A 41,432-nucleotide genomic window follows, 5' to 3' on the forward strand; every position below is an offset into this window, starting at 1 on the left:
ACGGCGGCGAAGACCCCGGCGCCATCGGCCCGGGCGGCACCCGCGAGAAAGACGTCGTGCTGCAGATCGCCCACCTGCTGCGCGACCGCATCAACGCCACCACCATCAACGGCAACCCGATGCGCGCGTACCTCACGCGCGATGCCGACTTCTTCGTGCCGCTGCACGTGCGCGTGCAGAAGGCGCGGCGGGTGCAGGCCGACCTGTTCGTGAGCATCCACGCCGATGCCTTCATCACGCCGACCGCGCGCGGCGCCAGCGTCTTCGCCCTGAGCCAGGGCGGCGCCTCCAGCAGCGCGGCGCGCTGGCTGGCCGACAAGGAGAACCGCGCCGACCTGGTGGGCGGCATGAACATCCGTACGCAGGACGCGCACGTGGCGCGCGCCCTGCTGGACATGAGCACCACCGCGCAGATCAACGACAGCCTCAAGCTCGGTGGCGCGCTGCTGGGCGAGATCGGCAACGTCGGCCGGCTGCACAAGCCGCGGGTGGAACAGGCCGGCTTCGCGGTGCTCAAGGCGCCGGACATCCCGAGCGTGTTGGTGGAGACGGCCTTCATCAGCAACCCCGAGGAAGAAAGCCGGCTGCGCAGCGCGGAGTACCAGGCGCAGCTGGCAGCGGCGCTGATGCGCGGCATCCAGGGCTACTTCGCGCGCAATCCGCCGCTGGCGCGGAATCGGCAGGTGTAGTTCGTCATTCCGACGCAGGCGCGGGTCCAGTGCTTTTCCCAGGCGAAGTGCGAGTCGCGCATCGAGGCGAGCCCGGGGTTGCTGCGCACCTCGCCGGCGCTCCGGGGTCGCGCCTTCGGGGAACGACATGAAGTACCTCAGCCGCGCCAATGCCCTGCACCGGTTCACGCGCCCAGACGACACGCCCCGTCCACCGGTTCCTACAGTCCGGCAAAGGCCAACTCCATAGAGTCGTCTTCACAGGTTGGCCGCGCCTCCAGCGGCTTTCGAGACACTCGACTTGGAAGGTCACACCATGAACACGAAATTTTTTGCCGCCGCGGTGACGGCTGTTGCCCTGATGGGCCTGGGTGGCTGCGCCACCATGGATCGCCAGGCCGTCGGCACCGTGGGCGGTGCCGTGGTGGGTGGCGTGGTCGGCTCCGCCGTCGGCGGCACCGCTGCCACCATTGGTGGAGCGGCCCTCGGCGGCTACCTCGGCAACCAAGCCGGCAAGCGCTAAAAGGCACCGGGAGAATCGGGCGGCGCGTCGCGCCGCCCGATTCATTTGTGACGAAGGCCGGCTTTGCCGGTCGTCATCACATTGATCAGCCACCCAAAATCGCTCCAGCGACTTTGAGTGATCGTCAGATGGGGTAAATCAGGGAGTTGAGGACCATCTCGCTGTCGTACACGCAATGCCGGCTCGCCAGCTTCAGGCCAGCCGGCGTTCGTTCGAACAGGTCGATGTAGCGGCCCACGTTGTAGACCTCGCTGGCATCGCCCGGCCGCGTGCGGAACACGGCGTAGTTGGCCTGGGCGCGGATGCGGCCCTGCTCCGCCCCCTGCACCTGCGCGACGCCCACCACGTGGCGCGTGTAGTACGGGCCGTGGTAGATGGTCTGCGTGATGCCGTAGACCCGGTCCTTCATCATTCCCTGGCTCTCCAGGTCGATCAGCGCCAGCGGCAGCTTGCGGTCGAAGTTCTCGCGCGCCTGCACCGTGTAGCGGCCGTCTTGCAGGAACAGCCCCGGCCATTCGTCGAAACGGCGTTCGTCCAGCACCGCCGCGTAAGCGGCATTGAAGCGGTCGACTTCCAGTTGCAGCAGCAAGTCTTCGTGAAATGGGCGACCTGGCCCAGGCTTGTCCCCTGCGCGGCCTGCGCCTCCCCCCTCCGCAAGCGGAGGAGCCTCGGCGCCTTCGGGCGGTCGGGCGGCGCTCATTGCCCCATCACCTTGCGCCAGTAGGCGTACATGCTGCGGATCAAGGTCTCGGTCACCATGTGCTCGGTGCCGCCGGTGCCGGTGCCGCCGAGTTCGCACAGCGTGTGACCTTCCTCGCCCCATTGGGCAAAGCCTTGCTGGCTGAACTGGATCACCTCGCCGTCGTCGGCGCTCACGAAGCCGGCCGGGCCGAACAGGTTGGACTGGCGCAGGCGCCGCCGCGTCATCTCCTCGCTGTCGTCGGCAAAGCCGAAGTGGGTCCAGACGAAGTCGAACTCGCCTTCGCCGCGCGGCACGATGTGGCGCGTCGACAGCGAGTTGACCTGCTGCTGGATGATCAGGCTGGGAAACAGCGTGATCATGGTGACCGAGGGCGTGATCTCCGTGCCGGGATGCGCCGGGTCCGGCACCTTCCACCACGCCTCGGGCACCACGTCGAGCAGGCGGTCGTCGTGCAGCACCATGTCGGACTTGAAGCTGGTCACTCCTTGCGTCACCGCCTTGTTCTCGCCGCCGTCGTTGCGGCTCGACACCATCACCGCGTGCCGGCCGTGCTCGTCCATCACCATCCGGCTTTTCTGGTCGGCGCGCCACAGCCCGAAAGTGACGAACCAGGTGTGCAGCAGGCCCGGGTGGTACGGGTCCTTGATGTTCTCCATCATCAGCTTCCAGTTGCCTGGAATGCGCTGGCGGTTGTAGCCCAGCAGGCTGAGCTTGCGGCCGGCGAAGATCCGCTCCAGCCACGGCATCACCTGCGGCCCCAGGTACTGCTCCAGCGGCTCGCTGGCGTCGCTGAAGGTGGCGAACACCAGCCCGTGCAGCACCGCCACCCGCAGCTTCGTCAGGCCATGCTGCCTGATGTCGAAGTCCGCCGGCATGCCGCCGTTGACGCAAGGCTGGCCGTCGGCGTCGGTGGCCGCCACGCCGTCCTTGAACGGCAGGCCCGCCAGCTCGCCATTGAGCTTGTACGTCCACTGGTGGTAGGGGCAGACAAAGCTGCGCGCATTGCCGTGCAGCTGCTGGCAGAAGCGCACCCCGCGGTGGGCACAGCGGTTCTCCACCACCCGGATCCCGTGGTCGGTGCCGCGGTCCCTGGGCGCCACCCGGTCGCGCACCAGGATCACCTGGCGCTCGCCGACGGCGGTGAGCTTGTAGTCGCCGACGTTCGGCACTTCGACTTCCAGCCCGACGTAGCTCCAGTGCGGGCCGTAGAAGACCTTTTCCAGCTCGCGGCCGTACAGCTGGGCGTCGGTGTACACCCAGAACGGCACGCGGCTGGAGCCGGTGCCGCTCCAGCGCGGAAGGGTTTCAGGCGTGTTCATGGAGCGAAGTATCGCTCGCTGCGGGCTTGCGGCGCGACTGCCTCCAGGCGCCCACCAGCACGACAATGCCGGGAACGAGGATCGCGCCCCAGATGATCTTGTCCAGGTTGGTCTTCACCCAGGGGATGTTGCCCAGCAGGTAGCCGGCGGTGACGATGCCCACCACCCAGATGGCGCCGCCGACCACGTTGTAGAGCGTGAAGCGGGTTCGGTTCATGTCGGCCACGCCCCCCACGAAGGGCACGAAGGTGCGCATGAAGGGGAAGAAGCGCGCCAGGATGATCGTGATGCCGCCGTAGCGCTCATAGAAGGAGTGCGCCTGGTCGAACGCCTTGCGATTGAAAAAGCGGGACTGCTCCCACTGAAATACCCGCGGCCCGAGCCAGCGCCCGATGGTGAAGTTGCACTGGTCCCCCAGCACCGCCGCCAGCCACAACAGGCCGATCGCCAGCGGATAGTTCATCAGCCCGACGCCGCACAGCGCGCCCACCACGAACAGCAGCGAGTCGCCCGGCAGGAACGGCATCACCACCACGCCGGTCTCCACGAAGATGATCAGGAACAGCAGGGCATAGACCCAGTTGCCGTAATGGGTCACGAAGGTGTGCAGGTGGACGTCGACGTGCAGGATGAAGTCGACGAGAAAGGTCACGAGTTCCATTGCCGGATTATCCCCGGGCGGGGCGGGCCCTAGAATCGGCTTCACATGAGTGCCGTGCTGTCCCCCGCCTTGCGCCGCCCCATCCGCGAATTGCCGGACGAGCTGGTGAGCCAGATCGCCGCCGGCGAGGTGGTGGAACGCCCGGCCTCGGTGGTGCGCGAGCTGGTCGACAACGCCCTCGATTCCGGCGCGACGCAGGTCACGGTGCGGCTGCTGGCCGGCGGCGTGCGGCTGGTCTGCGTCGAGGACGACGGCTGCGGCATCGCCCGCGCGGAACTGCCGCTGGCGCTCAAGCGCCACGCGACCAGCAAGATCGGCTCGCTGGCCGACCTGGAATCGGTGGCCACCATGGGCTTTCGCGGCGAGGCGCTGGCCGCCATCGCCTCGGTCTCCGAAATGAGCATGCTCTCGCGCGCCCACGGCCAGGCCAGCGCCTTCCTGCTGGACGCCGGCAGCGGCGAGCTGCGACCGGCCGCCCGCTCCATCGGCACCACGGTGGAAGTCAAGGAGCTGTTCTTCAGCACGCCGGCCCGGCGCAAGTTCCTCAAAAGCGACGGCACCGAGATGGCCCACTGCGTGGAGGCCGTGCGCCGCCATGCACTGGCGCGCCCCGACGTGGGCTTCACCATCTGGCACGAAGGCAAGCTGTGCGAGCAGTGGCGCGCCGCCACGCCCGACCAGCGCCTGGCCGACGTGCTGGGCGAGGACTTCCTGGTCAACAGCGTGCGCATCGACGCCATGGCCGGCCCGCTGCGCATCAGCGGCCGCGCCGGCATCCCGGACGCCGCGCGGGCTCGCGCCGACTGGCAGTTCGCCTATGTCAACGGCCGCTACGTGCGCGACAAGGTGATCACGCACGCGGCCCGCAGCGCCTACGAAGACCTGCTGCACGGGCATCGGCAGCCGGTCTATGCGTTGCAGCTGCAGATCGATCCGGGCCGGGTCGACGTCAACGTGCACCCGACCAAGATCGAGGTGCGTTTTCGCGACAGCCGCGAAGTGCACCAGGCGGTGCGGCGAGCGGTGGAGTCGGCGCTGTCGGCGCCACGCGCCGGCGCGGCAGCCCAGTCCGCGGGCGTGCCCGTCGACACCGGCGGCGTGGCCGTGCCGGAGAGCGCGTCCTGGCGCCAGCCGGCCATCCCGTTCACGCCGGCCGTGGGCACCGTGGTGTCCGACCTCGGCGCGCTGTGGTCGCCCTTCCCCGCGGCGCAGCCGCCGCAGCCAGTCGACTTGCCGGCCGGCGACTGGCCACTGGGCAAGGCGATCGCGCAGCTGCAAGGCATCTACATCCTGGCCGAGAACGCGCAAGGGCTGGTGGTGGTCGACATGCACGCGGCGCACGAGCGCATCGTCTACGAGCGGCTCAAGAGCCAGATGGACGCCCGGTCCATCCACAGCCAGCCGCTGCTGATCCCCGCCACCTTCGCCGCGACGCCGGCGGAGATCGCCACCGCCGAAGGCGCGGAAGCCACCTTGCAGGCGCTGGGCCTGCAGGTGACGCCGTTCTCGCCGCGCACGCTGGCGGTGCGGGCGGTGCCGGCGGCACTGGCCCATGGCGATCCGGTGGAACTGGCGCGCAGCGTGCTGGCCGAACTGGCGCAGCACGATGCCAGCAGCGTGGTGGAACGCGCGCGCAACGAACTGCTGTCCACCATGGCCTGCCACGGCGCGGTGCGGGCCAACCGCAAGCTGACGCTGGAAGAAATGAACGCGCTGCTGCGGCAGATGGAAGAGACCGATCGCTCCGACCAGTGCAACCATGGCCGGCCCACCTGGCGCCAGCTGACGGTGCGCGAGCTGGACGCGATGTTTTTGCGCGGGCGCTGAGCGGCCTTGCTCCAGCGCGGGCGGGACCGCTGCGCTTTCTCCACGCCTGCCTTCCCGCGCTGCGCGGGATGACGAAAAAGCGAAAAGCGGGCCCGCGCAGGCCCGCCTCCCATCCCAGGCGCTCCTCAGCGCGGCAACAGGTAGTACAGCGCCACCAACTTGGCGATGCCGGCGAGGCGCGGCTGCACGGCGAACAGCTGGATCGAATGCACGCTGGTGCCCGGTGCGTACTGGTTGACGCCGGTGCTGGAGTCGCAGTGGTTGTCGGCGTCGCTGGCCTTGCTGCACCGGACGACCACCTTGCGCATGGCGGCGCTCACGCCCCAGGCATCGTCGTAGGCCACCGGCCGCTGCGCGCCGCTGCCGTCCGGGTCCGGTCCGGTGCCGAACACGGTGACGCTGGTGGGCGCCTGCGCTCCCTTGGGAACGGTCCAGAAATCCTTGTCGCCCGCGGCGCTCAGGTCGGCCACGTTGGGGTTGTTGGCGCTGACCGGGCCAAAGAACGCGGCGCCGAGCGCGTGGGTTTGCGCCCGCAGCTCGCTCTTGGCGGCGTCGGTCAGCTGCACGATCGGGGTGGCGGCCAGTTCGTCCAGCGTCGCGGCGCGGGCCAGCGTGCGCAAGGCCTGCACCACATTGGCCTTGCCCGCGTCGGCGTGGAAGAACTCCAGCCGCCACAGCCCTTGCTCGGCCAGCCCGACGATCTGGCGCTCGCTGTACAGCGGCTGCACGAAGAACAAATTCACTTCCCGCTGCACCAAGTTCTCGCTGGCCTGGGTGCCGGCGTCCTTGAACTTGCCCGCCAGCCGGATCACGCTGGTACCAGTCAGTCGGCCGTCGGAGCGCTCGATCACCAGTGCGGCGCGGCCCGCGGTCGGCCGGTAGACCAGCACCGTGCCGTCAGGCGTCGTCACCTGGACCTTGGCGAAAACCGGCACCCCCTTGCTGTCCAGCCGGTTGGCGATGTAGACGTCGTAGCCGGTGGAGATGAAGTTGGCCTTGGGCTGGTTGAGGAATTCGCGGTCCTGGGCATACGGGCGCACCGTGGCCTCGTAGGCGTAGCGGTTGCCCACCAGCTTGAGCTTGCCGCGGACCTCGCGGGCGATCAGCGTGTCGTTGCTGATGTTGCCCTGGCTGTCGGTGAGGCGGTAGCTGAACACGACGTCGCCGTTCTCGCGCAGCAACTGCAGTTGCGGCTGGTCGAAGCCGGCCCCCGTGGCGCCCGCCCGGAACAGCCCGGCGAAGGCGCCCTGGTTGGCGGCATTGCGGCCGACGCGGTAGCCGTTGCTCAGGAAGCTGCCCGGGTCGTCGCCCAGGAACAGGGTGCGGCAGGCCGCGGCGAGGACGTCGTCTGCGCCGCCCACCACGGCGCTGTCCCCGCCGCTGACACCGCGCACGCGGTCCTTGAACGGCACGGCAAAGCAAGCCGTCAGGCGCGTGGCCATGTCATCCAGCATGTTGGCGATACCGACCGGCGGCAGCTTGGCCGTGTCGATGGCCCGCGGCAGCGCCGGTGGCCTCTGTGCGTCGCTGCCAAAGGAAGTCTTGACCGGTTCGGCGCTGGCCACGCGCACCGTCAGCTCGATGTTGGAGGTCTCGCCGGCCGGCCGGATGTCGACCTGCACCGCATCGAGCAGCCGGTCGTGGCCGGAGCCGTTGGCATCGAACTCGCCGGTGAGCGGATTGATCGTGTCCGCCAGGCCCTGGCGCAGGGGTTGCAGAATCCGCACCACGTCGGCGACCCGCTGCTCCAGGTTGCTCGTGGTCACCGCCCTGGAGTCCAGCCGCAGGCTGAGCGGGTTGCCGTCGCTGGCCAGCAAGGCCGCCACCAAGTTGGTCAGCGACGTGATGTTCAGGCGGGTGCTGCGGGTCTCGGCGAACGCGCTCACCAAGGTGGTGTCGCCACGCACCGCCTCGACCACCAGTGGTGCCTTGGCGTCGGAATTGATGTCCAAGGTATAACGACCCGTGATGGAGGTGGTGGTGGTGGCCAGCGCGGAGCCGCTGGCGTCGTAAGCCGTCACCAGCGCGCCGGCGAACGGCGCCCCGGTCGCGGCCACGCCCGACAGCGTCGCCGTCGTCACCTGCGGGGCGCCCCCCCCGCCTCCCCCGCAGCCTGCCATCAGCACGGCGCTGGCGCTCGCCAGCGCCAGCGCCAGCTTCTTCAAGTGAGTGATCATGGTTTCTCCGAAACGTGTCGTCAAAAAGCCGATGCTGGCGAAGATCGCCTGGCCCAGCATCGCCCCGATGAGGGACAGTGCCCGGCCCGGCTTTGCCTGGGCTCCATGAAACTTTCGGACCGGACCGGACTCAGTCATCGGTCATGAAACGCCGCCTGCTCCTTGCCGCCGCCTTTGCGGGCCTGCTCACCATGGGCTGCTCGTCGCTGGACGAACGGCAGCGCGAATGGATCTTCCAGCCCAGCGACCGCAGCTGGGGCGCCGGCGCCGAACTGGCGCGCGACATGCAGGACGTGTGGATCCCGTTCCACTCGCGCGTGACCGATGGCCAGGCGAAGCTGCACGGCCTGTGGCTGGCGGCCGAACGCAACCCCGAGGCGGCGCCGGTGCTGCTTTACCTGCACGGCGCCAAGTGGAACGTCACCGGCTCGGCCCAGCGCATCCGGCGCATGCAGGACCTGGGTTTTTCGGTGCTGGCGATCGACTACCGCGGCTTCGGCAGGAGCAGCCCCGGCCTGCCGTCCGAGGAGATGGCCTACGAGGACGCGAAGGCGGCCTGGGACTGGGTGGGCAAGGAACACGCCGCGCGCGCGCGCTACATCTTCGGCCATTCGCTGGGCGGCGCCGTCGCCATCGACCTGGCCAGCCGGGTCGACGACGAGCAAGGCGTCATCGTGGAGGGCACCTTCACCTCGATCCCGGACGTCGCCAGCTCCATGAAGTACGGCTGGCTGCCGCTGGGCCCGCTGATCACGCAGCGCTTCGACTCGGTCAAGAAGGTGGCCAAGGTCGGCTCGCCGCTGCTGGTGGTGCATGGCGAGAATGACCGCCTGATCCAGAGCGCCCTGGGCCGCCGGCTGTACGAAGCCGCCACCGGCCGCAAGCACTTCATGCTGGTCGAGGGCGGCTCGCACCACAGCACCATGGCCGTGGGCGTGGCGCAGTACCGCGCCGCCCTGGCCGACTTCTTCAGCCTCGACAACCGCTAGGTCATGTGCCCGCGGCGCCGGCGGCACGGGCCAGCACGGCCAGTCCGGCCCGCACGTCGGCGATCGGCATCTGCCCCGGCGCGGACGCCGCCGCCCCGACGGCGAAGGTCAGCGCCGAGCCGAAGGCGCCGCCGCACAGGCGGCTGACGGCGCCCAACGGCCCCATGGCCATGCTGACCACCGGGATCTCCAGTTGCGCGCTGGCCTGCAGCGTGGCCCCGAGCAAGGCATGCACGTCCGCCATGGCCGCCGGCATCACGGCCACCTTGGCCACGTCGGCGCCCAGGGCCGCGGCCTGCGCGAAGCGCGCCACCAGCTCCGCGGCCGGCGGGGTGCGCTGGAAGTCGTGGAAGGACAGCACCAGCGCCACGCCATGGCGGCGCGCCGCCTCCCGCACGCGGGCGACGTCGGCTTCGGCGTTGGCCATCTCGAAGTCGACCAGGTCGGCCACTTCGGCGGCACACACCGCCTGGTACAGCGCCACCACCTGCGCCTCGTCCAGCGGGATGGCCTGGCCGCCTTCACGGCTGGAGCGGCGCGTGAACAGGATGGGGATGCCTTGCGCCACCTGGCGCAAGGCGCCAGCGGCAGCCAGCACCGCCGGCGTGGCGCCGATCTGCTGGAAGAAATCGACCCGCCACTCCAGCAGGTCCGGCCGGGCCGCCACCACTTGGCGCGCCTGCGCCAGCAAGGCGTCGTGCGTGGCCGCCACGAGCGGCGCGCAGACGGCGGGAAGCCGGCCCTGGGCCAGCGGCTGGCCCTTCAGGGCAATGGGATGGAATGGCATGGAGGCTCCTGCGCGTGGGCGCGCTGGGCCGCGATTGTACGAACCTGGGCCAGGGCGCGGCCTGGTGCCTAGTCGCCGCGCTCGGGGCTCTCCACGTCCCGGGGCTGGTGCTGGGCGGCTGCATCGGCACTGCGACGGTCGCCGCCCCTGGGGTAGCCGAGCTTGCGCAGCTCGCGTTCCAGCAATTCCTTGCGCACGGACAGCGGCAGGGCCTCACAGGCCCAGGAGCCCGTCACTGCATCGTCCGGCCTTGCTCCAGATCGGTCACCACTCATGAAACGAAATATTGCACGGGCCGCTCGGCATGGTTGTAGGACCAGCCACAGCTTGCTGTACGCGCTATCCCACAAGGAGGTTTCACGGCAGGTTTGTCAAGGTCCGGAATTCTCGCGGCTGGCCAATGCATCGCACCAGGCGATGAACCCCGCGGTATCGCTCTTTTCGAACACCGCGTCGGCGCCCAGTTCGATGCAGTGCTGGCGCACGCCGGGGCTGGCGTAGCTGCTGAACACCACGATGCGACCGCCGCTCGGGTCGTTCCTGCAATTGCGGATGACGTTCATGCCGGCGCCCTGCTCGAGCACCAGGTCGACGACGGCGAGGTCCCATTGCCCGGCGTTGTCCTGCAGCCAGAGGCCGGCCTCCGCTTCGGTGCCCGCCGTCGCCACCACGCGAAAGCCACCCAGCGATCCGAACAGGTCGGTCATCAGCCCGCGCATCCGCTCGAGGTCCTCCACAAGGAACACCCGCAAGTCCAATTCCGTGTCTCCGTGTTGACGTCACGGCGTGATTCTGGCGCGCCGCATGCGCCTTTTCCTGTTACCGGAAACAACTCGGTGTTCGTCCTACAGGCTGCCCCGGGCGACGGCGCCGGTCCCTCATCTGCTAACCTGCGCGTCGATGTCCAAGCGCGCCCTGCCTGCCACGCTGGCCCTGGCCGGGCCGACCGCCTCGGGCAAGACCGCCGGTGCGTTGCTGCTCGCCCAAGCCCTCGATGCCGAGATCGTCAGCGTCGATTCGGCGCTGGTCTACCGCGGCATGGACATCGGCACCGCCAAGCCGACGGCCGCCGAACGGGCCGCCGTCCCGCACCACCTGATCGACATCCGCAACCCCGCGCAGACCTACAGTGCCGCGGAGTTCGCCGCCGACGCGGTGCGGCTGGCGCAAGCCATCCGCGCGCGCGGCCGGCGCGTGCTGCTGGTGGGCGGCACCATGCTGTACTTCAAGGCCTTGTTCGACGGACTCGACGCGATGCCGCCGGCCGACGCGCAGCTGCGCGCGGCGATCGAGGCCCAGGCGCGCAGCGAAGGCTGGCCGGCGTTGCACGCCCAGCTCGCCGTCGTGGATGCCGTCACCGCCGCGCGGCTGGCGCCCAACGACGCGCAGCGCATCCAGCGCGCGCTGGAAGTGGTGCGCGCCACCGGCCGGCCGCTTTCCAGCTTCCATACCGGCGAGCGGCGCGGCCCGTTGCCGGCCGACCTGTTCCTGTCGCTCGAACCCACCGACCGCAGCTGGCTGCACGAGCGCATCGGCCGCCGCTTCGACGCCATGTTGGACCATGGATTCCTCGACGAAGTGCGGGCGCTGCGTGCGCGCGGTGACCTGCACCCGGACCTGCCCAGCATGCGCTGCGTGGGCTATCGGCAGGCGTGGGAGGCGCTGGACACCGGCGCGCCGCTGGCCGTGCTGCGCGAGCGCGGCGTCGCGGCCACGCGCCAGCTGGCCAAGCGCCAGCTCACCTGGCTGCGCGCGATGCCGGCGCGGCAGGTGATCGCCTGCGATGCCCCCGACGTCGCACGGCAGCTGCTGCGGGCAGTGGGGTTGGCGCCGTGATGCTGCAAGTGCGCGGCCTGGCCAAGCGCTACGGCGACACCACGGTCTTTCGGGACGTGTCGCTGTCGGTGGCGGCCGGCGAATTCGTCGCCATCGTCGGCGAGTCCGGCGTCGGCAAGTCGACGCTGCTCAATTGCATGGCGGGGCTGGACAGCTGGGACGCCGGCAGCATCGCCATCGCCGGCGCCGACCTGGGAACGCTGGCCGACGCGCAACGCGCGTTGCTGCGGCGCGCCCGGCTGGGATTCGTGTTCCAGGCCTTCCACGTGCTGCCGCACCTGGACGTGACGCAGAACGTCGGCCTGCCCTTGTTGCTGCTGCAGCGACCGGATGCGGCGCGGGTGGCCGCGATGCTGGAGGCCGTCGGTCTGGCCGGGCTCGGGGCGCGGCTGCCGCAGGAGTTGAGCGGCGGGCAACTGCAACGGGTGGCGATCGCGCGCGCGCTGGTGCATCGCCCCAGCCTGCTGCTGGCCGACGAGCCCACCGGCAACCTGGATCCGGCCACCGCGGCCCGCGTGATGCAAGTGCTGCGCGAGCAGGCGCGCGAAACCGGCGCGGCGCTGGTGCTGGTGACCCACTCCAGCGCCGCCGCCGGCCGCGCCGACCGCCTCCTGCAGCTGCGCAGCGACGGCATCGGCGCCGGCTGAGGGCTGCCTGCCGTCATTTCACGGGATGTGCGGCCTTGCTCGCACCACCCCACCAGCAATCGGCGCAGGGTGCCCGCGACCTCAGGGCGCCTGCAGCCCCAGGCGCTGCGCCAGCACCGGCGTGGCCACCGAACCTTCGATCACGACGATCTCGCCGCTGTGGGCATGGCGCGCCACGACGGTGGGCACGCTGCCGAAGCCCAAGCGCGTCATCAGCGCGGTGTTGCGCTTGACCGCCTCTTGCTGCGCCTGGGCGGCGGCGCGCGGGCCGATGCCGCCGCGCTGTTCGCGCAGAGACACCTCGTGCTGGTCCATCGCCGCCACCGGATCGGTGGCCGACAGCAGCGCGGCGCCTTGCAGCGTGCTCTTGTCGTTGAGCAGGCCGACCGGGATCCAGACGAAACGCGCCTGGGTTCGCAGCGGCCGCGCCGCCATCCACAGCGCCGCGCAGTGCGGGCACTGCGGGTCGAAAAAAACGTAGGCGGTGCGGGCCAGCGCGGCGGCGCCGAGGGTGAAGCCTTGCGCCTCGGCGGCGATGGCCTCGATGGAGACACGCGCGCCGGCAGCCGCGACGGATGCGCCGCCCCCGGTGGCGGGCGCCTCCTTGCAGCCGGCCAGTGCGAGGCCGGTGATTGCAGCCAGCAGCAGGCGGCGCTTCACGGCGCGTTCGCCGCGCAACCATCGAGCTCGGCGCAATAGGCCAGGAAGCCCTGCATCTCGCTGGTCTTGGAGAACACCGCATCGGCGCCCAGGTTCAGGCAGTGCTGGCGGATGCCGTCGCTGGCGTAGTCGCTGAACACCACCACCCGGCCGCCGCTGCGATCGGCTTCGGCGCGGGCATGCGCGATCAGGCGCATGCCGGTGCCCTGCTCGAGCACCAGGTCGATCACGGCCAGGTCCCACCCATCCGGGTGGTCGTCGAGCCACAGGCGGGCTTCGGCCTCGGTGCGGACGATGCCGGCAATGACGAGGTCGCCCACGCTTGCCAGCAGGTCGGTCAGCAGGCCATGCACTTGCGGCATGTCCTCGACCAGGAATACACGAACGGTCACGCGTCCAGCCTCTCTTGCTGCAATCGACGGGATTCTAGGCGCAGCGCATTGCCGAGCTAATCCGCACGCACTTCGGCCCGCACCTGCTCGAGCAGCTCGCACACTTGCGACAGGTCTTCGGCCGCCTGCTGCACCTTGCGCTCGAGCACCTCGTTCTGCGCGATGGCCCAGGCGACGTCGCCGGTGCGCTGCGTGGGTGGCAGGTGGCGATCGAGCGCGCGGTGGGTCAGGCCCAGTTCGGCGCTGGCGACCTCGAGTTCGCGTTGCACCTCGTCGGTCCTGCTGCAGGCTTCGTCGATCGGGCTGGTGGGGGTCTCTGTGGACATGGGGACTCTCGCTGTTTCGAGATCGAAAGATTAGGCCGCGGGCAACGGCTCAACCGTCAGGCGAACGCTCAGCTTGCGGCCAGAACGGCGCGTACGGCGCGCACCGCAATCGCCGGATGCAGGTCAGCCGCGCGCCACCGCAGCTGCCGATATTTTCCTACACGGCGTAGCGCGGCGGCTGACCATGATGGGCCTCCTTACCAAGGAGAACGAGATGGCGACACGTGGCGAAAAAGATGCTTGCGACCTGCTGGATGCGGACCACCGCGCGGTCAAGAGGATGTTCAAGGAGTACGAGGAGCTGACGGGCTCGCGTTCCAAGAGCGCGGCGCAGAAGAAGACCGACCTGGCGGCCCAGATCTGCACCGAGCTGAAGGCGCATGCACAGATCGAGGAAGAGATCTTCTACCCGGCTCTGCGCGCAGTGAACAAGGACACCGACCTGCTGGCCGAAGCCGAAGTGGAACACGCGTCCGCCAAAGACCTGATCGCCCAGATCGAAGCCGGCATGGCGCAGCCCGGCGAGATGTTCGACGCCAAGGTGAAGGTGCTGGGCGAATACATCGACCACCATGTCAAGGAAGAGCGCAACGAAATCTTCCCCAAGGCGCGCTCGGCCCGCAAGCTGGACCTGATCGCCATGCGCGAGCAGCTGGCCACGCGCAAGGAAGAACTGATGGGCACGCTGGAAGAGGCTTGACGCTGCCTTCCCGGGCTCGACCCGGGAACCCAGGCAGCGGTGCGCTTGCGCAGCGGACAATGCGCCATGCTTGCGCTGCTCGCCACCTATTCCTGGCAGGAGGTGCGCCACCACGCGTGGCGCACTGCGGCCGCGGTGCTGGCCGTCATGCTGGGCGTGGCGCTGGCTTTTTCGGTCCACTTGATCAACGCCTCGGCGCTGGATGAATTCGCCAGCGCCGCGCGCTCGGCCGGTGGCCAGGCCGACGTGGAGTTGCGCGCCACCCAGGGCGGCCTGGACGAAGCGCTCTATGGCCGCATCGCCACCGACGCGCGGGTCGCGTGGGCCAGCCCGGTGCTGGAGCTGCAAACCCTGGCGGCCACGGCGGACGGCTCGCGCCGCACCGTGCGCGTGCTCGGCATCGACGCCCTGGTGGCGCCGGCGCTGGCGCCGGGTCTGTTGCCGGTGCCGGCCGCCGGCGCCGATCGCCTTGCCATGCTGGCGCCCGCCACCGCCTTTCTCAATCCAGCCGCCCGTGCGGTGCTGCCGGGCGACACGGTGCGCGTGCAGGTCGGGCTGGCCTTGCGCGACCTGCGCGTGGCCGGCTCCGTCAGCGCCGGCGGCGGCCCGTTGCTGGTGATGGACATCGCGGCGGCGCAAGACCTGTTCGGCCGCGGCGGCCAGCTCTCGCGCATCGAGGTGCGGCTGCAGCCCGGCGTCGACCGGCAAGGCTGGCTGCGCGGGCTGCAGCTGCCGCCGCAAGTGCAGCCAGCGCAGCCGGAGGCAGCCAACCAGCGGGTGGGAGAACTGTCGCGGGCCTACCGCGTCAACCTGACCGTGCTGGCCCTGGTGGCGCTGTTCACCGGCGCCTTCCTGGTGTTCTCGGTGCTGGCGCTCAGCGTGGCGCGACGCGCGCAGCAGTTCGCGCTGCTCGGCGTGCTCGGGCTCACCGCGCGCCAGCGGCTGCGGCTGGTGCTGTGGGAATCGGCAGTGCTGGGCGTGCTGGGCAGCGGCGCCGGCGTCGCCGTTGGCACCGCCTTGGCGGCGACGGCGCTGGCCGTACTGGGCGGCGACCTGGGGGGTGGCTACTTCCCCGGCGTGCAGCCGCGCCTGCAATGGAGCACGCCGGCGGCGCTGGTCTACGGCGTGCTCGGCGTGGTGGCGGCGCTGGCCGGCGGCTGGCTGCCGGCGCGCAATGCGGCGCGGCTGCCGCTGGCGCAAACACTCAAGGGCCTGGGCGCTGCCCTGCCGCCCGGGCGCCCTCACCGCTTCGGCTGGGCCGCACTGCTCGCCGCCGGCGTGCTGGCATTGCTGCCGCCGGTGGCCGGCATGCCGCTGGCCGCTTACCTGTCCGTCGGGTTGCTGCTGGTCGGCGGCATCGGCGTGCTGCCGGGCGCCGTCGCCCTGCTGTACGACCGGCTGGCGCCGCTGGCGGCGCACCGATTGCTGCCGCTGCTGGCGGTGGAGCGCGCGCGCCGCGTGCGCGAAAGCGCAGCGGTCGCCGTCAGCGGCGTGGTGGCGGCGCTGAGCCTGGCGGTGGCGCTGACGGTGATGGTGGCGAGCTTTCGCCAGTCGGTCACCGACTGGCTCGACGTGCTGCTGCCGGCGGACCTGTACCTGCGCACTTCCAGCAGCACGGCCAGCGGCGAGACAGCCTTCCTCACGCCGGCGCTGGTGCGCGGCGCGGCCGCCCTGACCGGCGTGCAGCGCGCCACCACCCAGCGCGTGCGCGCCCTGCAACTCGACCCCACGCGTCCCGCCGTTCCCCTGCTGGCCCGCCCGGTCGGCGACGCCGCCCGCACGCTGCCGCTGGTGGGCGAGGTGCTGCCGGTGCCGCCCGGCCAGGTCGGCGTGTACGTCAGCGAGGCGATGGTGGACCTGTACGGCGCGCGCCGCGGCCAGCCGCTTGACGCGCTGCAGCCGGCGCTGGGCGCCGGCCCGTTCTTCGTGGCCGGCGTGTGGCGCGACTACGTGCGGCAAAGCGGCGCCGTCATCATCGACCAGCGCGACTACCAGCGGCTGACCGGTGATCTGCGCGCCAACGAACTGCAGCTGTGGCTGGCGCCGGGTGCCTCGGCGGAGGCCGTGCAGGCCGGCGTGCGGGCGCTGGTGCGCCAGGACGGCGGCGACGCCAGCCTGCTGGAGATGGCCTCGGCCGCCCAGGTGCGCGGGCTGTCGCTGCGCATCTTCGACCGCAGCTTCGCCGTGACCTACTGGCTGCAGGCGGTGGCCATCGCCATCGGCCTGTTCGGCGTGGCGGCCAGCTTCAGCGCGCAAGTGCTGGCGCGGCGCAAGGAGTTCGGCCTGCTGGCCCACCTGGGGCTTACGCGCCGGCAGATCCTGGCGGTGGTAGCCGGCGAAGGCGCGGCCTGGACCGTGATCGGCGCGCTGGCCGGTCTCGCGCTCGGGCTGGCGGTGGCCGTGGTGCTGGTGCACGTGGTCAATCCGCAAAGCTTTCACTGGACCATGGACCTGCTGGTGCCGTGGCTGCGCCTGCTGCTGCTGTGCGCCGCGGTGGTGGTCGCCGGCACGCTCACCGCCTGGCTGGCCGGGCGCGCCGCTGCCGGGCGCGATGCGGTGATGGCAGTGAAGGAAGACTGGTGATGCGGCGCCGCCCGTTCCTGGCCGCCCTGCCCTGGCTGGCGGCCGCCGCCCCAGCGCCGGCGCTGCCACAGCGGCCCATCGTCTTTCCCGCCGACCACGGCGCGCATCCCGACCTGCGCACCGAGTGGTGGTACATCACCGGCCAGGCCGAGACCGGCGGGCGCAGTTTCGGTTTCCAGGTGACGTTCTTTCGCTCGCGCGTGGCCGCCACGCAAGGCCTGCAATCGCAATTCGCCGCCAGGCAGTTGCTGTTCGCCCACGCCGCGGTGACCGACGTGGCCGGTGGCAAGCTGTGGCACGACCAGCGCATCGCGCGGCAAGGCTTCGGCATCGCCGAGGCGTCCACCAGCGATGCCAACCTGCGCCTGCGCGACTGGTCGCTGGTACGCGAGGGCAACGCGTGGCTGGCGCGCGTTCCGGCCGGCGAGTTCAGGCTGCAGCTGCGCTGCGAGCAGGTGCAACCGGTGCTGCTGCAAGGCCGCGCCGGGCTGTCGCGCAAAGGCCCGCAGCCGCAGCAGGCCAGCTACTACTACAGCCTGCCGCAGCTGGCCGTCACCGGCCGCATCGGCTTGCGCGGCGAGAATTTCGCGGTGACCGGCAAAGCCTGGCTCGATCATGAGTGGAGCGAGGCGCTGATGCATCCCGACGCGGTGGGCTGGGACTGGATCGGCATGAACCTGGACGACGGCAGCGCGCTCACCGCGTTCCAGCTGCGGCGCAAAGACGGCACATCGCTGTGGGACGGCGGCTCGTTTCGCAGCGCCGGCGGCGAGCCGTTCATCGCCAGCAAGGGCCAAACCGAGTTCAAGCCGCAGCGCCGCTGGACCAGCCCCGCATCGAACGCCAGCTACCCGGTGGAGTGGATCGTGCGCACGCCAGCCGGCTTCTACACGGTGCGCGCGGTCGTCGACAGCCAGGAGCTGGACAGCCGGGCCTCGACCGGCGCGATCTACTGGGAAGGGCTGTCGGACCTGATCGACAGCAACGGGCGCAAGGTCGGGCGCGGCTACCTGGAAATGACCGGGTATGCGCAGCGGTTGCGGCTGTAGGCGTGAATTCGGGCGCCGCCTGATCTGCGTCAAACCGATGGCGATTCGCGGGCGCGAACGCAGCTGCGCAGCCAGGTCAGCCGTTGCTGCGCTGCTCTAATGCATTTTCGTCCGCAGATCTGGAGCAAACCTTGCTGGAATCCAAAATCGCCCTGGTGACGGGCGCATCCTCGGGCCTGGGTCGGGCCATCGCGCTCGCCTACGCCGGCGCCGGCGCCAAGGTCGTCGTCTGCGACGTGAACGCTGGCCCGGGCCAGGAAACGCGAGCCATGATCGCCGCGCAAGGTGGCGACGCCCATTTCGTCGTCGCCGATGTCTCCAGACCGGACGATTGCCGCCGGCTGGTGGAGCAGACCGTGGCGCACTACGGCGGGCTCGACATCGCCTGCAACAACGCGGGCATCGGGGGCGACCTGGGCCTTACCGCCGACTACGCCCTGGAGGCCTGGGACAAGGTGATCGCCGTCAACCTGTCGGGTGTCTTCTACTGCATGAAGTACGAAATCCCGCAGATGCTCGGGCGCGGCGGTGGCGTGATCATCAACATGGCCTCCGTGCTCGGCGCGGTGGCCATGGCCGGCGCGCCGGCGTACAGCGCGGCCAAGCACGGCGTGCTGGGCCTGACCAAGGCGGCCGCGCTGGAGTACAGCGCGCAAGGCGTGCGCATCAATGCGGTGGGCCCGGCCTTCATTTCCACGCCCATGATCAGCCAGCTGGAAAACGACCCGGTGGCCCTGCAGGCCCTGGTGGCGCAGCATCCGATCGGCCGGCTCGGGCGCGCCGAGGAAGTGGCGCAGCTGGTGCTCTGGCTCAGCTCGCCGGCCGCCTCCTTCGTCACCGGCAGCTACTACCCGGTGGACGGCGGCTACCTGGCCCGCTGACCGCCAACAGAATGGAGCTTCAGATCCGCATGCCAACGTTCACCAGCATCCTCGTGGCCACCGACCTGTCGGACCACGCGCGGCAAGCCGTCCTGCGCGCGGCGCGAATCGCCCGCGTGACCGGTGCCGCGCTGCATCTGGTCCATGTGCAGCAGGTGGCGGCGCTCGACCAGCTGCGCCAACTTCTCGCGCACGCGCCCGCGGACCTGCGCAGCCGGCTGGAGGGCGCTGCCCGCTTCGGGCTGGCGGCACTAGCCGATACGCTGGCGCGCGACCACGGCGTCAAACCCCAGCTGCACTGCCACGAAGGCGATCTGATCGAGGCAATCACGCGCGCCGGCGAGCAGACGACGGCCGACCTCGTCGTGCTCGGGGCGCGTGGCGCCAGCGTTGCGCGCCACCTGCTGCTCGGCTCGACCGCCGAACGCCTGCTGGCCGCCGCAACGCGTCCGATGCTGGTGGTGCGCACGCCGGCGGAGGTGACCTGGAAGAAGGTCCTGGTGCCGGTCGATTTCTCGGACGCATCGGTGGCTGCCGTCCAGCGGGCCCGCGCACTGGCGCCCGCGGCCCGCATCTACGCCCTGCATGCCTACGAAGCGCCCTTTGAAGACAAGCTGCGCCAGCTCGGCATGGAAGCGCGCCAGCTGCGCGCCTACCTGCAGGCTGCCGAACAGGAAGCTGTCGGGCGCATGAGCGCGCTGCTCGCGGCGACCGGCCCGGGCATCGCATCCCTGCTGCTGCATGGGCATCCCCTGGCCCACACGCTCGACCAGGAAGAGGAGCTCGGCTGCCAGCTGGTGGTGGTCGGCAAGGGCAGCGGCAGCCGGGCCAGGGACATCGCCCAGGGCAGCCTCTCGCGCCGGGTCCTCGCCCAGTCCGGTGTCGATGTCCTGATGTCGGTGTAGCGCGATGAGCATCCGCAACCTGGACGCCTTGCTGGCGCCCCGATCCGTCGCCGTGCTGGGCGCCTCCGGGCGGCCCGGCAACATCGGCGGCATCGTCGTTCGCAACATGCTCGAAGCGGGGTTCGCCGGCAGCCTGTGGGCCGTCCACCCGCGCGGCGGCCGCGGCTCCGGCGTCGAGGCGTTCGCCAACGTGGCCGCGCTGCCGGGCGCGCCCGAACTCGCCGTGATCTGCACGCCCGCGGCCACGGTGCCGGGCCTGGTGGCCGACCTCGGGCGCAAGGGCACGCGCGCGGCCATCGTCATCACCGCCGGACTCAAGGTGCCGGCCGGCAACGGCGGCACGCTGGAGCAGGCAATGCTGGAGGCGGCCAGGCCGTGGCTGCTGCGGATCCTGGGGCCGAACTGCATCGGCGCGCTGGTGCCAGGCCTGGGCCTGAACGCGAGCTTCGCGCCCGGCAGCGGGCTGCCCGGCCAGCTGGCTTTCGTCACGCAGTCGGGCGCGCTGGCCACCGCGATGCTGGACTGGGCCAGCACGCGCGGCATCGGTTTTTCGCATTTCATCTCGCTGGGCGACAGCGCCGACGTCGACTTCGGCGACATGCTCGACTACCTGGCCAGCGACGGCGACACCCGCGCCATCCTGATGTACATGGAGTCGGTCAAGCATGCGCGCAAGTTCATGTCGGCCGCCCGTGCCGCGGCCCGCAACAAGCCGGTGATCCTGGTCAAGGCCGGGAGGGCGGCCGAAGGCGCGCGAGCCGCGGCTTCTCACACCGGCGCGCTGGCCGGCTCCGACGTGGTGTTCGACGCCGCCGTGCGACGCGCCGGCATGGTCCGGGTCGACACGCTGGAAGCCTTGTACGACGCGGCCGAAACCCTGGCCCACCCGCGCGCCTGGCGCGGCGAGCGGCTGGCGGTGGTCACCAACGGCGGCGGCGCCGGCGTGCTGGCCGCCGATGCGATCTGCCTGGGCGGCGGCGTGCTGGCGCAGCTGGCGCCGCAGACGCTGGCGGCGCTGGACGCGTTGCTGCCAGCCAACTGGTCGCACGGCAATCCGGTCGACCTGGTGGGCGACGCCCCGGTCGAGCGCTATACCGGCGCCTTGCGCATCCTGCTGGCCGCGCCCGAGGTGGACGGCGTGCTGTTCATGCATGCGCCCACGGCCATCGTGCCGGCGCTGGAGATCGCCCAGGCCTGCCTGCCGCTGGCGCGCGACGCGACCAAGCCCGTGCTGAGCTCCTGGCTCGGCGGAGGCGTGGTGGAAGGCGCGCGCCAGGCCTTCAAGGCAGCGGGCCTGTCCTGCTACGGCACGCCGGAACAGGCGGTGGCCGCGTGGCTGCAGCTGTCGCAGTACCACGCGCACCAGGACGCCCTGCGGGAACTGCCCGAGGCGCAGCCCGCCAGCATCCAGGCGGATGCTGGCGCCGCCGCGCGCCTGGTCGCCGGCGCGCAGGCGCAGGGGCGCGAATGGCTGGACGACGTCGAGTCGCTGGCGTTGCTGGCGGCCTATGGCATTCCCACGGTGCCGACGCGGCGGGTGCGCGTGCTGGAGGAGGCCGTCGCGGCCGCCACGGCGATCGGCTATCCGGTGGCACTGAAGATCGTGTCGCCGCAGATCCAGCACAAGACGGAAGTCGGCGGCGTCGCGCTGCAGCTGGCCTCGGCCGACGAAGTGCGGCTGGCCGCCGATCGCATGCTGCAGACGGTGGCGGTGCGCACGCCCCATGCGCAGGTCACGGGCTTCACGGTGCAGGCCATGGCCACGCGCAAGCGGCCGCACGAGCTGATCGTCGGCATCGCCACCGATCCTGTGTTCGGCCCGGCGGTGCTGTTCGGCGCCGGTGGCACGGCCGTGGAGATCAGCAAGGACCGCGCGCTGGACCTGCCGCCCTTGAACCTGGCGCTGGCGCGCGGCCTGGTGTCCCGCACCCGCATCGGCGCCTTGCTGGCGCCGCACCGGGGGCAGCCGGGCGTCGACGAAGCGGCCTTGCTGGACACCATCCTGCGCGTCTCGCGGCTGGCATGCGACCTGCCAGCCGTGGCCGAACTGGACATCAATCCCTTGCTGGCGGACGCGCAAGGCGTGCTGGCGCTGGACGCGCGCGTGCGGCTGCGCGCCGTCGTTCCGGCCGGCGACAGCCACCTGGCGCTGCGGCCGTACCCGGCTGCGCTGGAGCGGGCGCTGACCGTCGATGGCACCGTGCTGCAGCTGCGGCCGATCCGCCCCGAAGACGGGGGCCGGCTGACCGACTTCTATGCCGCCGCCCCGGCGCGCGACCTGCGGCTGCGGTTTTTCCTGTCGCGCCGCGAGGTGCCGCGCTCCGAGCTGGCGCGCTACTGCCAGATCGATTACGACCGCGAAATGACGTTCGTCGCGCTGCAGGGCGAGGAGATGGTGGGCGAGGTACGCGCCGTGTGCGACCCGGACAATCTGCAGGCCGAGTTCGCCATCCAGCTCGCGCCGCGGTGGCAGGGCCGCGGGCTGGGCCGCCAGCTCATGGACACGCTGGTCGGATACCTGCGCACGCGCGGCACCCGCGAGATCATCGGCAGCTGCCTGCAAGAGAACGGCGCCATGGCGACGCTGGCGCGGCAGCTGGGGTTCAAGGTGGCGTCGGCCGCCGACGGCACCATGTCCTTGCGGCTGCCGCTGCGGCCTTGAGCCGGCGGCGGCGGCTATGCCGGCTTGAGCACCTCCCGCGGGTCCTCCGTGGTGGCGGTGGACACCACCTTGCCGTCGCGATCGAAGGTGACGGAAAAGACCTTGGCCGCCTGGCCATCGAGCCAGCGCCAGTCCCAACGCTCCTCGTCCGGCTTGAGGTCGTACCTCGCGGTGCTCGCGGGGCGGCCCAGGACGCGCCGCACCTGCGCGGTGTCCATGCCGGGCACGACCTTGGCGAACTCGCTGCGCGTGAGCACCTGGCGCAGCGCGCTCATCTTGCCGTCCGGGCCAATGGTGATCATGTAGGCCAGCTGGCCCTCGGGCTGGCGGCTGTACTCGAAGGTCGTGCTGCCATCGGGCTCGCTGTACGTGGCATGCGGCTGGCCGAACTGCTGGCGAACGCTGGCTTCGGTGGCCACGCCCTCTTCCAGCTGCTCGATGCGCTGCTGGTCGCAGCCGGCGAGCGCGAGCACGGCTGCGACCAGCGCCACGGCGGTCATCATTCTCGTCATTGGCATCGAACTCCTTGCGGTCACGGACAGGCAACGATTGTGCATGGCCACAACCGCAAAGCCAGGCGGCGACCAGGGAGCGCCCCGCTCTTTACTCGCGCCTGGACTCGTAGGCGTCGCGCACGCTCTGGCTGATGTAGGTGGTCAGGCCCCGGCCGGCACGGGCGAGCCGCTTCATCGCCTCGACCTGGACCCTGCCCGGCTTCGCATGGGTGTAGCGGTAGGTGCCGCCGTGCCGGAACCGGATCTCGATCGAGTCCGGCCCGATCGCATAGGCCACCACGCCGGCGCGGCCGCTGAGGTTGGCGTAGCGTTGCATGCGGAAATGGTAGCCGCGCGAACAGGCGGTGGACGTGCTCGCGCCGGACGGCCGCGACGCATGCCGTTGATGATCACTGATGCAGCGAAAGATCGTCCCGCCGGGCGCGCCCAGGGTTCCCGTCTCTCGTGGGCAAGCACGCAGGCCGGCGTGTGAAACGGTGCCTCCTCTGGCCGGGCGATCTCGCTCGGTCGAACATTCGCTTGCCCATGATGTCGGCGCCGGTCCGCTTCGGGGTGCTGCGAAGCAGGTCATTGACGGGGCCGGTCTCTCCCCCTGGTGCGAGCTTGAGGTTCTCGCGGAAACACTGCTGGCCGAGAATCCACGCCATCAGCGCGTCCCACTCTACGCCCAGTTCGTACTCGGGCTTGCCCATGGTTTCCTTCCGGTGGCATGGAGCCATCGAGGCCGAGTCCGATGTCGACGAATACCTTGCTCACGATCGTCCCCTCGCGGGGTGCGTCGAGCGAGCTGTCAGGCATCGCGCCGCACGGCAACAGGCACGGCGAATTGCTCGGCGGCCTGGGGCGATCCGTCAAGCTTCGTCCGGGCGTGCCTGTAGCAATCCGTACTGGCCGGCAAGACCACGCCGGCCTGGGCTGACTGCGTCCAGATGTGGGCGTCGATCGCGACCCAGTTCGGATCATCGAATGTCCCACGCGACAGGGCGAGGTACTGCGGCCAGCGCTCGAACTTCAGCGCGACGGTGGTGGCACACGTCGGGCAAGAATGAAGATAAACCGCTTTAGCACTGGTCTCGGAGGTGTGCGCGTAGATGTTGAATTTCCCACTGAGCTCGACAGCGTCGATGGGAAACACCGCATTCGCATACGAAGTGGAGCCGGTCATCCTCTGGCAGAAGCGACAGTGGCACACCAGCGCACATAGAGCAGAACCCCGCACCCGGTACCTGACTGCATTGCAGAGGCAGCCTCCCTCGTGAGTGAAGTCGGCCGACAGGGCGTCCGTTTCGATTGACTTGTCAGACATCGGCGCACTCTACCCCTGGCAGGCGAAACTGCTGACACGACGCGTCCACGCGTCCATCAGACCCGCCTTCGGCAAGAAAGTACCGTCCCTCGTTCAGGGCGTCAAGTCCGGACGGCAGTGCGCTCCAGGCATGCACGATCTCAGGCTTCACCGTGGATGGCGCATGACCAGCGGCAGGATTGCTCATGCGCACGTGGTAGCCTAAGCGGACGAGATCCAGGAGTTCAGCCTCTGTTCTCACGCGTTTCCCCTCAGGGTCATTCCTCGAGTTGGTCTTGTGGGCTTGAAAGTGACCATTCTCGTAGCGGTGCGGGACCAGAACAGTCCCGGCGCGCTTGCCTCGACTGACGATGTAGTGAAGCTTCTGTTTCATGGGTATCGTGCCGATGATGAGCAGAGTCAGTTTTGCTTACGCTCTAACGTAGAAGCGACCGGCGGACTGTAGGGGGGCGAATGCCCGCCGCAAGGACGTCTGCGTCGATTGCCATGTTAGATCTCATGGGGGCTGTCTGAATTTTTGTGTTCGAGGCGGTCAGAGACTTGTCCACGGCGGCGGGCGTCGCTTGCGACGGACGCACGCCGCGGTGGGCAAGTCGGTGCATCTTAAACAGCGGGCTTGGTGAATCGGTCTTCGTAGAGGATCGCGAACTGGTTCATGGCTTCCTTCCAATCCTTGGCGGCGCGCCCCCAGTCGGCTGTAATGTTTCGCAGCGCCAGCCAGAGCAACTTGCTGGCCACGTCGTCGCTGGGGAAGTGGCCTCGGCTCTTGATGATCTTGCGCAACTGCGAATTGATGCTCTCGATCGCGTTGGTCGTGTAGATCACACGGCGGATCTGCGGCGGGAACGCGAAGAAGGGGATCACGTGGCTCCAGGCCCGACGCCAGGCAGCCACGACGGTGGGGGAATTTCTGGCCCCGCGGCCGCGCTCGAAGGCGTGCAGCTCAGCTTCGGCGGCCTCCGCGCTGGCGGCCGTGTAGATCGGCCGCATTGCCGCAGCCAGCAGCTTGCGGTCCTTCCAGCTGGCGTAATCCAGGCTGTTGCGAATCAGGTGCACGATGCACGTCTGCAGGGTGGTGGCCGGGAACACCGCCGCCAGCGCCTCGGGCATGCCTTTGAGGCCGTCGGTGACGGCAATCAGGATGTCGCCGACCCCGCGAGTCTTCAGGTCGTTGAACACCTTCATCCAGAACTTGGCACCCTCGGTGCCTTCGATCCACAGGCCCAGGATGTCGCGGCTGCCGTCGGGCAGCACGCCCAGGGCCAAGTAGATCACCTTGTTGCGCACCACGGCGTCTTCCTTGATCTTCACGCGCAGCGCATCGAAGAAGACCACCGGGTACATCGGCTCCAGCGGGCGCGACTGCCAGGCCGTGACTTCGGCCATCACCGCCTCGGTGACCGAGCTGATGAACTCGGGCGACACCTCCACACCGTAGCTCTCCAGCAGGAAACCCTGGATCTCGCGCATCGTCATGCCGCGGGCGTACATGGCGATGATCTTGTCGCCGCGATGGCGGCGTTCTTCAACTTTGTCTTGCTGGGCATAACTGGTCCTCTCGGTCATGTTGTGCCTCGAACACAAAATTCAGGACAGGCTCATCTCATGCGGCGAGGTACTTCCGTGCCACGTATCAGCGTAGATGCCGACACTATCCTCTGGCAACATCGCATCCGCCAGAAAGGCCCTTCAACTCGCGCACCGCCACGAATGCACGTTTCGCCTTCCCGACTGTGAGCTCGCGTTCGAGCGCAGACAGCGGGATCCGGAAAGAAGTCTTCGTCAAACCTACCTCAGGCAAGACACTCTCTTTTGTCACGACCTCAGGCTTGGGATCCGCAATGTCGTTCCGAAAACCCCCAAGAAATTGGAGCGTAGTCCATGGCTCACTGTCGCCGTTCCGGGATATCTTCAGCCTCGCAACGAGAGAATCTAACTTCTCGTGCGGCCGGAGACGTTCGAACGTTGGGTAATCTGTCGCGACACGAGATCCCACAGCGTTCGCCAACCCCTCTACGGCCAGCGCGGTCTGCGCTGCATGTGGTGAGCAAAGAATGTGCGCTTTTCGTCCTTGCGGAAAAGCTGGACCTGGTTCATGAGATCTAACGTGACTTCAACCGCGCTCGCGTGAAATAACACTTTCTCGACCAAGCCATAGTTCCTCCGCCGCCCTCGCAAGTTGCTGAGTTATATCCGGTTCCCGCCAGGCCGGCCAATCCGCTGCTCCGACGAGCGGAACAGAATCAGCAAAACTGCCGCCTGCATCGATCCCCCGGGCTGCTGCGCGCGCCCGGTCCGCCGCGCAAGTGCTCGATTGCAGGGAATTTCTTGCACGTCCCGGTGCGCCAGGTGATGCGAAAACCAGGGCGCCGAGCGTGGCTTCCTGCTTCAACGACGCGCGCGTCGAGCGCGCCTGGCAAAGGCCGGCATGGATTGGATGGACACGCGGCCGATCGCCCGCACGCCAGGCGGTCCACCAGCGCCGCGCCAGTCATGCGCCTTTGGGCGGCGTGCATCCACCGGCGAGGCGGCGCGAGGCGCCGCCATCCTGCCTTCCCCGCACCTCACTCGCGGAGAAAAACCAGATTCACCACCAGGATCGTCCCCACCGCCCCAACCGAAAACAGCATCCCCGCCATGTACAGGTAAACCGCCACCGCCGTGCGCCGATAGACCCTGGTCCGGCTCATGTCCTGCGCCGCGCGTGCAATGGCCTTCATCGACCTGGACTCCAGCTCGGGGCTGTCCAGCAGTGCCCGCACCGCGGCGCCGAAGCCGAAGGCGACCGCCGTGGAGCCGAGCATCCAGTACATGGCCATGACCAGCAGCATGCCGCTGGTGCCCAGGGCGATGGACAACAGCGCGCAGCCGACGCCGGCAGCGGCCGCCCGGGCCCGGCTGGTTTCCCTCATCCAGGGCTCTTGGCGCTGGCCGTCTCCCCCACCGGCACCGCCACCGTGAACGTCGTCCCCTCGCCTTCCTTCGACTGGACATGCACCGTGCCACCATGGGCCCGCGCGATCTCGCGCACGATGTACAGGCCCAGCCCGACCCCGCGCCCGCCGACGTTCTGGTCGTCGCCGCGCACCATGGGCTCGAACAGGCGCGGGATGAGGTCGGCCGGGATCGGCGCGCCTTCGTTGTGCACGCTCAGCCGGAACACGCCCAGGCTGCTGCCGGTGCTCACCGTCACCGGACGGTCCGGCGCGCCGTAAGCCACCGCGTTGCCCACCAGGTTGCCCAGCGCCTGGGCCATGCGGTCGGCGTCCGCGGCGGCGCTGCCCGGCCCGGACTGCACGTGCCGGATGGTGCGGTCCGGAAAAGCGATCGACAGCTCGTTGACCGCTTCGCTGGCCAGCGCATGCAGGTCCAGCGGTTCCTTGCGCACCGCCAGCCCGCGTCCCACACGCGCCTGCGTGAAGTCCAGCAGTTCCGAGATCAGCCGCCGCGCCCGGCCCGCCGAACGCAGCACGCGGTCGACCACCAGGCGCTGCTGCTGCGACAGCGGTGTGCGCGTGAGCAGCTGCGCGCTCATGTCGATGGCCGACAACGGGTTGCGCAGGTCGTGGCTCACGATGCCCACCATCTGTTCGGCGAACAGCGCGCGGTCCTGCGCTTCCGCGTGCCGCCGCACGGCGTCGGTCACGTCCTGCAGGATGCCGGTGAAGTGGATCAGCCGCCCGCCTTCGAAGAATGCGCGGCCCGACGACGCCACCACGCGCTCGGCGCCGTCCGCGCCGCGCAGGCGGTAGCGGCAGCGGTAGGTGCCGTCGCCGTCGGACAGCAAGGCGATGCCCAGGGCCGCCGCCTCGATGGGCCGGTCATCGGGTGCGATCGCTTCCATGAAGCGCGCGGCGTCCACGCGTTCGGTCGCCGCCAGCCCGAGCAGCCGGCCCACGCCCTCCTCGTAGCGGCGCTCGCCCGTAGCCGGATCGAGGTCCCAGCCGTACAGGTCGGCCGACTCCAGCGCCAGCCGCAGCCGCTCTTGCGCCAGCGCCAGCGCGCGCTGGCCTTCGGCGTGGCGGGCGGCGAGGTCTTCCGCGCGGCGGCGCTGTGCCAGCAGCTCGCCTTCGTACTTGTGCCGGTCCTCGGCCAGGAACACCGACGCATGCAGCATCTGCTGGCCGTCCCAGTGCCGCTCCACGGCATTGAGCATCACCGGGACGGTCACGCCGTCCTTGCGGCGCAGGTCCAGCTTCACCTCGGCCACGGAGCCTTGCATGCGCAGCAGTGGCGCCAGGTGGGTCTGGTGGAAGATGCGCCCGCCCATGGTCAGCAGGTCCTGGAAGCGCATCTGCTCGAGCAAGTCGGCCGGCTCGTATTTCAACCAGCGGCACAGCGTGCGGTTCACGTGCAGCAGGTGCCCCTTGTCGCCGGCCACCAGCAGGCCGCAAGGCGCGGAGTCGTACAGCCCTTCGGCGCCGGGCAGCCCGGCCGATTGCATGGCCTCAGGTCCCGGCGAGGAACTCTTCGATCGCCTCCACGCTGGCGCTGGGCGCGCTCAGGTGCGGGCAATGGCCCACGTTGTCGATCACCCGCAGCTTGCTGTTGGGAATCACCTTGTGCATGTACTCGCCCACCGCCACCGGGGCGATCAGGTCGTCGCTGCATTGCAGGATCAGCGTCGGCGCCTGCAGCCGCGGCAGGTCGCGCCGGTGGTCCGACAGGAACGTGACGCGGGCGAAGTGCTTGGCGATCTCGGGGTCGGTGCGGCAAAAGCTGTTGGTCAGCTCCAGCCCCAGTTCTGGCTGGTCCGGCGCGCCCATGATGGCCGGGGCCATGTTGCTCGACCAGCCCAGGTAGTTGCTCTCCAGCGACTCGAGCAGCGAGTCGATGTCGCCGCGCTCGAAGCCGCCGAAGTAGTCGCCGTCGTTGATGTAGCAGGGCGACGGCCCCACCATCACCTGGGCAGCGATCATCTGCGGGCAGCGCAGATTGGCCAGCAGGCCGATCATGGAACTGACCGAATGGCCGACGAAGATGGCCGGCTCCTGCGCCACCTCCCGCAGCACCTCGCAGACATCGTCGGCGTGACCTTGCAGCGTGCCGTAGCGCTCCTTGTCGTAGGCCGACAGCTCGGAGTTGCCGCTGCCCACCAAGTCCAGCAGGATCACCTGGTAGCGGTCGGCGAAGTGCGGTGCCAGCAGCCGCCACATGTGCTGGTCGCAGCCGAAGCCGTGCACGAACACCATCGGCTGGCCGGTGCCTTGCACCATCACGTTGTTGCGCTTCAAGACGGACATCGCTTGTTCCTCCAGAGGGCAATGAGTATGCCCAGCCGTATGCCCGCGGCCAGGGTGCCGCGCTGATTTGTAGAACTTGTCCTACACCCGCCAGCACCGCGGTTTCGGTTCCGAATTCCTTCTTGCGACGCGACGGTCGGGTCAATCGCCCACGCCAACTCGGCCGGATGGCGTCAAGGTGCGCGCGCAGTCCGGTGCAATCATCTTTGGATGCTCCCCTTCCAGCAAGCCCGGCACCAATTGCGCGCCGGCTCCGTCCGCTTGCGCACCCTCGCTGCCCATACCTCGACCGTGGTGTGGCACACCGCCCCTGACGGCTCGGTCCGGCATGGCAATCCGTCCTGGGAAGCATTCACCGGCCAGACCGAGGCGCAGTACTTCGGCTGGGGCTGGGTCGATGCCATCCACCCCGACGACCGCGCGGACATGCTCGCCGCCTGGCGGGCCGCCGTGCAGTCCCGCGCCGTGGTCGAGATGAGCTACCGGCTGCGCCGTGCCGACGGCGCCTATCGCCAGGTGTTGGCGCAGGGCGCGCCGGTGTTCGAGGGCAAGCTGCTGCGCGAGTGGGTCGGCGTCAGTGTCGACGTCACGGCCAGCCGGCAGGCGGAGGTCGCCTTGCGCCGCAGCGAGGAGCGCTTCCGCTTTCTCGACCAGCTCGGGCAGGCCACGCGGGGCCAGACCGAGGCCACCGAAGTGATGGCCACCACCGCCCGCCTGCTGGGCGAGTACCTGGGCGCGAGCCGCTGCGCCTATGCGGACGTCGACGCGGACAGCAACCGCTTCACCGTCCGCAACGACTGGACGGCCGCCGGCATCGCCAGCAGCGCCGGGGTCTATGCCCTGGACCTGTTCGGCCCGCAAGCCACCTCCAGGCTTAGGCGCGGCCGGCACCTGCTGGTGCGCGACATCGACCGTGAGCTGGGCGACGACAGCGGCGGCCGCATGTTCAACGCCATCGGCATCAAGGCCATCATTTGCGCCGGGCTGGTCAAGGGCGATCGGCTGGTGGCGATGATGGCGGTGCACCAGGACACGCCGCGCGACTGGACCGAGCAGGAAGTCGCGCTGGTGCAGGAGGTGGTGGAGCGCTGCTGGGCCCACATCGAGCGCGTGCGGGACGCCGCGATGCTGCGCGAGCAGGACCAGCGCAAGGACGAATTCCTGGCCACGCTGGCGCACGAGCTGCGCAATCCGCTGGCGCCCGTCAAGTACGCCACCGCCATCCTGCGCGGCGCCCGCGACCCGGCCCAGGCGGCGCGGGCCCAGGACGTCATCGACCGGCAGGTGACCCAGATGGCCAGGCTGATCGACGACTTGCTGGACCTGTCGCGCATCAACCGCGGCCTGATCCAGCTGCAGCGCGCGCGCCTGCGCGTGGCGGACGTGATGGAGCAGGCACTGGAGGCGGCACGGCCGGCCATCGAAGCGGCGCGGCATCGGCTGCTGCTGCAGCTGCCGGCCGACGACCTGTGCATCGACGCCGATGCCACCCGGATGGTGCAGGTGGTGGGCAACCTGCTGGGTAACGCCGCCAAGTACACACCCGACGGCGGGGAGATCCGCCTGTCGGCGCAGCGCGAAGGCGGCTCGGTGGTGCTGGAGGTGGCCGACAACGGCATCGGCATCCCGCCGCAGGACCAGTGCTTGCTGTTCCAGCGTTTCACGCAGCTGCCGCACAGCGCGGCCCGCGCCAAGGGTGGGCTGGGCATCGGGCTGTCCCTGGTGCGCACGCTGGTGGAGATGCACGGGGGCAGCATCACCGCGTCCAGCGCGGGCCTGGACGCGGGCAGCACCTTCACCGTGCGCCTGCCGCTGGCCGCCGCTGTCGCCGCGGCGCCCGAGGCCTGCACCAGGGACGGGACGGCGGCGGGCACGGCGGCCCGCGTGCTGGTGGTGGAGGACAACGTGGACGGGCGCGAGATGCTGGTGTCCTTGCTCGAGAGCCTGGGCTACGAGGTGGCGTGCGCCGGCGACGGCCCGCAGGCGCTGGAACGCGCCGCCGCCTTCGATCCGCAGGTAGTCCTGCTCGACCTGGGCCTGCCTGGCATGGACGGGGTCGAGGTCTGCCGCCGCCTGCGCCGCCTGCCGCGGCTGGACCGCGCCTTCATCCTGGCGCTGACCGGCTGGGGCGCCGAGCGCGACCGCGCCCGCACGGCGCAGGCCGGCTTCGACGCCCACCTGACCAAGCCGCTGGAGCCGCAGGCCTTGCTGCAGGCGCTGGCGCGCTACACGGCCGCCTGGCCACGACGGCAACCGGCGCCGGCCGGCTGACGGCAGCAGTCCTACACGGCGCCGGGGCGGTTTGCGGGATGATCGGGTTTCCACAAACCGCGGGATGCAAAACGATGGCCCTGCCGCATGCGCGACACCTCGACGTGATCAACGTCGCCCCACTGGGCGAGAAGCTGGCCGAATCGGTCAGCACCAGCCTGATCAAGACCGACCGCATCCAGCTGCTGCACATGGTGCTGGCGGCGCACCAGGACCAGCCGCAGCACCACGTCGACGAGGAATGCACCATCCACTGCCTGGAAGGCGAAGTCGAGGTGGTCATGGGCTCGGGCGTCCGGCGGCTGGGCGCAGGCAGCGTGGTCGTGTTGCCGGCCGGGCAGCAGCATGGGCTGCGGGCCCGCACCAACTGCGCGGTGCTGGTCACGCTGCTGCTGCACGGCGGCGATGCGGGAGACGGCGGCGGATCGGGCTCGCAGCGCGCCTGAGACAAGAGGGAGCAGCCCGCTTAGTGCGTTGCCACGTCCCGGCTCAGCTCCTGACAGTACGCCACCAGCGCCTCCATGTCGAAGGTCTTGTCGAACACCGCGTCGGCCCCGGCTTGCGCGGCGTGCGCGCGCACCGGGTCACGGGTGTAGTTGGACAGCACCACGGCGCGCTGGTGCGGCTTGCGGTCGCGGCAGTGGCGCAGCACCTCGAAGCCGTGGCCCTTGGCCAGGAACAGGTCGACCAGCGCCAGGTCCCAGTCGTCCGGATGCGCGGCCAGCCAGTCGCCGGCCTGCTGGGCCGAGGCGGCGACCTGCACCACCTGCGCCCCGGGGACGGCCTCCAGGGTCTGCCGCACCTGCTCCTGGATCACGATGTTGTCCTCGACGAGAAAGACCTTCACGTTGGCACGCACCGATGTTGTTGTTGACCAGTGCATCCTCTCCTGTCGCGTGAACCGGCCTTGTAGGAGGCCAGCCAATCCTGGGCTAGACGTTCATGACGGAAACTGCGCGGGCGTTCAGGTACGCCTCCAGCGCCTCCGGCCCGCCTTCGGAGCCGTAGCCCGAATCCTTGATGCCGCCGAACGGCATCTCGGCGCTGGGCATGGCCGGCATGTTGATCCACAGCATGCCCACTTCCACCTTGCGCGAGAGCAGGTCGGCGTTCCTGAGCGACTTGGTGAAGGCATAACCGGCCAGCCCGAACGAAAGCCGGTTGGCTTCGGCGATGGCTTCATCCAGCGTGTTGAAGCTGCGGATGGCGGCCACCGGGCCGAACGGCTCGTCGTTGAACACCTTGGCGCCCAGCGGCACGTCCATGAGCACCGTCGGCTCCCAGAAGTTGCCGGTGTCGCCGATGCGCTTGCCCCCGGCCAGCACCTGCGCCCCGTGCTTGACGGCGTCTTCATGGAACTCGGCCATTGCCGTGAGGCGGCGCGGATTGGCCAGCGGGCCCATCTGCGTGCCTTCGGCCAGGCCGTCGCCCACCTTCAGGCCGCTGGCGTACTTGGCCAGCGCCTGCGCGAACTCGTTGCGGATGCTCTCGTGCACCAGGAAGCGCGTGGGCGCGATGCAGACCTGGCCGGCATTGCGGAACTTGGCGGCGCCGGCGCACTTGACCGCCAGCGCGATGTCGGCGTCCTCGGCCACGATCACCGGGGCGTGGCCGCCCAATTCCATCGTCACACGCTTCATGTGCTGGCCGGCCAGCCCTGCCAGCATCTTGCCCACCGGGGTCGAGCCGGTGAAGGTGATCTTGCGGATCACCGGGTGCGGGATCAGGTAGCTGGAGATCTCGGCGGGGTCGCCGTAGACCAGGCCGAGCACGCCGGGCGGCAGGCCGGCATCGGCGAACGCCTTGACCAGGGCGGCGGGGCCGGCCGGGGTTTCCTCCGGCGCCTTGACCAGCATCGAGCAGCCGGCGGCCAGCGCGGCGCCGACCTTGCGCACCACCTGGTTGATCGGGAAGTTCCAGGGCGTGAAGGCGGCGACCGGGCCGACCGGGTCCTTGAGCACCATCTGGCGCACGGCCAGGTTCCAGCGCGACGGCACGATGCGGCCGTAGACGCGCATGCCTTCGTCGGCGAACCATTCGATGATGTCGGCCGCGGCCATGGCCTCGCCCTTGGCCTCGGCCAGCGGCTTGCCGTTTTCCTGCGTCAGGTGCGGCGCGATCTCGGCGGCCCGCTCGCGCATCAGGCCGGCGGCCTTGCGCATGATCTTGTTGCGGTCGGCGGCGGTCATGTCGCGCCAGGTCTCGAAGCCCTTCTGGGCGGCCGCCAGCGCGCGGTCCAGGTCGGCCTTGCCGGCATGCGCCACGCGGCCGATTTCCTTGCCGGTGGACGGATTGAAGACGGCCAGGCTGCGGCCGTCGGCCGCGTCCTGCCATTCGCCGTTGATGAAGAGCTGGGTGTTGGGGTAGGTCATCGCGGTCCTCGTGCGCAGTGCGCGGTTCGGCGCCGGAGCAACAGGCCCGGCTCACTCGCGATTATGCGACGCCATCAGGGGCGGCTTCGCCACCCGCGCATGCGGAGCGGATCACTCAATCCTCGCCCATGTGCAGCCAGTCTTCTTCGGGCAAGGCCTGCATGAACGCCATTGCGCTTTCCAGCACGCCTTCGCGGTTGGCCCACTCGACCTGCTCGCGAAAGCACAGCCGCTTGGTCAGCGGCGGGGTGACGCTCCAGGCCTGGCCGGTCACCGGCGGCGGCGGCATCTGCGAGCCGCGCAGGGTCTTGCGCGGTGGCAGCAGTGCGAAGAACTGGACCCAGCGCTCGGGCCGGGGGCAAACCCGGTTGTTGCGGCGTGCCACCAGCATGGCGGACTCCAGCGAGAACAGGGGTTGCTGCTCGGCCCGGCGAGCACCGCGCAAGGCACCGCTCACGCTGTTGCTCAAGGGACGCGTCTTGGCCCAGCCGGCCGCCTCGCTGGCCGACAAGCTGGCGCCGACGGAGGCCGGCGCGGTGTCGGCGAAGCGGTTGTCGTGCTGGCGCGAGATCTCGGAGAACAAGGCCCAGGCGGAATCGCCGCTGGTCTCCTTGGCCTCGGGGACCGGGATGGCGTCGCCGCGCGCGTACAAGTCGAGCGTGCCGGAAGCCGGTGGTTTGGAGTCGCTGCCTGCCATGTCGAAAAAACTCTCTCTTGCCTCCATGCGCATGCGGAACACCAGGGCCGGGTCAGTCCAGGTTCGGACCTGGGGAACGCCGACGCACGGTGCAGGCGACCTCCCCAGGGTAGTCAAAAGCAGACGGCCGGGGGAAACCCTGAGCTGCCGACCGTGAAAAACCACCGCAATCACTACACTGCGGGCGATGCCAACCATCCCCACGCCCGCCGGATCCCCCAGGTCATTGTCGGGCCTGCTGCCGTTCGTGCGGCCTTATCGCGCCCAGATCCTGCTGGCGGTGGTCTTCCTGCTGCTGGCCGCGGTTGCAATGCTGCTGTTTCCGGTGGCGCTGCGGCGGATGATCGACGAAGGCCTCAGCGGCCAGGCCGGCAACCGGCTGGTCGCGCTGCGCCAGTACTTTCTCATGCTGTTCGGGGTGGCGGTGGCGCTGGGCCTGTTTTCCGCCGGTCGCTTCTACCTGGTCAGCTGGATCGGCGAGCGGGTGACGGCGGACGTACGCACCGCAGTCTACGCGCACGTGCTGGAGCAGAGCCCGGAGTTCTTCGAGCGCACCCAGACCGGCGAGGTGCTGTCGCGGCTGACCACCGACACCACGCTGGTGCAGACCGTGGTCGGCTCGTCCTTCTCGATGGGGCTGCGCAACCTGGTGATGGGCGTCGGCGCGCTGGTCATGCTGGTGGCGACGCACCCTTACGTGATGTCGATCGTGCTGCTGGTGCTGCTGCTGGTGGTGTTGCCGGCGATGTTGTTCGGGCGCCGGGTGCGGCGCCTGTCGAGCGCCAGCCAGGGCCGGGTGGCCGACTCCAGCGCGATCGCGGCGGAGGTGCTGAACGCGGTGCCGGTGGTGCAAAGCTACGCCGCCGAGTCGCGCGAGGCCCAGCGCTTTCGGCTCGCCACGGAACACGCGTTCCGCACCGGCGTGCGCCGCACCCGCGCCCGCGCCGTGCTGGTCGCCTTCGTGATCATCGCCAACGCCGCATTGATGCTGTGGGGCCTGTACCAGGGCACCGAGGGCGTGCTGCGCGGCCAGATCACCGCCGGCCAGCTCGGGCAGGCGGCCCTCTACGTGGGCATCTTCGCCGGCGCCGTGGCCGTGCTGGGCGAGGTCTACGGCGAGCTGCTGCGCGCGGCCGGCGCCACCGAGCGCCTGATGGAGCTGCTGGCCAGCCGCTCGCCGGTCACGTCGCCGGCCCACCCTGCCTTGCTGTCAGCGGTCGGCGCCGGCAGCGCGGTGGCGATGCAAGGCGTGCGTTTCCACTATCCCTCGCGGCCGGCGACGCCGGCGCTGGCGGACTTCAACCTGTCGGTGCGGCCCGGCGAGACGGTGGCGCTGGTCGGCCCCAGCGGGGCCGGCAAGACCACGGTGTTCCAGCTGCTGCTGCGCTTTTACGATCCGCAGCAAGGCGGCATCGCGCTGGATGGCGTGGCTATCGCTTCGCTGCGGCTGCAGGACTTGCGCGGCCGCATCGGTGTGGTGCCGCAGGAGCCGGTGGTGTTTTCCACCTCCGCTATGGAGAACATCCGCTACGGCCGGCCGGATGCCAGCGACGAGGAGGTGCTGGCGGCGGCGCGCGACGCCTTTGCCCACGATTTCATCCTGGCGCTGCCTGAGGGCTACCAGACCTTCCTGGGCGAACGCGGAGTGCGCCTGTCGGGCGGCCAGCGCCAGCGCATCGCGATCGCCCGCGCCATGCTCAAGAACCCGCCGCTGCTGCTGCTGGACGAAGCCACCAGCGCACTGGATGCGCAAAGCGAACGGATGGTGCAGGCGGCGCTGGAGCGGGCCATGCGCAACCGGACCACGCTGGTGATCGCGCACCGGCTGGCCACGGTGCAGCAGGCCGACCGGATCGTGGTGCTGGACCACGGGCGGATCGTCGAGTCGGGAACGCACGACGAACTGATGGCGGCCGGCGGCCTCTATGCGCGGCTGGCGGGGCTGCAGTTCATGGTTTAGGCCGGTGGTCAGGGTTTGGTCTTTCCCAAGACCCTGGCCCCTGTGCCTATTGCAACGGCCCCTTCAGGCCCCTGGGCACCGGCAGCGGCAGCACCGAGATGCCCTCTTCCAGCAGCGCCTCGGTTTCCTCGCGCGAAGCCTGGCCGCGGATGCCGCGCTCGCCGGTCTCGCCGTAATGGATCTTGCGCGCTTCCTCCGCGAAGCGCTCGCCCACGTCCTCGGTGTTGGCCAGCACGTGGCGCACCATCTTCATCAGCGCCGCCTGCATGGTGGCGTCCGGCGTGGCCATCACTTCCTGTTTTTGCGCGACCGGCTTGCCGTCCGGGGCCGGCGCGCCGAGGTTCAGGCGCGGCGCGCTCGGCAGCTTGGCCACCTGCGCGTCGCCACACAGGGGGCACGTGAGCAGCCCGCGCGCCAGCTGGTCCTGGAAGTCGTCTTCCGAGCCGAACCAGCCTTCGAAGCCGTGACCGGACGCGCATTGCAGGTTGAGGACCTTCATGCAGCCACAGATGGGGTCTGCCAGTCGAGTTTCCAGGTGCCGGCGATCACGTTCTGCACCCACAGCGCCGCGGCCAGGGTCTTGGAATCGGCGACCTTGCCGTCGCGGCACCAGCCCAGGAACTCGTCGGGGGTGGCGGTGAAGACGTCGAGGAACTCGTCCTGGTCCAGCTGCGCACCCTTGAGTTCCAGGCCGCGGGCGAACCAGATCTCGATGGCCTCGTCCGAGTACGCCACCGTGGGATACATCGTGAAGGCATAGGCCCACTCGCGCGCCACGTAGCCGGTTTCCTCCAGCAGCTCGCGCCGGCCGCAAGCCAGGGCGAGCTCGCCGGCATCGAGCTTGCCAGCCGGGAACTCGATCATCACGCCGCCGGCCGCATGGCGGTACTGCCGCTCCAGCACCAGCCGGCCGTCGTCCAGGATGGGGACCACGGCCACCGCGCCCGGGTGCAGCACGTACTCACGGGTGGCGAAACGGCCGTTGGGAAGCTTGACCGTGTCACGCACGACGTGCAGGAAGCCGCCACGCAGGATTTCCTCCCGCTCCGTGGTTTCCTCGATCAGGTGGCTGTCGTCGCCCATGGTTATTTCCTGTGCTTGGCGAGGTAACGCCACACGAAGCCGGGAAAAGCGAAGGTCAGGAACAGGGCCCCGGTGATGGCGAAGAACTCCCACTTTTGCGGGGCGATCTGGCCGGCATTCTGCTCCAGCAGCATACCGACGCCGCCGACCACGAAGTACAGCACCACCAGTTCGAGCAGCCGCACCGGCAGCGACTTGCCGCGCGCCAGCCTGACCACCCCCAGCAGCCGCTGGCTCACGAAGGGCAGGTTGGCCGCGGCGAACGCCAGCACGATCACCAGCCAGATGGAAGCGGTCTGCGACATCACGGGGTGGGCATCAGCTGCCCAGGGTCTTGAGGATCGCCTGCGCGCACAGCGTCAGCAGGCCGCCCGGCAGGATGCCCAGGATCAGCACCAGGGCGCCGTTGACTGTCAGCACCACCCGCACGTCCAGCGGCGCGGTGACGGTGGTGGCGGTGATGGGGGCGTCGAAGTACATCACCTTGACCACCCGCAGGTAGTAGAAGGCCGCCACCAGCGACATCAGCACGGCGTAGATCGCCAGGCCCAGGTAGAACCCGCTGCCGGTCGCGATCAGCGCGTCCAGCACCACCAGCTTGCCGTAAAAGCCCACCAGCGGCGGCACGCCGGCCAGCGAGAACAGGCAGATGGCCATGATGCCGGCGTACAGCGGGCTGCGCTGGTTCAGGCCGGCCAGGTCGGCGATCTCGTCGGACTCGAAGCCTTCACGGGCCAGCAGCAAGATCACGCCGAAGCTGGCCAGCGTGGTCAGCACGTAGGTGATGACGTAGAACATCGCCGCGCTGTAAGCCGCCTGGGCGTTCAGCGTGTTGCCGTTGGCCACGCCGGACGCCAGGCCCAGCAGCACGAAGCCCATCTGGCCGATGGTCGAATAGGCCAGCATGCGCTTGAGGTTGGTCTGCGCGATGGCCGCCAGGTTCCCGATGAACAGCGAGGCGACCGCCAGCACCACCAGCATCTGCTGCCAGTCGACCGCCAGCGGGATCATCCCTTCGACCAGCAGCCGGATCGCGATCGCGAACGCGGCCAGCTCGGGCGCGCTGCCGATCATCAGCGTGACCGCCGTGGGCGCGCCCTGGTAGACGTCCGGGATCCACATGTGGAACGGCGCGGCGCCCAGCTTGAAGGCCAGCCCGGCGACGATGAACACCAGGCCGAACACCAGCACGGTCGGCTTGACCTGACCGGTGCCGATGACCTTGAACACGGTCTCGATCTCGAGCGAGCCGGTGGCCCCGTACAGCATCGACAGGCCGTACAGCAGGAAACCGCTGGCCATCGAGCCCAGCACGAAGTACTTCATCGCCGCCTCGCTGGCGGTGGCGTTGTCGCGCCGCAGCGCCACCAGCGCGTAACTGGACAGCGTGAGCAACTCCAGCCCCAGGTAGATCACCAGGAAGTTGCTGCCCGAGATCATCACGTTGATGCCCAGCAGCGAGAACATCGCCAGCGTGAACAGCTCGCCGCCGCGCAGCATGTCGCGGTCGCCCGCGTACGGGCGGCCGTACACCAGGCAGACCATCATGGCGATGGCGGAGAAGCACTTGAGCCAGTTGCCCATGGGGTCGCTGACCACCATCTTGTTGAAGGCGTACAGCGTGTCGCCGCGCATGGCGAAGTCGGCGCTGAACCAGGCGACCACGGCGAGCGTCGCCATGGTGAGCCAGTAGGTCAGGTTGCGCAGGCGGGTCTTCACGCCAAGGTCGACCAGCGCCACGATGCATGCCATCACCAGCAGCAGGATCTCGGGCGAGACGACGATCAGGCTCAGTTTGTCGATCATTTTGAAATTGCTCGCTGCCCGGTCACAGCTTGCTGGCCGCGACGTGCTTGAGGAAGTCGGCCACCGACACGTTCATGATGTCGGTGAAGGGTTTCGGGTGGATGCCCATGTACAGGACGGCCGCGGCCAGCAGGCCCAGCATCAGGAACTCGCGCGCGCCGATGTCGGTGAGCGCGCGCACGTTGTCGTTGGCGACCGGGCCGAAGTAGACCCGCTTGACCATCCACAGCGAGTACGAGGCGCCCAGGATCAGCGCCGTGGCGGCGCCCGCGCCGATCCAGAAGTTGTACTTCACGGCGCCCAGGATCACCATCCACTCGCCGACGAAGCCTGCCGTGCCGGGCAGGCCGGCGTTGGCCATGGAGAACAGCACGGCGAAGGCGGTGAAGTTCGGCATGGTGTTGGCGACGCCGCCGTAGTCCGCGATCATGCGCGAGTGCATCCTGTCGTACAGCACGCCGATGCACAGGAACATGGCGGCCGAGACGAAGCCGTGGGCGATCATCTGCACGATGCCGCCGACCGTGCCGAGGTCGTTGAAGATGAAGAAGCCGAGCGTGACGAAGCCCATGTGGGCGACCGACGAATAGGCCACCAGCTTCTTCATGTCCTTTTGCACCATCGCCACCAGCCCGACGTAGATCACGGCCGTCAGCGACAGGGCGATCATCAGCCAGGCCCACTCGCGCGCGGCGTCCGGCGCGATCGGCATGGAGAAGCGCAGAAAGCCGTAGGCGCCCAGCTTGAGCATGATGGCCGCCAGCACGGCGGAGCCGCCGGTGGGCGCTTCCACGTGGACGTCAGGCAACCAGGTGTGCACCGGCCACATCGGCACCTTCACCGCGAAAGCGGCGAAGAAGCCGAAGAACAGCAAGGTCTGCGACAGCCCCGACAGCGGCAGCTTGTGCCAGGTCAGGATGTCGAAGCTGCCGCCCGACTTGGAGTACAGGAACACCAGCGCCACCAGCATCAGCAGCGAGCCGAGCAGCGTGTAGAGGAAGAACTTGAACGCCGCGTAGATCTTGTTGGGCCCGCCCCAGATGCCGATGATCAGGTACATCGGGATCAGCGTCGCTTCGAAGTAGGTATAGAACAGGTTGCCGTCGAGCGCGCAGAACACGCCGATCATCAGCCCCGAGATGATCTGGTAGGCGCCCATGTACTGGTTGACGCGCTCGGTGATCACCTCCCACGCCGAGATGATCACCACCACGGTGATGAAGGCGGTGAGCAGCACGAACCAGAACGAGATGCCGTCCAGGCCCAGGTGGTAGCTGACGTTGAAGCGCGCGATCCAGGGCGCCTTCTCGACGAACTGCATCGCGGCGGTGCCGGTGTCGAAGCGGCCATACAGCGGCAGCGTCACCAGGAAACCGAGGAGCGAGCCGATCAGCGCCACCCAGCGGACGGTGCGCGCCTGGTCGTCGCGGCCGAAGGCCAGCAGCACGCAGCCGAAGACGATCGGCGTCCAGATCGCGAGGCTCAGGAGTCCCATGTTCATTGTTCTTGTTCCCCTACTTCTTCAGCCACTCTTGGACCATGGGCCAGCTGACGAAGTACGTCATGAGCACGACCACGCCCAGCAGCATGGCGAAGGCGTAGTGATAGATGTAGCCGGATTGCACCCAGCGGATCACGCCGGCGAACTTGCCGATGAGACGCGCGCTGCCGTTGACGAACACGCGTTCGATGACGGCCTCGTCGCCACCCTTCCAGAGGCCCCGGCCGAGGCCGCGCGCCGCCGGCGCGAGCACGTTCTCGTTGAACCAGTCCATGTAGTACTTGTTGTCCAGCAGCTTGTAGAGCGGCTGCACGCGGCGCTGGATCGCGCTGATCGGCGCCATCGTGAGCCTGCTGGTCACGCTGCCGCTCTACAGCCAGTTC

General features: G+C 69.3%; 41 protein-coding genes and 2 pseudogenes. 15 read left to right on the plus strand and 28 right to left on the minus strand.

From position 1 onward, the window contains the following. Together JWP65_RS14130 and JWP65_RS14135 are read left to right on the plus strand one after the other, a co-directional pair. Positions 1 to 689, plus strand: a 689-nt coding sequence (locus JWP65_RS14130) for an N-acetylmuramoyl-L-alanine amidase (protein ID WP_299764783.1), incomplete at its 5' end; no start/stop codon positions are given. A 295-nt stretch (positions 690 to 984) separates the two neighbouring features. Further along, positions 985 to 1,191 (plus strand): glycine zipper 2TM domain-containing protein, encoded by a 207-nt coding sequence (locus tag JWP65_RS14135; protein WP_299764785.1) that lies wholly within the window; start codon positions 985 to 987, stop codon positions 1,189 to 1,191. A 124-nt stretch (positions 1,192 to 1,315) separates the two neighbouring features. On the opposite strand, the gene JWP65_RS14140 is transcribed toward JWP65_RS14135, so the two are convergent. From JWP65_RS14140 to JWP65_RS14150, 3 genes are all read right to left on the minus strand, one after another. Next, complete coding sequence (locus JWP65_RS14140; protein WP_299764787.1) at positions 1,316 to 1,780, minus strand: aromatic-ring-hydroxylating dioxygenase subunit beta; 465 nt, start codon at positions 1,778 to 1,780, stop codon at positions 1,316 to 1,318. A 107-nt stretch (positions 1,781 to 1,887) separates the two neighbouring features. Then, a complete protein-coding gene (locus JWP65_RS14145; RefSeq protein ID WP_299764789.1) occupies positions 1,888 to 3,213 on the minus strand; it encodes an aromatic ring-hydroxylating dioxygenase subunit alpha in 1,326 nt (441 codons plus the stop codon). Continuing rightward, positions 3,200 to 3,874, minus strand: a complete 675-nt coding sequence (locus JWP65_RS14150; RefSeq protein WP_299764791.1) for a DedA family protein — start codon at positions 3,872 to 3,874, stop codon at positions 3,200 to 3,202. The genes JWP65_RS14145 and JWP65_RS14150 overlap by 14 nt, the downstream gene beginning before the upstream one ends. A 45-nt stretch (positions 3,875 to 3,919) precedes the next feature. Here JWP65_RS14150 and mutL point away from each other — a divergent pair, with 45 nt between their 5' ends. Next, a complete protein-coding gene (gene mutL / locus JWP65_RS14155; RefSeq protein ID WP_299764793.1) occupies positions 3,920 to 5,701 on the plus strand; it encodes a DNA mismatch repair endonuclease MutL in 1,782 nt (593 codons plus the stop codon). Positions 5,702 to 5,826: 125 nt separating this feature from the next. On the opposite strand, the gene JWP65_RS14160 is transcribed toward mutL, so the two are convergent. Beyond that, positions 5,827 to 7,878, minus strand: coding sequence for a carboxypeptidase-like regulatory domain-containing protein (locus JWP65_RS14160; protein ID WP_299764795.1), 2,052 nt, complete (start codon positions 7,876 to 7,878; stop codon positions 5,827 to 5,829). 143 nt (positions 7,879 to 8,021) lie between these two features. Between JWP65_RS14160 and JWP65_RS14165 the strand changes: the two genes are divergently transcribed. Next, positions 8,022 to 8,867 (plus strand): alpha/beta fold hydrolase, encoded by an 846-nt coding sequence (locus JWP65_RS14165; protein WP_299764797.1) that lies wholly within the window; start codon positions 8,022 to 8,024, stop codon positions 8,865 to 8,867. Position 8,868: 1 nt separating this feature from the next. Here the strand turns inward: JWP65_RS14165 and aroD are convergent, their stop codons facing one another. From aroD to JWP65_RS14180, 3 genes are all read right to left on the minus strand, one after another. After that, positions 8,869 to 9,654, minus strand: a complete 786-nt coding sequence (gene aroD / locus JWP65_RS14170) for a type I 3-dehydroquinate dehydratase (protein ID WP_299764799.1) — start codon at positions 9,652 to 9,654, stop codon at positions 8,869 to 8,871. Between the two features lie 68 nt (positions 9,655 to 9,722). Continuing rightward, the gene (locus JWP65_RS14175) at positions 9,723 to 9,929 is read right to left on the minus strand and encodes a hypothetical protein (protein WP_299764801.1); all 207 of its coding nucleotides are present in this window, start codon (positions 9,927 to 9,929) and stop codon (positions 9,723 to 9,725) included. Positions 9,930 to 10,025: 96 nt separating this feature from the next. Further along, a complete protein-coding gene (locus JWP65_RS14180) occupies positions 10,026 to 10,400 on the minus strand; it encodes a response regulator (RefSeq protein WP_299764861.1) in 375 nt (124 codons plus the stop codon). A gap of 154 nt (positions 10,401 to 10,554) precedes the next feature. Between JWP65_RS14180 and miaA the strand changes: the two genes are divergently transcribed. Further along, a complete protein-coding gene (miaA, locus tag JWP65_RS14185; RefSeq protein WP_299764803.1) occupies positions 10,555 to 11,490 on the plus strand; it encodes a tRNA (adenosine(37)-N6)-dimethylallyltransferase MiaA in 936 nt (311 codons plus the stop codon). Further along, positions 11,490 to 12,137 (plus strand): ABC transporter ATP-binding protein, encoded by a 648-nt coding sequence (locus JWP65_RS14190; protein WP_299764805.1) that lies wholly within the window; start codon positions 11,490 to 11,492, stop codon positions 12,135 to 12,137. The genes miaA and JWP65_RS14190 overlap by 1 nt, the downstream gene beginning before the upstream one ends. Positions 12,138 to 12,218: 81 nt before the next feature. Here JWP65_RS14190 and JWP65_RS14195 read toward each other — a convergent pair whose 3' ends face one another. Genes JWP65_RS14195 through JWP65_RS14205 form a run of 3 tightly spaced genes read right to left on the minus strand, consistent with a single transcriptional unit; the run spans position 12,219 to position 13,515 of the window. Further along, positions 12,219 to 12,797: a thioredoxin fold domain-containing protein gene (locus JWP65_RS14195; protein ID WP_299764807.1), complete on the minus strand. Its 579-nt coding sequence runs from the start codon at positions 12,795 to 12,797 to the stop codon at positions 12,219 to 12,221. Next, positions 12,794 to 13,189, minus strand: coding sequence for a response regulator (locus JWP65_RS14200; RefSeq protein WP_299764809.1), 396 nt, complete (start codon positions 13,187 to 13,189; stop codon positions 12,794 to 12,796). Before JWP65_RS14200 ends, JWP65_RS14195 begins: the two co-directional genes overlap by 4 nt. 56 nt (positions 13,190 to 13,245) lie before the next feature. Then, positions 13,246 to 13,515 carry a hypothetical protein gene (locus JWP65_RS14205; protein ID WP_299764811.1) on the minus strand — a complete coding sequence of 90 codons (270 nt, stop codon included), beginning with the start codon at positions 13,513 to 13,515 and terminating at the stop codon, positions 13,246 to 13,248. A 214-nt stretch (positions 13,516 to 13,729) separates the two neighbouring features. On the opposite strand from JWP65_RS14205, the gene JWP65_RS14210 reads away from it, so the two are divergent. From JWP65_RS14210 to JWP65_RS14235, 6 genes are all read left to right on the plus strand, one after another. Beyond that, positions 13,730 to 14,215, plus strand: coding sequence for a hemerythrin domain-containing protein (locus JWP65_RS14210; protein WP_299764813.1), 486 nt, complete (start codon positions 13,730 to 13,732; stop codon positions 14,213 to 14,215). 66 nt (positions 14,216 to 14,281) lie between these two features. After that, entirely contained in the window at positions 14,282 to 16,798 is a 2,517-nt protein-coding gene (locus tag JWP65_RS14215) for an ABC transporter permease (RefSeq protein ID WP_299764815.1), read from the plus strand. After that, positions 16,798 to 17,847: a carotenoid 1,2-hydratase gene (locus JWP65_RS14220; protein WP_299764816.1), complete on the plus strand. Its 1,050-nt coding sequence runs from the start codon at positions 16,798 to 16,800 to the stop codon at positions 17,845 to 17,847. The genes JWP65_RS14215 and JWP65_RS14220 overlap by 1 nt, the downstream gene beginning before the upstream one ends. Positions 17,848 to 17,978: 131 nt before the next feature. Continuing rightward, positions 17,979 to 18,728 carry an SDR family NAD(P)-dependent oxidoreductase gene (locus JWP65_RS14225; protein ID WP_299764818.1) on the plus strand — a complete coding sequence of 250 codons (750 nt, stop codon included), beginning with the start codon at positions 17,979 to 17,981 and terminating at the stop codon, positions 18,726 to 18,728. 29 nt (positions 18,729 to 18,757) lie between these two features. After that, positions 18,758 to 19,633 (plus strand): universal stress protein, encoded by an 876-nt coding sequence (locus JWP65_RS14230; protein ID WP_299764820.1) that lies wholly within the window; start codon positions 18,758 to 18,760, stop codon positions 19,631 to 19,633. Positions 19,634 to 19,637: 4 nt separating this feature from the next. Continuing rightward, positions 19,638 to 22,295, plus strand: coding sequence for a bifunctional acetate--CoA ligase family protein/GNAT family N-acetyltransferase (locus tag JWP65_RS14235; RefSeq protein ID WP_299764822.1), 2,658 nt, complete (start codon positions 19,638 to 19,640; stop codon positions 22,293 to 22,295). Positions 22,296 to 22,309: 14 nt separating this feature from the next. Here the strand turns inward: JWP65_RS14235 and bamE are convergent, their stop codons facing one another. The 9 genes and pseudogenes from bamE to JWP65_RS14280 form a co-directional block, all read right to left on the minus strand. After that, entirely contained in the window at positions 22,310 to 22,807 is a 498-nt protein-coding gene (bamE, locus tag JWP65_RS14240) for an outer membrane protein assembly factor BamE (protein ID WP_299764824.1), read from the minus strand. Positions 22,808 to 22,898: 91 nt separating this feature from the next. Then, entirely contained in the window at positions 22,899 to 23,126 is a 228-nt protein-coding gene (locus JWP65_RS14245; RefSeq protein WP_299764826.1) for a hypothetical protein, read from the minus strand. 73 nt (positions 23,127 to 23,199) lie between these two features. Continuing rightward, positions 23,200 to 23,502, minus strand: a complete 303-nt coding sequence (locus JWP65_RS14250; protein ID WP_299764828.1) for a hypothetical protein — start codon at positions 23,500 to 23,502, stop codon at positions 23,200 to 23,202. Between the two features lie 98 nt (positions 23,503 to 23,600). Further along, entirely contained in the window at positions 23,601 to 24,116 is a 516-nt protein-coding gene (locus JWP65_RS14255; protein WP_299764830.1) for a GFA family protein, read from the minus strand. Further along, the gene (locus JWP65_RS14260) at positions 24,109 to 24,489 is read right to left on the minus strand and encodes a hypothetical protein (protein WP_299764832.1); all 381 of its coding nucleotides are present in this window, start codon (positions 24,487 to 24,489) and stop codon (positions 24,109 to 24,111) included. The genes JWP65_RS14255 and JWP65_RS14260 overlap by 8 nt, the downstream gene beginning before the upstream one ends. Before the next feature lie 230 nt (positions 24,490 to 24,719). Further along, a pseudogene (locus JWP65_RS14265) lies at positions 24,720 to 25,640 on the minus strand (IS256 family transposase); the annotation flags it as partial. Positions 25,641 to 26,680: 1,040 nt separating this feature from the next. Then, entirely contained in the window at positions 26,681 to 27,028 is a 348-nt protein-coding gene (locus JWP65_RS14270) for a hypothetical protein (RefSeq protein ID WP_299764833.1), read from the minus strand. After that, on the minus strand, positions 27,025 to 28,560 hold the full coding sequence (locus tag JWP65_RS14275; RefSeq protein ID WP_299764835.1) for an ATP-binding protein: 1,536 nt from the start codon (positions 28,558 to 28,560) through the stop codon (positions 27,025 to 27,027). The genes JWP65_RS14270 and JWP65_RS14275 overlap by 4 nt, the downstream gene beginning before the upstream one ends. 4 nt (positions 28,561 to 28,564) lie before the next feature. Then, complete coding sequence (locus JWP65_RS14280; protein WP_299764837.1) at positions 28,565 to 29,359, minus strand: alpha/beta hydrolase; 795 nt, start codon at positions 29,357 to 29,359, stop codon at positions 28,565 to 28,567. Positions 29,360 to 29,569: 210 nt separating this feature from the next. Between JWP65_RS14280 and JWP65_RS14285 the strand changes: the two genes are divergently transcribed. Together JWP65_RS14285 and JWP65_RS14290 are read left to right on the plus strand one after the other, a co-directional pair. After that, a complete protein-coding gene (locus tag JWP65_RS14285; protein ID WP_299764839.1) occupies positions 29,570 to 31,630 on the plus strand; it encodes an ATP-binding protein in 2,061 nt (686 codons plus the stop codon). A gap of 74 nt (positions 31,631 to 31,704) precedes the next feature. Next, a complete protein-coding gene (locus JWP65_RS14290) occupies positions 31,705 to 32,076 on the plus strand; it encodes a cupin domain-containing protein (protein WP_299764841.1) in 372 nt (123 codons plus the stop codon). A gap of 20 nt (positions 32,077 to 32,096) precedes the next feature. Here JWP65_RS14290 and JWP65_RS14295 read toward each other — a convergent pair whose 3' ends face one another. The 3 genes from JWP65_RS14295 to JWP65_RS14305 form a co-directional block, all read right to left on the minus strand. Further along, complete coding sequence (locus JWP65_RS14295; protein WP_299764843.1) at positions 32,097 to 32,477, minus strand: response regulator; 381 nt, start codon at positions 32,475 to 32,477, stop codon at positions 32,097 to 32,099. A gap of 85 nt (positions 32,478 to 32,562) precedes the next feature. Further along, positions 32,563 to 34,002, minus strand: a complete 1,440-nt coding sequence (locus tag JWP65_RS14300) for an NAD-dependent succinate-semialdehyde dehydrogenase (protein ID WP_299764845.1) — start codon at positions 34,000 to 34,002, stop codon at positions 32,563 to 32,565. A gap of 115 nt (positions 34,003 to 34,117) precedes the next feature. Then, complete coding sequence (locus JWP65_RS14305) at positions 34,118 to 34,699, minus strand: hypothetical protein (protein ID WP_299764847.1); 582 nt, start codon at positions 34,697 to 34,699, stop codon at positions 34,118 to 34,120. A 187-nt stretch (positions 34,700 to 34,886) separates the two neighbouring features. Here JWP65_RS14305 and JWP65_RS14310 point away from each other — a divergent pair, with 187 nt between their 5' ends. Next, positions 34,887 to 36,659 carry an ABC transporter transmembrane domain-containing protein gene (locus JWP65_RS14310; protein ID WP_299764849.1) on the plus strand — a complete coding sequence of 591 codons (1,773 nt, stop codon included), beginning with the start codon at positions 34,887 to 34,889 and terminating at the stop codon, positions 36,657 to 36,659. A 46-nt stretch (positions 36,660 to 36,705) separates the two neighbouring features. Here JWP65_RS14310 and JWP65_RS14315 read toward each other — a convergent pair whose 3' ends face one another. The 6 genes and pseudogenes from JWP65_RS14315 to JWP65_RS14340 all read right to left on the minus strand — a co-directional run. Then, entirely contained in the window at positions 36,706 to 37,158 is a 453-nt protein-coding gene (locus JWP65_RS14315) for a DUF1178 family protein (RefSeq protein ID WP_299764851.1), read from the minus strand. After that, positions 37,155 to 37,742 (minus strand): NUDIX domain-containing protein, encoded by a 588-nt coding sequence (locus JWP65_RS14320; RefSeq protein WP_299764853.1) that lies wholly within the window; start codon positions 37,740 to 37,742, stop codon positions 37,155 to 37,157. The genes JWP65_RS14315 and JWP65_RS14320 overlap by 4 nt, the downstream gene beginning before the upstream one ends. Before the next feature lie 2 nt (positions 37,743 to 37,744). Next, positions 37,745 to 38,047 carry a DUF2818 family protein gene (locus JWP65_RS14325; RefSeq protein WP_299764855.1) on the minus strand — a complete coding sequence of 101 codons (303 nt, stop codon included), beginning with the start codon at positions 38,045 to 38,047 and terminating at the stop codon, positions 37,745 to 37,747. 13 nt (positions 38,048 to 38,060) lie between these two features. Beyond that, positions 38,061 to 39,548 carry an NADH-quinone oxidoreductase subunit NuoN gene (gene nuoN / locus JWP65_RS14330; RefSeq protein ID WP_299764857.1) on the minus strand — a complete coding sequence of 496 codons (1,488 nt, stop codon included), beginning with the start codon at positions 39,546 to 39,548 and terminating at the stop codon, positions 38,061 to 38,063. A 22-nt stretch (positions 39,549 to 39,570) separates the two neighbouring features. After that, complete coding sequence (locus tag JWP65_RS14335) at positions 39,571 to 41,043, minus strand: NADH-quinone oxidoreductase subunit M (protein ID WP_299764859.1); 1,473 nt, start codon at positions 41,041 to 41,043, stop codon at positions 39,571 to 39,573. A gap of 19 nt (positions 41,044 to 41,062) precedes the next feature. Further along, positions 41,063 to 41,380: pseudogene (locus JWP65_RS14340) on the minus strand (NADH-quinone oxidoreductase subunit L); the annotation flags it as partial. Positions 41,381 to 41,432 lie beyond the last annotated feature (52 nt).

It is taken from the genome of Ramlibacter sp. (genome assembly GCF_028292805.1).
GTDB lineage: Bacteria > Pseudomonadota > Gammaproteobacteria > Burkholderiales > Burkholderiaceae_C > Ramlibacter.

Excerpts from the sequence above, each read along its gene's own strand:
- JWP65_RS14135 (WP_299764785.1), top strand. The coding sequence starts at position 985 with ATGAACACGAAATTTTTTGCCGCCGCGGTGACGGCTGTTGCCCTGATG.
- JWP65_RS14145 (WP_299764789.1), bottom strand. The coding sequence starts at position 3,213 with ATGAACACGCCTGAAACCCTTCCGCGCTGGAGCGGCACCGGCTCCAGC.
- JWP65_RS14150 (WP_299764791.1), bottom strand. The coding sequence starts at position 3,874 with ATGGAACTCGTGACCTTTCTCGTCGACTTCATCCTGCACGTCGACGTC.
- mutL (WP_299764793.1), top strand. The coding sequence starts at position 3,920 with ATGAGTGCCGTGCTGTCCCCCGCCTTGCGCCGCCCCATCCGCGAATTG.
- JWP65_RS14160 (WP_299764795.1), bottom strand. The coding sequence starts at position 7,878 with ATGATCACTCACTTGAAGAAGCTGGCGCTGGCGCTGGCGAGCGCCAGC.
- JWP65_RS14165 (WP_299764797.1), top strand. The coding sequence starts at position 8,022 with ATGAAACGCCGCCTGCTCCTTGCCGCCGCCTTTGCGGGCCTGCTCACC.
- aroD (WP_299764799.1), bottom strand. The coding sequence starts at position 9,654 with ATGCCATTCCATCCCATTGCCCTGAAGGGCCAGCCGCTGGCCCAGGGC.
- JWP65_RS14175 (WP_299764801.1), bottom strand. The coding sequence starts at position 9,929 with ATGAGTGGTGACCGATCTGGAGCAAGGCCGGACGATGCAGTGACGGGC.
- miaA (WP_299764803.1), top strand. The coding sequence starts at position 10,555 with ATGTCCAAGCGCGCCCTGCCTGCCACGCTGGCCCTGGCCGGGCCGACC.
- JWP65_RS14190 (WP_299764805.1), top strand. The coding sequence starts at position 11,490 with ATGCTGCAAGTGCGCGGCCTGGCCAAGCGCTACGGCGACACCACGGTC.
- JWP65_RS14205 (WP_299764811.1), bottom strand. The coding sequence starts at position 13,515 with ATGTCCACAGAGACCCCCACCAGCCCGATCGACGAAGCCTGCAGCAGG.
- JWP65_RS14210 (WP_299764813.1), top strand. The coding sequence starts at position 13,730 with ATGGCGACACGTGGCGAAAAAGATGCTTGCGACCTGCTGGATGCGGAC.
- JWP65_RS14215 (WP_299764815.1), top strand. The coding sequence starts at position 14,282 with ATGCTTGCGCTGCTCGCCACCTATTCCTGGCAGGAGGTGCGCCACCAC.
- JWP65_RS14220 (WP_299764816.1), top strand. The coding sequence starts at position 16,798 with ATGCGGCGCCGCCCGTTCCTGGCCGCCCTGCCCTGGCTGGCGGCCGCC.
- JWP65_RS14230 (WP_299764820.1), top strand. The coding sequence starts at position 18,758 with ATGCCAACGTTCACCAGCATCCTCGTGGCCACCGACCTGTCGGACCAC.
- JWP65_RS14235 (WP_299764822.1), top strand. The coding sequence starts at position 19,638 with ATGAGCATCCGCAACCTGGACGCCTTGCTGGCGCCCCGATCCGTCGCC.
- bamE (WP_299764824.1), bottom strand. The coding sequence starts at position 22,807 with ATGACGAGAATGATGACCGCCGTGGCGCTGGTCGCAGCCGTGCTCGCG.
- JWP65_RS14245 (WP_299764826.1), bottom strand. The coding sequence starts at position 23,126 with ATGCAACGCTACGCCAACCTCAGCGGCCGCGCCGGCGTGGTGGCCTAT.
- JWP65_RS14250 (WP_299764828.1), bottom strand. The coding sequence starts at position 23,502 with ATGGGCAAGCCCGAGTACGAACTGGGCGTAGAGTGGGACGCGCTGATG.
- JWP65_RS14255 (WP_299764830.1), bottom strand. The coding sequence starts at position 24,116 with ATGTCTGACAAGTCAATCGAAACGGACGCCCTGTCGGCCGACTTCACT.
- JWP65_RS14260 (WP_299764832.1), bottom strand. The coding sequence starts at position 24,489 with ATGAAACAGAAGCTTCACTACATCGTCAGTCGAGGCAAGCGCGCCGGG.
- JWP65_RS14270 (WP_299764833.1), bottom strand. The coding sequence starts at position 27,028 with ATGAGGGAAACCAGCCGGGCCCGGGCGGCCGCTGCCGGCGTCGGCTGC.
- JWP65_RS14275 (WP_299764835.1), bottom strand. The coding sequence starts at position 28,560 with ATGCAATCGGCCGGGCTGCCCGGCGCCGAAGGGCTGTACGACTCCGCG.
- JWP65_RS14280 (WP_299764837.1), bottom strand. The coding sequence starts at position 29,359 with ATGTCCGTCTTGAAGCGCAACAACGTGATGGTGCAAGGCACCGGCCAG.
- JWP65_RS14285 (WP_299764839.1), top strand. The coding sequence starts at position 29,570 with ATGCTCCCCTTCCAGCAAGCCCGGCACCAATTGCGCGCCGGCTCCGTC.
- JWP65_RS14290 (WP_299764841.1), top strand. The coding sequence starts at position 31,705 with ATGGCCCTGCCGCATGCGCGACACCTCGACGTGATCAACGTCGCCCCA.
- JWP65_RS14300 (WP_299764845.1), bottom strand. The coding sequence starts at position 34,002 with ATGACCTACCCCAACACCCAGCTCTTCATCAACGGCGAATGGCAGGAC.
- JWP65_RS14305 (WP_299764847.1), bottom strand. The coding sequence starts at position 34,699 with ATGGCAGGCAGCGACTCCAAACCACCGGCTTCCGGCACGCTCGACTTG.
- JWP65_RS14310 (WP_299764849.1), top strand. The coding sequence starts at position 34,887 with ATGCCAACCATCCCCACGCCCGCCGGATCCCCCAGGTCATTGTCGGGC.
- JWP65_RS14315 (WP_299764851.1), bottom strand. The coding sequence starts at position 37,158 with ATGAAGGTCCTCAACCTGCAATGCGCGTCCGGTCACGGCTTCGAAGGC.
- JWP65_RS14320 (WP_299764853.1), bottom strand. The coding sequence starts at position 37,742 with ATGGGCGACGACAGCCACCTGATCGAGGAAACCACGGAGCGGGAGGAA.
- JWP65_RS14325 (WP_299764855.1), bottom strand. The coding sequence starts at position 38,047 with ATGTCGCAGACCGCTTCCATCTGGCTGGTGATCGTGCTGGCGTTCGCC.
- nuoN (WP_299764857.1), bottom strand. The coding sequence starts at position 39,548 with ATGATCGACAAACTGAGCCTGATCGTCGTCTCGCCCGAGATCCTGCTG.
- JWP65_RS14335 (WP_299764859.1), bottom strand. The coding sequence starts at position 41,043 with ATGGGACTCCTGAGCCTCGCGATCTGGACGCCGATCGTCTTCGGCTGC.